The 53,231-nt window shown below is 71.6% G+C and carries 44 protein-coding genes; 26 read left to right on the plus strand and 18 right to left on the minus strand.

Annotated elements, in window-relative coordinates; translation table 11 throughout:
* Positions 1 to 1,281, minus strand: a 1,281-nt coding sequence (locus FJ694_RS24630; RefSeq protein ID WP_157269969.1) for a replication initiation protein, incomplete at its 3' end; no start/stop codon positions are given.
* A gap of 918 nt (positions 1,282 to 2,199) precedes the next feature.
* On the opposite strand from FJ694_RS24630, the gene FJ694_RS24635 reads away from it, so the two are divergent.
* Positions 2,200 to 3,459 (plus strand): AAA family ATPase, encoded by a 1,260-nt coding sequence (locus tag FJ694_RS24635; protein ID WP_157269970.1) that lies wholly within the window; start codon positions 2,200 to 2,202, stop codon positions 3,457 to 3,459.
* Positions 3,460 to 3,479: 20 nt separating this feature from the next.
* Positions 3,480 to 4,442 carry a ParB/RepB/Spo0J family partition protein gene (locus FJ694_RS24640; RefSeq protein ID WP_157269971.1) on the plus strand — a complete coding sequence of 321 codons (963 nt, stop codon included), beginning with the start codon at positions 3,480 to 3,482 and terminating at the stop codon, positions 4,440 to 4,442.
* A 160-nt stretch (positions 4,443 to 4,602) separates the two neighbouring features.
* Here FJ694_RS24640 and FJ694_RS24645 read toward each other — a convergent pair whose 3' ends face one another.
* Entirely contained in the window at positions 4,603 to 5,328 is a 726-nt protein-coding gene (locus FJ694_RS24645) for a hypothetical protein (protein WP_157269972.1), read from the minus strand.
* 134 nt (positions 5,329 to 5,462) lie between these two features.
* Here FJ694_RS24645 and serA point away from each other — a divergent pair, with 134 nt between their 5' ends.
* The 4 genes from serA to FJ694_RS24665 all read left to right on the plus strand — a co-directional run bounded on the left by serA (position 5,463) and on the right by FJ694_RS24665 (position 12,193).
* Complete coding sequence (gene serA / locus FJ694_RS24650; RefSeq protein WP_157269973.1) at positions 5,463 to 6,734, plus strand: phosphoglycerate dehydrogenase; 1,272 nt, start codon at positions 5,463 to 5,465, stop codon at positions 6,732 to 6,734.
* 320 nt (positions 6,735 to 7,054) lie between these two features.
* The gene (fucP, locus tag FJ694_RS24655; protein ID WP_157269974.1) at positions 7,055 to 8,404 is read left to right on the plus strand and encodes an L-fucose:H+ symporter permease; all 1,350 of its coding nucleotides are present in this window, start codon (positions 7,055 to 7,057) and stop codon (positions 8,402 to 8,404) included.
* Positions 8,405 to 8,483: 79 nt separating this feature from the next.
* A complete protein-coding gene (locus FJ694_RS24660; RefSeq protein WP_157269975.1) occupies positions 8,484 to 9,065 on the plus strand; it encodes an LOG family protein in 582 nt (193 codons plus the stop codon).
* Positions 9,041 to 12,193 (plus strand): hybrid sensor histidine kinase/response regulator, encoded by a 3,153-nt coding sequence (locus FJ694_RS24665; protein ID WP_157269976.1) that lies wholly within the window; start codon positions 9,041 to 9,043, stop codon positions 12,191 to 12,193. Before FJ694_RS24660 ends, FJ694_RS24665 begins: the two co-directional genes overlap by 25 nt.
* Before the next feature lie 10 nt (positions 12,194 to 12,203).
* Here FJ694_RS24665 and FJ694_RS24670 read toward each other — a convergent pair whose 3' ends face one another.
* The 14 genes from FJ694_RS24670 to FJ694_RS24735 form a co-directional block, all read right to left on the minus strand.
* Entirely contained in the window at positions 12,204 to 13,811 is a 1,608-nt protein-coding gene (locus FJ694_RS24670) for a galactose oxidase early set domain-containing protein (protein ID WP_198320975.1), read from the minus strand.
* Positions 13,812 to 13,885: 74 nt separating this feature from the next.
* Complete coding sequence (locus FJ694_RS24675; RefSeq protein ID WP_157269978.1) at positions 13,886 to 15,172, minus strand: lipopolysaccharide biosynthesis protein; 1,287 nt, start codon at positions 15,170 to 15,172, stop codon at positions 13,886 to 13,888.
* A gap of 32 nt (positions 15,173 to 15,204) precedes the next feature.
* Positions 15,205 to 16,161: a glycosyltransferase family 2 protein gene (locus FJ694_RS24680; RefSeq protein WP_157269979.1), complete on the minus strand. Its 957-nt coding sequence runs from the start codon at positions 16,159 to 16,161 to the stop codon at positions 15,205 to 15,207.
* The gene (locus tag FJ694_RS24685) at positions 16,158 to 17,246 is read right to left on the minus strand and encodes a glycosyltransferase family 4 protein (RefSeq protein ID WP_157269980.1); all 1,089 of its coding nucleotides are present in this window, start codon (positions 17,244 to 17,246) and stop codon (positions 16,158 to 16,160) included. The genes FJ694_RS24680 and FJ694_RS24685 overlap by 4 nt, the downstream gene beginning before the upstream one ends.
* Positions 17,243 to 19,252 carry a glycosyl hydrolase family 28-related protein gene (locus FJ694_RS24690; protein WP_157269981.1) on the minus strand — a complete coding sequence of 670 codons (2,010 nt, stop codon included), beginning with the start codon at positions 19,250 to 19,252 and terminating at the stop codon, positions 17,243 to 17,245. Before FJ694_RS24690 ends, FJ694_RS24685 begins: the two co-directional genes overlap by 4 nt.
* The gene (locus FJ694_RS24695; protein WP_157269982.1) at positions 19,249 to 20,460 is read right to left on the minus strand and encodes a glycosyltransferase family 4 protein; all 1,212 of its coding nucleotides are present in this window, start codon (positions 20,458 to 20,460) and stop codon (positions 19,249 to 19,251) included. The genes FJ694_RS24690 and FJ694_RS24695 overlap by 4 nt, the downstream gene beginning before the upstream one ends.
* A gap of 26 nt (positions 20,461 to 20,486) precedes the next feature.
* Positions 20,487 to 21,422 carry a glycosyltransferase family 2 protein gene (locus tag FJ694_RS24700; RefSeq protein ID WP_157269983.1) on the minus strand — a complete coding sequence of 312 codons (936 nt, stop codon included), beginning with the start codon at positions 21,420 to 21,422 and terminating at the stop codon, positions 20,487 to 20,489.
* The gene (locus tag FJ694_RS24705; protein ID WP_157269984.1) at positions 21,419 to 22,462 is read right to left on the minus strand and encodes an acyltransferase family protein; all 1,044 of its coding nucleotides are present in this window, start codon (positions 22,460 to 22,462) and stop codon (positions 21,419 to 21,421) included. The genes FJ694_RS24700 and FJ694_RS24705 overlap by 4 nt, the downstream gene beginning before the upstream one ends.
* Positions 22,459 to 23,733: a hypothetical protein gene (locus tag FJ694_RS24710; RefSeq protein WP_157269985.1), complete on the minus strand. Its 1,275-nt coding sequence runs from the start codon at positions 23,731 to 23,733 to the stop codon at positions 22,459 to 22,461. The genes FJ694_RS24705 and FJ694_RS24710 overlap by 4 nt, the downstream gene beginning before the upstream one ends.
* Positions 23,726 to 24,613: a polysaccharide biosynthesis tyrosine autokinase gene (locus tag FJ694_RS24715; RefSeq protein WP_198320976.1), complete on the minus strand. Its 888-nt coding sequence runs from the start codon at positions 24,611 to 24,613 to the stop codon at positions 23,726 to 23,728. The genes FJ694_RS24710 and FJ694_RS24715 overlap by 8 nt, the downstream gene beginning before the upstream one ends.
* Positions 24,614 to 24,644: 31 nt before the next feature.
* Entirely contained in the window at positions 24,645 to 26,069 is a 1,425-nt protein-coding gene (locus tag FJ694_RS24720; protein WP_157269987.1) for a Wzz/FepE/Etk N-terminal domain-containing protein, read from the minus strand.
* Positions 26,070 to 26,100: 31 nt separating this feature from the next.
* Positions 26,101 to 27,438, minus strand: coding sequence for a UDP-glucose dehydrogenase family protein (locus tag FJ694_RS24725; RefSeq protein ID WP_157269988.1), 1,338 nt, complete (start codon positions 27,436 to 27,438; stop codon positions 26,101 to 26,103).
* Complete coding sequence (locus FJ694_RS24730; RefSeq protein ID WP_157269989.1) at positions 27,435 to 28,619, minus strand: glycosyltransferase; 1,185 nt, start codon at positions 28,617 to 28,619, stop codon at positions 27,435 to 27,437. Before FJ694_RS24730 ends, FJ694_RS24725 begins: the two co-directional genes overlap by 4 nt.
* On the minus strand, positions 28,619 to 29,242 hold the full coding sequence (locus FJ694_RS24735) for a sugar transferase (RefSeq protein ID WP_232540211.1): 624 nt from the start codon (positions 29,240 to 29,242) through the stop codon (positions 28,619 to 28,621). Before FJ694_RS24735 ends, FJ694_RS24730 begins: the two co-directional genes overlap by 1 nt.
* A gap of 643 nt (positions 29,243 to 29,885) precedes the next feature.
* Here FJ694_RS24735 and FJ694_RS24740 point away from each other — a divergent pair.
* A complete protein-coding gene (locus tag FJ694_RS24740) occupies positions 29,886 to 30,569 on the plus strand; it encodes a carbonic anhydrase (RefSeq protein ID WP_157269991.1) in 684 nt (227 codons plus the stop codon).
* A 79-nt stretch (positions 30,570 to 30,648) separates the two neighbouring features.
* Positions 30,649 to 32,262, plus strand: a complete 1,614-nt coding sequence (locus tag FJ694_RS24745) for a SulP family inorganic anion transporter (protein ID WP_157269992.1) — start codon at positions 30,649 to 30,651, stop codon at positions 32,260 to 32,262.
* On the opposite strand, the gene FJ694_RS24750 is transcribed toward FJ694_RS24745, so the two are convergent.
* Positions 32,259 to 33,236, minus strand: a complete 978-nt coding sequence (locus FJ694_RS24750) for an AraC family transcriptional regulator (RefSeq protein WP_157269993.1) — start codon at positions 33,234 to 33,236, stop codon at positions 32,259 to 32,261. The genes FJ694_RS24745 and FJ694_RS24750 overlap by 4 nt on opposite strands.
* A gap of 130 nt (positions 33,237 to 33,366) precedes the next feature.
* Between FJ694_RS24750 and FJ694_RS24755 the strand changes: the two genes are divergently transcribed.
* The 7 genes from FJ694_RS24755 (at position 33,367) to FJ694_RS24785 (ending at position 40,200) form a co-directional block, all read left to right on the plus strand.
* A complete protein-coding gene (locus FJ694_RS24755) occupies positions 33,367 to 34,203 on the plus strand; it encodes an NAD(P)H-binding protein (protein ID WP_157269994.1) in 837 nt (278 codons plus the stop codon).
* A 65-nt stretch (positions 34,204 to 34,268) separates the two neighbouring features.
* Positions 34,269 to 35,162 (plus strand): LysR family transcriptional regulator, encoded by an 894-nt coding sequence (locus FJ694_RS24760; protein WP_157269995.1) that lies wholly within the window; start codon positions 34,269 to 34,271, stop codon positions 35,160 to 35,162.
* A gap of 129 nt (positions 35,163 to 35,291) precedes the next feature.
* A complete protein-coding gene (gene tcuA / locus FJ694_RS24765; RefSeq protein ID WP_157269996.1) occupies positions 35,292 to 36,716 on the plus strand; it encodes an FAD-dependent tricarballylate dehydrogenase TcuA in 1,425 nt (474 codons plus the stop codon).
* Positions 36,703 to 37,872, plus strand: coding sequence for a tricarballylate utilization 4Fe-4S protein TcuB (gene tcuB / locus FJ694_RS24770; protein WP_157269997.1), 1,170 nt, complete (start codon positions 36,703 to 36,705; stop codon positions 37,870 to 37,872). Before tcuA ends, tcuB begins: the two co-directional genes overlap by 14 nt.
* A gap of 170 nt (positions 37,873 to 38,042) precedes the next feature.
* On the plus strand, positions 38,043 to 39,023 hold the full coding sequence (locus FJ694_RS24775) for a Bug family tripartite tricarboxylate transporter substrate binding protein (RefSeq protein WP_157269998.1): 981 nt from the start codon (positions 38,043 to 38,045) through the stop codon (positions 39,021 to 39,023).
* On the plus strand, positions 39,020 to 39,616 hold the full coding sequence (locus FJ694_RS24780) for a chromate transporter (protein WP_157269999.1): 597 nt from the start codon (positions 39,020 to 39,022) through the stop codon (positions 39,614 to 39,616). The genes FJ694_RS24775 and FJ694_RS24780 overlap by 4 nt, the downstream gene beginning before the upstream one ends.
* Entirely contained in the window at positions 39,616 to 40,200 is a 585-nt protein-coding gene (locus tag FJ694_RS24785; RefSeq protein WP_157270000.1) for a chromate transporter, read from the plus strand. The genes FJ694_RS24780 and FJ694_RS24785 overlap by 1 nt, the downstream gene beginning before the upstream one ends.
* Here FJ694_RS24785 and FJ694_RS24790 read toward each other — a convergent pair.
* Positions 40,156 to 41,115, minus strand: a complete 960-nt coding sequence (locus FJ694_RS24790) for a LysR family transcriptional regulator (protein ID WP_157270001.1) — start codon at positions 41,113 to 41,115, stop codon at positions 40,156 to 40,158. The two genes, FJ694_RS24785 and FJ694_RS24790, sit on opposite strands and share 45 nt — an antisense overlap.
* Positions 41,116 to 41,202: 87 nt before the next feature.
* Here FJ694_RS24790 and FJ694_RS24795 point away from each other — a divergent pair, with 87 nt between their 5' ends.
* The 11 genes from FJ694_RS24795 to FJ694_RS24845 form a co-directional block, all read left to right on the plus strand.
* Positions 41,203 to 41,988: a substrate-binding domain-containing protein gene (locus FJ694_RS24795; RefSeq protein ID WP_157270002.1), complete on the plus strand. Its 786-nt coding sequence runs from the start codon at positions 41,203 to 41,205 to the stop codon at positions 41,986 to 41,988.
* A 56-nt stretch (positions 41,989 to 42,044) separates the two neighbouring features.
* Positions 42,045 to 43,130, plus strand: a complete 1,086-nt coding sequence (locus tag FJ694_RS24800) for a porin (protein WP_157270003.1) — start codon at positions 42,045 to 42,047, stop codon at positions 43,128 to 43,130.
* A gap of 174 nt (positions 43,131 to 43,304) precedes the next feature.
* Complete coding sequence (locus tag FJ694_RS24805; protein ID WP_157270004.1) at positions 43,305 to 44,009, plus strand: response regulator; 705 nt, start codon at positions 43,305 to 43,307, stop codon at positions 44,007 to 44,009.
* 2 nt (positions 44,010 to 44,011) lie between these two features.
* Positions 44,012 to 45,490, plus strand: a complete 1,479-nt coding sequence (locus FJ694_RS24810) for a sensor histidine kinase (protein WP_157270005.1) — start codon at positions 44,012 to 44,014, stop codon at positions 45,488 to 45,490.
* Positions 45,491 to 45,613: 123 nt separating this feature from the next.
* Positions 45,614 to 46,621, plus strand: coding sequence for a Bug family tripartite tricarboxylate transporter substrate binding protein (locus tag FJ694_RS24815; RefSeq protein WP_157270006.1), 1,008 nt, complete (start codon positions 45,614 to 45,616; stop codon positions 46,619 to 46,621).
* 58 nt (positions 46,622 to 46,679) lie between these two features.
* Positions 46,680 to 47,129, plus strand: coding sequence for a tripartite tricarboxylate transporter TctB family protein (locus FJ694_RS24820; protein WP_157270007.1), 450 nt, complete (start codon positions 46,680 to 46,682; stop codon positions 47,127 to 47,129).
* Positions 47,126 to 48,646, plus strand: a complete 1,521-nt coding sequence (locus tag FJ694_RS24825; protein ID WP_198320977.1) for a tripartite tricarboxylate transporter permease — start codon at positions 47,126 to 47,128, stop codon at positions 48,644 to 48,646. Before FJ694_RS24820 ends, FJ694_RS24825 begins: the two co-directional genes overlap by 4 nt.
* 169 nt (positions 48,647 to 48,815) lie before the next feature.
* Positions 48,816 to 50,096 (plus strand): ATP citrate lyase citrate-binding domain-containing protein, encoded by a 1,281-nt coding sequence (locus tag FJ694_RS24830; protein ID WP_157270009.1) that lies wholly within the window; start codon positions 48,816 to 48,818, stop codon positions 50,094 to 50,096.
* Positions 50,097 to 50,116: 20 nt separating this feature from the next.
* Complete coding sequence (locus FJ694_RS24835) at positions 50,117 to 52,828, plus strand: CoA-binding protein (protein WP_157270010.1); 2,712 nt, start codon at positions 50,117 to 50,119, stop codon at positions 52,826 to 52,828.
* Between the two features lie 89 nt (positions 52,829 to 52,917).
* Positions 52,918 to 53,106: a hypothetical protein gene (locus tag FJ694_RS24840; RefSeq protein WP_157270011.1), complete on the plus strand. Its 189-nt coding sequence runs from the start codon at positions 52,918 to 52,920 to the stop codon at positions 53,104 to 53,106.
* On the plus strand, positions 53,099 to 53,231 hold a 133-nt coding region (locus FJ694_RS24845), incomplete at its 3' end, for a thiolase family protein (RefSeq protein WP_445661320.1). The genes FJ694_RS24840 and FJ694_RS24845, both read left to right, overlap by 8 nt.

Here is a 53,231-nt window from a genome sequence, read left to right on the forward strand (position 1 = left end):
CGGCAGCGGCGGCACGGCGGCGGCCCCGGCCCCGGGCGCTGCGGCCGCGGGTGCTGGTGCCGGCGTGGACACGGGCGCCGGTGCCGGCGCCGCGGCGGCCTGCGGCACGGCCGGCACCCGCGCCTGCGCGGCCGGCCTGGGCGCGGCATCGGGCACGTCCGGGAACTCGCCGCTGAAGGCGCCGCTCTCCAGCCCCTGCGCCACGACGGTGTGCAGGTAGGCCGGGATGCTCTTCACTTCGCCGAGCTGCTCGCTTTTGTGCAGGCGGCGCTCGACGGTCTCGATCACCTTAAGGCGGTCCGCGGCCGTGAGCCGCTCCAGCAGCCGCGCGCCTTCCGTGCCGCTCACGCCCCACTGCGCCAGGCGCTCGAGCTGCCACTGCTCGACGTCGGCCGGCGCGCGCAGCGCCTTGCGCCGCGCCTTGACGACGAACTGCAGGTCGGTCGTGAAGCGCCCGGCCTTGGCGACGTGGTAGTCGATGCTGAACTTGTCCTGTTCCTTGTTCACCTCGCGCACGGCCGGATCCAGCACGTCGCGCTTGAAGTACTTCCACTCCGGCGCCTTGCTCCTGGCGCCGCCTTCGCGGCCGCGGCTGGTGAGGATGTGGTGCCACTCGGTCCAGTGCAGCCGCGCCGACAGGCCGTTGGGACTGGAGAGGTAGCGCTCGCCGATCTCGTAGAGCACGAGACCGCCCACGGTGCGAAAGCGCCGCTGGATCTCCAGCGAGATCAGCGAATAGACCTCGGGCTTGAGGATGTAGGGCCGCACCGCCGGGTGGAAGTCGAACACCAGCGTCGGCCCCTCGCCGGGCTGCTTGCGGATGGAGGCGTAGCTCAGCAGCGTGGCGCTCTCCCAGCGGTAGGACTCGCGCTGGGCGAAGCTCTTCGGGCTGTCGCCCCAGTTCACGGCGATGGTCTGCAGCTCGGTCAGCGTGGTGGCCAGCACCTCCATGTTCTTGCTGTCGAAGCCGCTGAGCTTCTTGAGCAGCGCCACCGGCATCTCGTACATGTTGTCCGCGTTCGGACTGTTGACCTGCGCGTACTTGACCAGGCAGTTCCAGAAGCGCCGGCCCAGCAGCGTGGCCTTGCCCTTGGTCACGCGCAGCGCGATGGTCTCCACCGGCTTGACCACCATCGCGCCGCGCGGCTGCGCCAGCGCCGGCAGCGCCGGTGCCGCCACCGGCGGCGCCATCGGCTGCGCCGTGCGCGTGGCCGAGCCACGTCCGCGCCGCGGACTCTTGAGCGGCAGCTCGGCTTGCGAGGGATCGGGCGGCGTCTTCAAGGCGGAGGCTCCAGCAACGGGAGCCGGACTGTGCGTGACAAGTGCGCCCGGGTCAAGCCAACTCACCTGAGCGCCGTGCAGCCGCCAGGCCGCACCGTCAAAGCTGTCACGACTTCCATTTCACGGTCGGGCGCTTGAGGTGTTTGAAGTATCGGAATTGAAGTCCTTGAGGATTGACGCCTCTGCAACCCGTTGTCCGGCAACGGGTTTTCGGACCTCGGGTGAGCGCTTTTGGGTACCTGGGTGAGCTTTCCTGGGGACTGGGGTGAGTGGATATGGAACCTGCTCACGCTTGAGGTGAGCTGTCTTGGGCAGTGGGGTGAGTGGATATGGTCGCCGGCACGCGTCATCGGCCGTGTCCGGACCGTGGGCCGCTGCGGTGCCGTCGCGGCCATCCAGGCCGGCTTCTGGCTGTCCGGGCCTCCATGTAAACCCTGAGTTGCATTCGGCCATGCGCCTGCGTCGAGGTGAGCTTTCTTGGGCACCGGCCGGCGTTGGGGGTGATGAGTTGAGGTGAGCTTTGTTGGGGCCGCGGACAGTGCCGCCGGCGCGTGCTTCAGGTGAGCCGATTTGGGGGCCTAGCACGGCTTGAGGTGAGCGGTTTTGGGGAGACCGGTGCGGCGCCCCGCATTTCCGCGGCGCCGGGGTCAGTCCGACGTCAGCCGGGCCGGCGGCGCGGGCCGCGGTGGAGCGCCTCCAGGGGAGAACGGGCGCCTTGGGTGAGCCGATTTGGGGAGTTGGCCCCCGGAGATCGGGCGCCTGCCCGGGTTGGGGCCCCAGGCATCAGCTGCATCAACCGTCGATTTCGCTTTTCGCTCAAATCGGCGGTCATTTTGTTGTTCAGAAGTGAAGGTGGCGTTCGGTGTGCGCATGCCTGGATTACAGTGCCGCCGTCGATCGAACCAAAAGGAATGGGACATGGAAGTGGCGAATGAGCGGAGCGTGCAGCGCCCGGCCAAGGATGCGGTGACCACCGCCAGCTCGGTGTCGATGGAGGACCTGCAGCAGTTGGGCGAGCGCGTCACCAACCTCAACGAGCGCATCAAGCAGGTCATCTTCCGGCCCGAAGGCATGAAGGCAGCGCCGGTATTCAACGCGGCGCAAGTGGCGGCGCTGTGCGGCCATTCGTACGAGAAGTTCAAGCGGCTGCTGCAGCGTGCCGAGGAGCGCGGGCTGCCCAGCGGCGCGGCGGCCTCGCGCAACCGCACCTTCACGCTGGAGGACGCCCGTGCCTGGGTGCGCGCCGAAGGCTCGATGGTCCACCGCGCCGAAGGCCAGCAGGGCGCCGTCATCACGGTGGGCAACTTCAAGGGCGGCGTGGGCAAGACGGTGCTGAGCATGTCGCTGGCGCAGGGGCTGTCGCTGCGCGGCTACAAGGTGCTCTGCATCGACTACGACCCGCAGGGCTCGCTCACTTCCCTCTTCGGCCTCACGCCCACGGACTTCGACGCCGAGGAGACCGTGATGCCGCTGATGCTGCCGCGCGACCGCGAGGGCGCGCGCTCGACGCTGCAGGAGTCGATCAAGCCCAGCTACTGGGACGGCATCGACCTCGTGCCGGGCAACTCCTCGCTCTTCGCCGGCGAGTTCTTCCTGCCGATCCGGCAGCAGGCGGCGCTGATGAGGAACTCGGTCGAGCCTGACTTCCTGTTCCTGGAGGTGCTGGAGAACGCGCTGCGCCTAGGGCCGCGCGACGAGTACGACTTCATCATCATCGACACCCCGCCGGCGCTGTCGTACCTGACCATGACCACCTACTGGGCCGCCGACGCGCTGCTGGTGCCGCTGCCGCCCGAAGGGCTGGACTTCACCAGCTCCGGCCAATTCTTCTCGATGATGGCTGAGCTTGCCGGCACCGACCGCGGCCTGGCCAGCAAGGTGTACTCGTGGATCGGCGTGGTGCCCAGCAAGGTGGACAACACCAAGCTGCACACCAAGGAGATCCTGAAGTGGATGCAGGACGGCTTCGGCCGCCACCTGCTCAACCTGGAGATTCCGGAGACGGCGGCCGTGCGCGTCGGCGGCATGAGCCTCAACACCGTCTACGACATCGCCAAGTACGTCGGCAGCCAGAAGACGCTGCTGCGCGCGCGCGACGCCTACGACAAGGCCGTGGACTTGGTCGAGCACATGACGCGCAGCACGCTGTGGCGCAACGGCGCCCAGCCGCAGGCCTGATCGAAGCAGGAGCAGTCACCATGGCATCGGGAAAATCGTTGCTCAGCGAGCTGACCTCGCAAATCCTGTCCACGCCGGCGGACGCGCCGCCGCGGCGCAACCGCAGCGTCTCGGCGCCGATCGCGCTGCTGCGCGAAGTCGAGGAGCGCGCCGAGCGCGGCACCCCGCTGCAGCTGCGCCTGGACCAGATCGACGAAGGGCCCTACCACGTCGGTGCGCTCGACCCGGTACGCGTGGCGGCGCTGGCGGAGAACCTGCGCCACAACCCGCAGAGCGCGCCGGTGGTGGTGCGCCGCAAGCGCGACGGCCGCTACGAGCTGATTGCGGGTCGGCACCGCAAGGCGGCCTTCGCGCAACTGGGCCGGGAGGAGATCGCCGCGTCGGTAGTCGCGCTCAGCGACGACGAGGCGGAGCGGCTGGTCTTCTTCGACAACCTGCTCGCGCCCGCGCTCAGCGACTACGAGAAATACCTGGGATTCGCGCAGCGGCAGAAGTCGCGCGGCAGCTCCTACGCCGACCTGGCGCGCGAGTCGGGCTGGAGCAAGTCGCAGGTGGCGCGCTTCTTCTCCTTCGCCCGGTTGCCGGAGGAGGCCATCGAGCTGCTCAAGACCCGGCCCGCGGCGCTGGGCGCCAACGGCGCCGAGAAGCTCGTCGCCTTCGCCAAGGACCATCCCCAGCAGGTGGTGGAGGCGGTGCGCGGCCTGGTCGAGGAACGGCTCACGCAGGACGAGGCGGTGCAGCAGCTGGCACAGCTCGCGACTGCGGCGGCGGCGCCGGCCGAGGCTGGCAAGCGCGCGACGGCAACGCCGGCGGCCGCCGTGGTGGGCACGCAGAAGCTGCGCGTCATGCACCAGGACCGCGTGTTCGCGATGGTGTCGGTGAAGGGCTCGCGCGTGGCCATCAAGCTCAGCGACGAGGGCGAGGCGGAAGGGGCAGTGAACGCGATCATGAATTACTTGCGGCTGCGCACCGAGTCGCAGTAAGCGGCGCGACGCGGCGCGGCGCTTGCGCCCGCGGCCCCTGCCGGTGACGGCAGGGGCCTTTTTTGTGGGCGGGAGGTTTGGAGCCTGCTGATCGTCCCTAGTAGGGACGATCTGAATCTCTCATGGCTGCGAGCTGCAGCCCTTTACCCGATCGTCCCTACTAGGGACGATCCATGTCTTTGCCCGGGACGGCGCCCTGGATCACGTCCCGGACATACGGCCAGTACGGATGCTGCCGTGACATCCCGGGCGTGCCGGCCCAGCCTTCGGGGCCGAGCCGGCCCGGCGCGAACCATTCGTCCACCACGGCGGCCTGCTGCTCCAGGTTCAGTGCCGCCCATGGCGGCGCCAGTCGCTGCGGCGGCCGATAGAAGGCGTCGCCTGCCATGGGGCCGGCCAGCACCCGCCGCGCCAGCCGTGGCCAGTAGTGGCCGTGCGCGATCTGCCAGGCATGGGCCAGCTCGTGCACGAGCAGCTTGCCGGGGCGGTCGTAGCAGGGCGTGCACAGCGCCAGCGCGTCGTCGAAGCCGCGTGGCCCGAGGTTGAGCAGGATGCGGCCGGCAGCGCCCGGGATCACGAACAGCGTGCCGCCGAGCCCGGACAGGTCGGTGACGACGATGCGCCGCGTGTCCGGCAGCGCGGCCGCGAACACCTGCCGGGCCAGGGCGGCCTCGTCGGGACGCAGCGGCCGCTGCCGCACCATGGCGCGACTGGCCACCGCCCCGGCGATCCCGGCCAGGGCCCCCGCGGGCAGGTCTCCCAGCACCCATCCCACCGCGGCGGCCACGGCGCCCGCCAGGGGCGCGAGCCCGGTGCACAGCCCGTGCACCGCCTCCGGCATGCCGCGGCCGCGCGGGCCTGGGGAGTCGAGGGGAAAGCGGGACATGGTGTCGGCAAGGGCCTGGCGTGGAGGTCCTGCATGAGCGGATCGCGTGCCCGCGCCCGCGCCGGCGACGCCTGTCGCCGCACCGGTACATGCCTTGCCCGGCTCCGGGCTTTCCGCCCACCACGCCACTCGCCATGCCCGACACCCTGACCCCGGCCGACGCCGCCACGCCGCCGTCCCCGCGCCTGTCCCTGTCCAAGGACAAGCTGAAGTTCGTGCTGCTCGAAGGCATCCACCCCGGTGCCGTGGAGCTGCTGCGCGCCGACGGCTACGGCAACGTCGTCACCAGCGCCAAGGCGCTGGCCGGGCAGGAGCTGATCGACACGATCGCCGACGCGCATTTCCTGGGCATCCGCTCGCGCACGCTGCTCACCGACGAGGTGCTGGCCGCGGCGCCGAAGCTGGCCGCGATCGGGGCGTTCTGCATCGGCACCAACCAGATCGACCTGAACTCGGCCATGCGCCGCGGCATCCCGGTGTTCAACGCGCCCTTCTCCAATACCCGCAGCGTGGCCGAGCTGGTACTGGCCGAGATCGTGATGCTGCTGCGCGGCATCCCGCACAAGAACGCCGCGCTGCACCGCAACGAGTGGCTCAAGAGCGCGGAGCGTTCCTTCGAGGTGCGCGGCAAGACGCTGGGCATCGTCGGCTACGGCCACATCGGCACGCAGGTCGGCGTGCTGGCCGAGCACTTGGGCATGCGCGTGGTGTTCCACGACATCGAGGCCAAGCTGTCGCTGGGCAACGCGCGCCAGCTCACCTCGCTCGGCGCGCTGCTGGCCGAGAGCGACGTGGTCACGCTGCACGTGCCCGAGACGCCGCAAACGCAGTGGATGATCGGCGCGGCCCAGATCGCGGCCATGAAGCCCGGCGCGCACCTGATCAATGCCTCGCGCGGCACGGTGGTGGACATCGACGCGCTGGCCGCCGCGCTGGCATCGGGGCACCTGCACGGCGCGGCCATCGACGTCTTCCCGCAGGAGCCCAAGGGCAACGACACCTCGTTCCGCTCGCCGCTGACGGCCTTCGACAACGTGCTGCTGACGCCGCACATCGGCGGCTCCACTGCCGAGGCGCAGGCCAGCATCGGCATCGAGGTCGCCTCCAAGCTGCTGCGCTACAGCAACAACGGCTCCACCGCCACCGCCGTCAACTTCCCCGAGGTGACGCTGCCCGAGCACACCGGCCGCTGCCGGCTGCTGCACATCCACCGCAACGTGCCGGGCGTGATGGCCGCCGTCAACGAGCGCTTCTCGCGCGCCGGCATCAACATCGCCGCGCAGTACCTGCGCACCAACGACGAGGTCGGCTACGTCGTCATCGACGTCGAGGCCGACGCCAGCAAGGTGGCGCTGGAACAGATGTGCAGCGTCGAAGGCACCATCCGCTGCCGCACGCTGTACTGACGCCGCTGAGGCGCTGAACCGTTGACCTGGCGGACCGAGCGGCGCTGACCGGCAAGGCAGGGGCGCCGTGGGACCGGCCTGGGAAAGCCGGGCACAAGTCCTTGCCGGCACGGGCCGGCGCCCAGTGCCACGCCGAAGCTCCGGATTCGACGCTGGAAATTTGACAGAAGATTATTACTATTATCGGTTGGCCATTATTGCTCCGCGGTGCCTGGCTCGGGAAGGAAAAGCAGGGCGGGTCCTGGCCCGTCCAGCGGGCCGGGCCCGGGCGGGCAGGCTGGTTGCCCCCGGGGCCATCCCCTTTCTTCCGGAGCCGCTTCATGGTCCAGCTCGATACCGCCACGGCCGGCGCTACCGCCCGGCCGGGCATGCCGGGGCAGCGCTACACGGTCCCGCTGGCCGTGCTCACGTCGCTGTTCTTCATGTGGGGCTTCATCACCGCGCTCAACGACATCCTGATTCCGCACCTGCGCGCCGTGTTCACGCTCAGCTACGTGCAGGCGATGCTGGTGCAGTTCTGCTTCTTCGCGGCCTACCTGGTGGTGTCGGTGCCGGCCGGGCACGTGGTGCGGCGCCTGGGCTACCAGCGCGGCATCGTGATCGGCCTGGTGACGGCGGGCCTGGGCTGCCTGCTGTTCCACCCCGCTGCCGGCCAGGCGTCGTACCCCTTCTTCCTCGGCGCGCTGTTCATCCTGGCCTCGGGCATCACGCTGCTGCAGGTGGCGGCCAATCCGTACGTCACGGTGCTGGGCGCGCCGGAGACCGCCTCGGCGCGGCTGAACCTGACGCAGGCCTTCAATTCGCTGGGCACGACGCTGGCGCCGTTCTTCGGCTCGGTGCTGATCCTGGCGGTGGCCGTGCGCCCAGCCGCGGAGGTGCAGCGCATGGACGCCGCGCAGCGCGCCGCCTACGCGGCGGAGCAGGCGTCCTCGGTGCAGCTGCCCTACCTGGGCCTGGCGGCGGTGCTGTTCGCGATCGCGGTGGTGATCGCGCTGTCGAAGCTGCCCGCGATCGAGGCGCCCGCTGAGCCGGCGGCGTCACGGGGCGCAGGCGCGGGCGCACGGCTGCAGCGCGACAGCGCCTGGCAGTACCGGCACCTGGTGCTGGGCGCGCTGGGCATCTTCCTGTACGTGGGCGCGGAAGTGTCGATCGGCAGCTTCCTGGTCAACTTCATGGCGCAGCCGGAAGTCGCCGGGCTGTCCGAGGAGGTGGCGGCGCGCTACCTGTCGCTGTACTGGGGCGGGGCGATGGTGGGGCGCTTCATCGGCGCCGCGCTGCTCAAGAAGGTGCGCCCCGGGCGGCTGCTCGCCTTCAACGCGCTGGTGGTGTCGCTGCTGCTGGTGGCGGCGATGCTGGTGGCCGGGCGCACGGCGATGTGGGCGCTGCTGGCCATCGGCCTGTTCAACTCCATCATGTTCCCGACCATCTTCAGCCTGGCCATCGAGGGGCTGGGTCGCCACACCGGCGAGGGCTCGGGCATCGTGTGCATGGCCATCGTCGGCGGCGCCATCGTGCCGGTCGTGATGGGCTTCTTCGCCGACCGGCTCGGCCTGCTGCCCGCCTTCTTCGTGCCGGTGCTGTGCTACCTCTACATCGCCTGGTACGGCGTGAAGGGCCATGCGGCGGACGCCGCCGCGGCGGCATCGGCGCCGGCACGGCGTTGGGATTGACTTGGGGCGCAGGCCCCGGCGCGGGCGTCGCTCAGAATGGGCCTGTCATCCTGAATCACGACAACGAGGAGAAGGGCCCATGAGAAGCGTGGCCGTGTTCTGCGGCTCGAACTTCGGCGCGTCGCCGGCCTATGCCGAAGGGGCCGCGGCGCTGGGCCGCGAGATCGCCGCGCGCGGGCTGCGGCTGGTCTACGGCGGCACGAACAAGGGGCTGATGGGCGTGGTGGCCGACGCGGTGCTGGACGCCGGCGGCAGCGTGGTGGGCGTCATCAACCAGCGGCTGCATGCGCGCGGGCACCTGCACCCGCGGCTGGGCCTGCACGAGGTGGTGGCCAGCATGGGCGAGCGCAAGCGCCGCATGGCCGAGCTGGCCGACGCCTTCGTCGCGCTGCCCGGCGGCCTGGGCACGCTGGAGGAGCTGTTCGAGGCCGCCACGCTGACGCAGCTGGGCGAGCACGCCAAGGCCTGCGGCGCGCTCAACCTGCGCGGCTACTACGAGCCGCTGCGCGCGCTGCTGGGCCACGCCGCCGCGGAAGGCTTCATGCGCGCGGAGCACCGCGACATGCTGGTCATCGAATCCGACCCGGCCCGGCTGCTGGACGCGCTGGCGGCCTGGACCGCGCCGACGGTGGACAAGTGGATCGGCCAGCCCGGCGCCTGAAGCCGCTGCCGCGCAAGGCGCCGCGCGGCCGTGCCGGCACGGGCCGCCTGCAGTCCTGCGCGGCGCGGCGCGAGCCCGTGTCCGGTGCGGCGCAGCGGCGCCAGCACGAGCTGCTGCGCCACGCGCCGGGCTTCGTCGCGGTGCTGCGCGGGCCGCGCCACGTGCTGGAGTTCGCCAACGAGTCGCTGCTGCAGCTGTTCCTGCGCGACGAGCGCATCGTCGGCATGACGCTGCGCGAGGCCTTTCCCGAGCTGCAGGGGCAGGGCTGGTTCGAGCTGCTCGACGCGGTGTACCGCCAGGGCGAGCGCCGTATCGCACGCGGCATGCCGCTGGCGCTGAGCGCCGCGCCGGGCGCCCCGGTGCTGGAGCTGCGGCTGGACCTGGCCTGCGAGCCGATCCGCGACGCCGCCGGCGCCGTGACGGGCGTCTTCTGCACCGGGCAGGACGTCACCGAGATCCTGGCCGCGCAGCAGGTGCTGGTGCATGCCGAGGAGCAGCTGCGCCTGGCCACCGACGCGGCCGAGGTCGGCTTCTGGGACGTGGACCCGGACAGCGGCGTGGTGCAGTGGCCCGCGCGCGTGAAGGCCATGTTCGGGCTGGCCGAGGACGCGCCGGTGACGATGGACGATTTCTTCGCCGGGCTGCACCCGGACGACCGCGAGCGCGTGCGCGACGCCTTCGCCGCGGCCTGCGACCCGGCCCGGCGCGCGCCCTACGACGTCGAGTACCGCACCATCGGGCGCCTGGATGGCGTGCTGCGCTGGGTGGCGGCCAAGGGCCGCGCCCTGTTCTCGGCCGACGGGCGCTGCACGCGGGTGCTGGGCACCGCGCTGGACATCACGGCGCGCAAGGCGGCACAGGAAGCGCTGCGCCGCATGGACGAGCGCTCGGCGCTGCTGCAGGCCATCAGCGACGTCTCGCCCGACGCCATCTTCGCCAAGGACCGCGCAGGCCGCCTGCTCTTCGCCAATCCCGCCACGCTGGCGCTGGTGGGCAAGCCGGCGGACCGCGTCATCGGCCATACCGACGCCGAGTTCCTCGACGACGCGGCCGCGGCGCGGCTGGTCATGGACAACGACCGGCATGTCATGGAGGGCGCCCGGGCGCAGGAGATCGAGGAGCCGCTGCCGCATCCCGACGGCTCCCTGCGCGTGTGGCTGTCGCGCAAGATGCCGCTGCGCGACGCCGCCGGCGCGGTGGTGGGGCTGCTGGGCGTGTCACGCGACATCACCGAACGCAAGCGCCTGGAGCGCGAGCTGCAGGACTCCAAGGACGCGCTGCAGCGCATCCTCGACAGCATCACCGACGGCCTGGCCGTGCTCGACGCGCAGTGGCGCTACACCTACTTCAACCAGCAGGGCGCACGCATGCTGGGGCTGCGCAGCGAGGACCTGATCGGCCGCTGCCTGTGGGAGCTGTTCCCCCATGCCGAGGCCACGCTGTTCGGCCGCGAATACCGGCGCGCCATGGACACGGGCAAGCCGACGCATTTCGAGGAGTTCTATCCCGCGCCGCTGGAGCGCTGGCTCGAGTGCCACTGCTACCCGTCGGCCGACGGGCTGTCGGTGTTCTTCCGCGGCGTCACGGACCGGCACCGCGCCGAGGCCGCGCGCCAGGCCAGCGAGCAGCGGCTGCGCCGCGTCTTCGAGCTCAACCCGATCGGCCTGGTCACCGGCGACGCGACCGGTCGCATCCACGAGGCCAACGACGCCTTCCTGCGCCTGGTGGGCATGACGCGCGAGGACCTGCGCCAGGGCCGCGTGCGCTGGGATGCGCTCACGCCGCCGGAGCACCTGGAAGCCGACTGGCGAGCGCTGGCCCAGGTGCGGCGCGACGGCATCTCCGCCATCTACGAGAAGGAGTACCTGCGCCCCGGCGACGGCCGGCGCGTGCCGGTGATGCTGGCGACCTGCCTGTTCGACAGCGAGAGCCCGGGCGAGGACGCCGGCAGCGAGGCGCTGCTGGCCTTCGTCATCGACATCTCGGCGCGCAAGCAGGCGGAGGAGGCGCTGCGCCAGTCGGACCGGCGCAAGGACGAGTTCCTGGCCACGCTGGCGCACGAGCTGCGCAACCCGCTGGCGCCGCTGCGCAACGCGGCGCAGCTGCTGGCCGCGCCGGCGCTGCGCGCCGACCAGCTGCGCTGGGTCCAGCGTCTGATCGAGCGCCAGGTCGGCCACATGGCGCGGCTGCTCGACGACCTGCTGGACCTGGCGCGCATCAGCCAGGGCAAGCTGCACCTGAAGAAGGAGCGCGTCACGCTGGCCGCCATCGTCGAGCCGGCGGTGGAGGCGGTGCGCCCGCTGATCGAGGGCAAGCGCCACGCGCTCACGCTCGCGCTGGAGGCGGCGCAGCCCGAAGCGCTGGTGCTGGAGGCCGACGCGGTGCGGCTGGCGCAGGTGCTGTCCAACCTGCTGGCCAATGCCGCCAAGTACACCGACGCGGGCGGGCACCTCTTGCTGTCGGCGCGGCGCGAGGCGGATGCGCTGGTGCTGGAAGTCAGCGACGACGGCATCGGGCTGCCCGTGGAGGCGCGCTCGCGCATCTTCGAGATGTTCGGCCAGCTGGAGTCGGGCGCGGGGCGCAGCGAGGGCGGGCTGGGCATCGGGCTGGCGCTGGTGGCGGGCATCGTCGAGCTGCACGGCGGTCAGGTCGGCGTGGACAGCGCGGGCCCCGGCCAGGGCAGCCGCTTCACGGTGCGGCTGCCGCTGCAGGCGCTGCCCGACGCGCCGGCGCCGGCGCCGGCCGTGGCCCAGCCGCGCCCGGGCCTGCGCGTGCTGGTGGCCGACGACAACGAGGACGCGGCGCAGACGCTGGCGCTGCTGCTGTCGTTCCAGGGCTGCGAGACGCGCGTGGCGCTGTCGGGCGCGGCGGCGGTGGAGACGGCGCTGCGCTGGCCGCCCGACGCGGCGGTGCTCGACATCGGCATGCCCGGGCTCGACGGCCATGCCGTGGCGCAGGCGTTGCGCGCGCAACCGGACGGCGCACGGCTGCTGCTGGTGGCGCTCACCGGCTGGGGCCAGGACGCCGACCGCCGTAAGTCGGCCGCCGCCGGCTTCGACCACCACCTCACCAAGCCGGTGGACGTGCCGCGGCTGCTGGCGCTGCTGGCCGCGCTGCGCGGGGAATGACGGCCGGTTCTCAGCCCGCCATCGCCGGGTTCGTCACCAGCAGCGTGTGTCCCATGGACGGCACGCCGTGGTCGTCGAAGACGAACACCAGCCAGTAGCCCGGGGGCAGCTGGTTGACGTCCGCGGGCAGCGTGGCGCGCAGCCCGGTGCCTTCCTGCCTGAAGTCCAGCGCCATGAAGCGCTGCTCGTGGTTGAAGCTGTGCGTGACCGAGCCGCTGCGCACCAGCGTCAGCCGCGTGGCCTTCACGCCGGGCGCCACGTCCACGCGCAGCTCGGCGCCGGCGGCCAGTTGCGCCGGTGCGCGCGCCACGGCCGGGCGCGGCGCGAAGCGGCCCGAGCCGTCGCGCAGGAACAGGTAGGGTGGAAAGTACATCTCGCCGTTGAGCTGGCTCAGCGGCCCCGGCGCGCCGCCGCCGCCGGTGACCACGCTGCCGTCGGGCAGCAGCATCGAGGCCGAGTGGTAGAGCCGGGCCTGCGCGGCCTGGGCGGCTGGCGTCCACTGGCCCGTGTCGGGGTTCCAGATCTCGGAGCCGTAGTGCTCGTCGCCCAGCGCGTTGGGCGTGACGGAGCCGCCGTTGAGCCAGACCCGCCCGTCGGCCAGCACCGTGGCGTTGCCCCACTGGCGGTCCAGGCCGGGCGAGCCGGTGGGCTGCACCACCGGCTGCTCCCCGTTGATGTCGAGCACCACCGCGCGCCGCTGCTCGCCCAGCGCCAGGATGCGCCCGGGCGCGAACATCGCCGCGGGCAGCCGCTCGTTCGACGGCGGGGCCGTCACCGCCAGCTCGCGCAGCCGGCCCCGGCCGCGCGGATCGAGCCGGAAGAGGTGGCCGTCGTGCGCCAGGATGACCAGGTCCCCGGCCGGCGCCAGCCAGGCGCGCGGGTAGAAGAAGCTCTCGCGGCGGCTGCCGTAGGCGGCGTTGCTGGCGGCGTCCGTGAGCGTGCGCCAGCCGCTGCCCGGGGTGTAGACCTCGGGCGTGCTGGCGAAGGCGCGCTCCCAGAAGGTCCAGCGGCTGCCCGAGTTGCGGATGCGCCCGCCCAGCACCACGCGGTCGCCCGAAGGCAGCACCACCAGCGTCGGGTACCAGCGCTTGTAGGCCATGCCCTCGGCCTTGCGCAGCGCGTTGCTGCGCGGATCGAAGACGTTCATGTCGGCGTTGCCGTTGTTGAGCGGCTGGCCGCCGTACTCGTCGCCGCCCAGCAGCGCCACCGTGCCGTCGGGCAGCAGCGACTGCGCGGCGCAGAAGAGGTCGGTGCCGGTCTGGTTGGGCAGCGTCAGGAAGGCCTCGCTGCCGCCGCCGGCCTTCGGGTCCCAGACCGTGTAGTGCAGGGCCGCGCCCTGGCGGCCCTTCACGTCGGTGCCGTAGGCCATCACCCGCTGGTCGGGCAACAGCACCATGTGGATCGGCATCACCGGCCACGCGAAGGTGGGCCCGAACGCGCCCTCGACATGCGCGCGCGGCCCGCCCCGCGCCGGCGCCAGCGGCCCCAGGCTGCTCACCGCGCCTTGCGGCACGGCATGCGTTTCCTGCTGCTCGGTATTGCCGTGGCACCCTGCCAGTTGCGCTCCGAGCAACGTCAGCGCGCCGTAACCCAGGGCGCGGGCGAGCAGGTGTTTCATCGGTGGTGACTCTCGACGCTTGAGGATGGGCCCGGGAAACCGGCTCCCGAAAGGCGGGACTGCCGCGCTGCCGTTCATGGCCGGGCTCCGCGCGACATGGCGATGGCCGCGTGCAGGTAGATGCCGAAGGTGACCGCGCCCAGCACCAGATGCACGGCGGCCAGGATCTGCAGCATTGGCGCCGCACCGAGGGATTGCTGGTGGCCGATCAGCACGACCGCGGCCGTGGCCGCGGCGCGCACCACCGACAGGACGGAGTCCAGGCCCTGCCGCTCGCCGAGCTGCAGGATGTGGGAAACCGCCGACAGGGCCGCCGTGGGCGCGATCACCCAGGCCATGGCCTGGATGAAGGGCACCGCCGCGGCCCAGGCCGCGCCGAACACCGGCGCCACCACCCAGGGCGCGGCGATCGTCACGGCCGCCGCCCAGGCCGCGGCCAGCGCCGCCTGGCCCGCCACGGCGCGCCGGAAGGCGGGCAGGATGCCGGCCCGGTCGCCGTTGAGCGACTGGCCCACCTGGCTGACGAACACCGGCACCAGAGACGTGCTCACCAGCAGCAGCGGCCGGCCCACCAGGCGCTCGGCCAGGAACACGTAGCCGCCGACCACCGGGTCCCACCACACCGCCAGCACGAAGGGCAGTGACCAGCGCGTGGCGATGCCCAGCGACGCGGACCAGCTGCCCAGCAGCATGCAGCGCCTCTCCCGGCGGGCGATTCCGGCCAGCTGGCGCACGCCCGGCAGCGTCCGCTGCGTGCCGCGGCGCCACAGCTGCCGGGCCAGCTTGCCGATGCCGGCGCCCTGGTTGAGCAGGAAACCCAGCAGCAGCCCCACCGGGCCGGCCCCTGCCAGGCCGAGCGCGATCTGCGCCCCCACGCCCGTGACGGCCTGGTTCAGCTTGGACACCGACAGCGCCTCGAACAGCTTGCGCCGGCTGACCTCCATGGCCAGGACCTCGTAGACCCCGCTGAAGGCCAGCCCCAGGGGCACGAAGTACCACCAGGCGCCCAGGACCGACAGCCCGGCAGGCTGGCCCTGGCGCACGGCCCACCACGTCAGCGCGCCGAACAGCGTCGCCATCGCCACGATCACCACCAGGCACAGGCACAGCCGGTCCACGGCTTCCCGCTCATCCGGTGCCCGGGCCACGGCCAGCTCCAGCCGCCCCGTGGTCATGGGCATGAAGACCATGACGAGCGCGGCGACGGCGCCCATCACGCCGAACTCGGCAGGCGAGTACAGCCGCGTCAGCACCGGCGCCAGCAGCACGCTCAGGCTTTGCGCCAGGACGTTGGCCACCAGCAGCAGCAGGGCGGGCCGCCGCTGGAAACGCATGCGCAACGAAGCTGCCAGCTCGCTCATGGTGGTTGGCTCGATCCCGGGTTCAGTTCAGTTCAGGTCAGGCAGCCCGGCGGCGTGCGGCGCCGGGCGCGGCCCAGCCGCCGCTGCCCCCATTGCAGCGCCCGCGCGCCCAGCTCGCGCAGCACCCGGGCACGCTGGCGCGGCGTCAGGTGCCGCCACAGGAACCGCCACAGCGTCGCCCAGGCGCCCGACGCGCGGGCCGCCGCGAACAGCTCCTTGCCGACGTAGGCGGTGATCGCGCCGTCCGACAGCCGGGCGCGGTTGGCCAGCAGCCAGCGGGCGCAGAAGTCGAAGGTGCCGCCCTTGGCCGCGTTGCTGCCGCGCTGGTACCACCAGGACAGGGGCTGGTCCAGGTGGTGGAAGGTCGCGCCGTGCTCGGCCAGGCGCATGCAGTGGTCGTAGTCCTGGTGGCGCGGCAGGGCCGGGTCCTGGAGCACGCGCTGGGCCAGCGGCCGCGGCAGCAGCAGCGAGCTCGACTGCGCCCCGCCGCCGAAGCTGAGCACGAACTCCGCGATGGGCTCGCCGCGGTACGGCCGCGAGGGCAGCGGGTGGGCGTCGAGGCGGTCCTCGGTGCAGCCGAGCACCGTCGAGAACAGCACGAAGTCGCCGCCCAGCCGCCGCTGCTCGATGAAGCCGAAGTAGGCCGGCAGCTTGTCGGGGAACCATTCGTCGTCGTCGTCCAGGAACGCGACGTAGTCGCCCTGGGCGCTGAGCACGCCGCAATTGCGCGCGATGGCCCCGTTGCTGCGCTGGCCGCTGTCCATCAGGCGCAGCGGGAAATGGGCCACGTAGCGCTCCACCAGGGCGGTGGCCATCGCGACGTAGGGCGCCGGGCTGTTGCTGAACACCACGATGGCCTCGCGGATGAAGCCGGCGCCCGGGATCAGCGAGTCCAGGGCCCGCTGCAGCGTGTCGCGCCCGTCCCTGGACGGGATGACGACGCTGACGCTGCGCGGCGCCGGCGCGCACGGTTCGAGAGGTGTGCTCATGGGGTGGGGATGCCGTTGACCACCAGGCGCGGTTCCAGCGCGGTGAGCGCGGCCACGAGACGCTGCGCCGAGTGTTCCCAGCTGAAGCGCCGCGCCGGCCCGGGCTCGACCGCGACCGGGGCGGGTGGCTGCTGCAGGGCGTCGAAGGCCGCGGCCCAGGCGTCATCGTCGTCCAGCGGCACCAGGGTCGCGGCGCTGCCCAGCACCTCGCGGTGCGCCGGGATGTCGGATGCGATCACGGGCGCGCCGCACGCCATCGCCTCCAGCGGCGGGATGCCGAAGCCCTCCCACAGCGACGGGTACACGAAGGCGCGGCAGGTCTGGTAGAGCCGCACCAGCTCCCCGATGCCCAGGTAGCCCAGGAAGCTCACCCGCTCCTGCAGCCCGGCGGCGCGCACCTCGCGCTCCAGCTGCTCGCGGTACGCGCCGCGGCACGAGGCGATGAGCAGCCGGTAGCGGCTGCTCCACGCCGGCGCCGCGCGCAGCACCTGCTCCAGGTTCTTGTGCGGGTAGGCCGCGCCGACGGCCAGCAGGAAGGGCTCGCGCGCGGTGCCCGGCGGCGGCGGCCGGAACACGGTGCGGTCCACGCCGTTGGGCACGACGTGGATCGACTCCAGCGGCACGCCGTAGGCTTCGTGGATGTCGTTGCGCGAGGTCTGCGACACCGTCACCACGCCGCGGCAGCGGCGCAGCTGGCGCGGCAGCACGTGGCGGAAGTACAGGTACTGCGCCGGGTGCTGGCGCGGAAAGCGCAGCGCGATGAGGTCGTGCAGCGTGAGCACCTGGCCTTTGCCCTGCCCCAGCCCGTGGTGCGTGGGCGAGTACACCAGCCGCTCGGCGCCGCGGGTGTGCCGGGCGTCCCAGCGGCGCGACCAGCGCCAGCGGCGCCACGCCGCGCCGCGGCTGGCGCCCAGCACGATGTCCGCCGGCGAATGCGCCACCACGACGCCGCCGCCGTGGTACGAGGGCGGCGCCACGACCTCGGCCTCGAAGGCCCGGCAGGCGGCCTGGGCGCAGTGCTGGGCATAGACGCCCAGCCCGGTGGGCTGAGGGCCGAGCGTGGACAGGTTCATCAGCAGCTTCACCGGGTGCTCTCCTGGCTGGTGGAAGTCGTGGCCGGCACCGCCGGCGGCGGCGGCCAGGTGACGCCGGGCACCATGCGCGCCAGGGTGCGTGCCGGCAGCTGCGCCGCGCGCAGCGTCGGGCCGCCGGGCTGCGAGATGTGGACGGCATAGACGCGGTCGGCCAGGTAGGCCGACTCGGCGTAGGCGAGGAACATGCGGCCGCTGGGCTGGTTGATGAAGGCGGGCAGGGCCGGGACGGGTGCATTCACCACGTACAGCAGCCCGCCCAGCACCTCGGTCCGCGCGCCGGCCCCGTTCTCGATGATGGTGGCGTTCTGCTCGGTCTTGAGGCCCAGGATCCACAGCGGCGCCGACTGGTTGGCGATGCGCACGTTGGGGCCCTCGGTGTCGAGCTGGCGGGCCCAAATGCCGGCGCTGCCCTGGAACCTCATGCTGCCGCAGCAGGTGTTCTCGATGAACAGGCGCCCGCCGGACGCGCCGCGCAGCACGGCCTGCACGCCGTAGGTGATCAGGTCCTGCAGCACCAGCGTGCGCGCGCCGACGTGCTCGACGCCCAGCTGCGGCCCGCGCCCGGCGTTGTCCAGGGCCACGCGCTCGATGCTCAGCGGCTCGCCCGTGCCGGTGACGCGGAACATGCCGGTCTCGGGCGTGAAGCGGGCCGCGCGCCGCCCGATGGTGAAGGAGGAGAACATGCCGACGACGCGGCGCACCTGCTGCGGCACCTCGATGGCGTCGCTGATCACGTACTTGCCCGAAGGGAAGTACACGACCTCGGCGCCCGAGGCCATGGCGGCGCGGATGGCGGGCGTGGCGTCCTCGCCCGAGTCGGGCTTGGCGCCGTAGCGGACCACGTTGGCCCAGCGCGCCTGCTGCGGTGTCCACACCGGTGCCGCGAGCGCCGGCAGGGTGGCGGCGGCGCTGAAGTTCGACAGCCGCTGCGCGCCGAAGTAGGCGCCGGCCGTGGCGGCGGCCAGCCCGCCCGCGAGGCGGCTGCTCGCCGTGACGCCCTGCAGCGCCGCCTGGCCGAGCAGCACGTAGCCCTGGTTGGCGAGCCAGCCGCCGGTCGAGCCCGCGGGCACGGTGACGTTGAGCTGCTGGGCCACGACCAGGCCTTCGGGCGCGGTGTTGGCCAGCGCCAGCGGACTGCCGCTGATGGTCACGTCATGCATCGACACGACGTTGCCCTCGTTGCGGATCGCCACTTCCGTCTGGCCGCGCAGCACCAGGCGCTGCAGCGTGACGCCGTACTCGCGGTGGCGCACCGCCACGCCGCGCGCGAAGCCGTCGATGCTCACGTCCGACACCAGCAGCGGGCCGGGCCAGCGCCGCTCCATCGACAGCGCGGTGTGGCCGCTGCCCGGCGGCGCCACCAGCCGCACGCGGCGCACCGCGCCGACGTTGCTGGCGATGTAGTCCAGCGCCACGGCCCCCGGGTTGCCGCTGCCCACGTCGATGGTGAGGTCCTCGATGTAGTTGCCGTAGGCGTCGTTGCCTTCGCCCTTGTTGATGTAGTCCTTGCCCCCGGCCGTCGGGCTGCCCGCGCGCAGGCCCGAGCTGGTGAAGATCATGGCCTTGGGCTGCTGCGCATTGCCGAAGCCCGCGGCCTTGTCGGCCAGGCGCAGGCGCACGCTGTACGCCGACTCGCCCACGAGGCTCATGGAGTGCTGGTAGAGCCCTTGCGCGTCGCGGCTGGCCAGCGTGTCGGTGATGCGGTAGGTGCCCGCCGGGAAGTAGACGATGCGTGCGGGCCAGAACACGGTGCCGTGCTGGGTGCGCGCGGCCGCGATGGCGGCGCGGATGGCGCCGGTGTCGTCGTGGATGCCGTCGCCGCGGGCGCCGAAGTTGCGCACGTTGACGATGTTGCTGTCGGGCGGCAGCTCCTCGGCCGCCGCGGGCCGGGACAGGCCCAGGGACAGCAGCAGCGCCAGCACCAGTACCAGCACCAGGCCCAGGCGCCCCATGGGCGACCCCGCGCACGGCATCACGGCCACGCTTGCGCGCTTCATGCCCGCCGCTCCGCTGCCGCCGCCTCGCACACCTCGACGTGGGCTGCCACGACGCGGGCCATGTCGCCGAACGGCACGGCGCTGGCGCGGGCGCGCTGCTTCCAGGCGGCGAGCCCGCCGGGCTCGGCCGCGAACGCGCGCAGGCCCGTTTCCAGCGCGCCCTCCGTGTCGGGGTCGAACAGCAGGCCGTTGCCGCCGTGGCTCACCATCTCCGGGATGCCGCCGCGGCGGCTGGCCAGCACCGGCACGCCGGACAGCAGCGCCTCGAACACCACGCTGGGCAGCGGGTCGTGCCACAGCGAGGGCACCACGCAGACGTCCACCCGGCGGTAGAAGTCGGCTGCCGGCACCCGGCCCAGGAACTCCACGTCCGCCCCGGCGTGGCGCGCGCGCAGCGCCGCCTCGTAGCCGCGCTCGCCCTCGCCGGCCAGCAGCAGCCGCATGGGCGGCGAGCCCGTCTCCCGCGCCACGCGGGCGAAGGCCTCCAGCAGGCGGCCCACGCCCTTCCACTCGGCCAGCGCACCGATGTAGCCGAAAGTCAGCCCGTGCCCTGGCGCCGCGCCGGGCGCCGGGCCGGCGAGCGGCCAGGCGTTGTGCACCACGCGCTGCACCGGCACCTGCGCGAACACGCCCTGGCGCAGGTGCGCGTCGAGCACGGCGCGGCTGACGCCGATGACCGCATCGATGCGGCTGGAGGCGCCGGAGCGTCCCTGGCGCAGCACGCCGCACGAATTGCAGGGCACCTTGCAATTGCGCCCGTCGCGGAACAGCTGCGAGCGCGGGCACAGGTGGTAGTAGTCGTGCAGCACCTGGACCGTGGGCACGCCGCGCGCGAAGGCCGCCTCCCAGGCCGCCGCCGAGAAGCCGGCCAGGTTGTGGAAGGCCACGGCGTCCGGGCGGAAGTCGTCGATGACCCGGCCCAGGGCCTGGCCCATGGCGCGGTTGCGGCGGTCGCGGGCATGCCAGAGCAGGCGCTGCAGCGGCCCGCGCCGCACGCCGTCGTGGTGCCAGTAGAGGTTGCGCAGCGGCAGCCGCGTCACCTCGACGCCATCGACCACCTCGGTGCTCGCCTCGCTGGCGGCCGTCGTGGTGGCCACCCGCACGGTGTGGCCCCGCGCCAGCATGCCCGCGGCGAGGTTGGCCAGCGTGATCTCCGCGCCCCCGGCCACGTCCGGGGCGTACAGCTTGTTCACGAGGAGGATGCGCATGTGCCGATGACTTTCGGTTGCGGTGTTCAGAGCCGACGCGTCAGCGCGGCCACGATGAGCCCGAGTTGCCCGTCCCAGGTCTGGCGGTACACGCCGGCGCGAAGCAGCCAGAACAGGCTGCCGGGCGCCGCGCAGCCGCGCGCCCGCTCGAACAGGGCCAGGCACTTGCGGCTCGCGGGCGTGAGCAGCGCCAGGTTGCGTTGCAGCGCGCTGACGTTCTGCGCGTTCCACTGGCTGAAGTCGCCGCGCAGCAACCGGGTGGCGCGCTGCCACTTGGCGCGCAGCGACCGGTTGGCGCCGTAGAGGTTGGCGCCGTGCTGGCGGTAGCCGATCGTGGGGTAGGGGTCGTAGACGACCTGGCCGCCGCTGCCGGTGACCAGCAGGTAGGCCCACCAGTCGTGCGCCGAGACCTGCACGTCCGTGCCGGCGCTGCGCAGCAGGCCCATGGCCGCGTCGTTGAGGACCATGGTGTTGCCCGTGCACATGTTCTGCACGAGCGCGTTGGCGAAGCCCGGCGGCTTGGTGAACAGCCGCGACAGGCCCATGGGCCGGCCGTCCTGGTCGATCAGCCGGGAGCGCGAGCCGTACAGCGCCGGCGTGGCGCGGGGCCGCTGCGCCAGCGCCTGCACCGCGCGCTCGAGCTTGCGCGCGTCCCACTCGTCGTCCTGGTCGGTGAAGGCGTAGTGGTCGGCGCGCACTTCGGGCCGCGCGATGAGCGACATGAAGTTGCGTGCAAAGCCCTGCCGCGGGCCGTCGAACAGCTGCATGCGCTGCGCGCCGAGGCGCTGCCGGTACTCCCGCAGGATGTCGAGCGTGCCGTCGTCGGAGCCGTCGTCGGAGACGTGGATCGTCCAGTGCGGATGCGACTGCTGCGCGATGGTGTCGAGCTGGCGGCGCAGGTAGCGCTCGCCGCGGAAAGTGCAGATCAGCACGGCCACGTGGCCGGCCACGGCGTGGCTCATTTCACCTCCTTCAAGGGCGCGATGGCCGCCACCTGGGCGGCGCCCGGGCTGGACAGCCGCCGCGACAGCCTCGCGCCGGCGCGGATGGCCGGCTCCTCGATCCACCGGTTCGCCGCCATGGACAGCAGCAGCGTGACGGCCAGCACGCTGGCCAGCCCGGCGGCGCCGGACGGCAGCACGCCGGCGTGCTGCGCGAACTGGATCACGGGCGCGTGCAGCAGGTACACGCCGAACGACAGGTCGGGCAGGGCCGGCAGGCGCGGCAGCAGCCGTGCCGAGGCCGCCACGAACGCCGCCACGAACAGCGGCTGCAGCGCGCTCATGGCGCCGGGCTGGTCGAAGCGCTGCGCCAGCAGCATGCCCGCCACGCCGAGCAGGGCCAGCGGCAGCGGGCGGCGCGGCGCGGCCTGCGGCGCGGGGTGCCACAACCTGCGGCACAGCATGCCGGCGATGAAGAAGCGCAGCTGTCCGGGCAGCTGCCGGGCCAGCTCCTCGGACGCCGCCTCGACGACGGTGGCGTACGCGGTCGAGGCGCAGAACAGCAGCACCAGCCCTCCGGAGCCGAGGCGTCGGGCCAGCAGCACCCACAGCGGCACGCTCAGGTAGAACAGGACCTCGACCTTCATCGTCCACAGCGAGGGGTTGATGGCGCCCACGGGCGCGCCATCGAGCAGGTCGAGGAAGCCGGGCTTGAGGAAGTTGGCGAAGGCCAGGTTGGCCCCCAGGTACTGCAGCAGCTCCTCGAACGCGCCGGGCCGCGGCATGACCAGCGCGAAGGCGATGGCCGCCTGGGCCAGCACCACCGCCGCGTACAGCGGATACAGCCGCGCCATGCGCCGCACGAAGAAGGCGCCCGCGCTGCTCGATGCCTCGTAGCTGGCGCTGACGATCCAGCCGCTCACCACGAAGAAGGCCTGCACGGCCACCGTGGCCGACAGCGCCGTGAACGCCGCATCATGCTGCCCGGTCAGCTCGCGGAAGTGCGCCAGCACCACCGACAGCGCCAGCAGCAGCCGCAGCAGCGTGAAGTCGAAGCTCATCGCGCCGGCCCCTCGGGCTGCAGGCGCAGCAGCCAGCCCAGCATCGCGCCCAGCCACAGCGCGGCCACCTGGTCCTCGACCAGCGATATCACGACGCCGTACATCAGCAGGAAGACCAGCGACGCCAGCGCCAGCGCATCGGCGCGCGAGCCGCGCGAGCGCGCGTTCAACGCCCACGCCAGCAGCGCGCCCAGGTAGGCCAGCGCCGCGACGCCGAAGTTGCCCCACAGGTAGACGAACAGGTTGTCCGCCGCATTGAAGTCGCGCGGCGCGAAGAAGCGCTGGCCGCCGCCGATGCCGCCGAGGCCGACCCCGACGCCCGGCGGAAAGCGGTCGATCCACTGCCAGGCCCGCGGCCACATCCATTCCGCGCGCTCGATCAGCGACTCGAAGCTGAACACGCCGGCATCCCGCGGCAGCGACAGGTGCACCAGCACCAGCGGCGTGCCCACCATCAGCACCGCCGCCACGAGCGCCGCGGCCTTGAGCGGCAGCAGCCGCCGCGGCGCCGACAACCCCAGCGCCAGCAGCGCCAGGGCGCAGCCCAGGATGGCGCCCTTTTGCGTGGTCCACACCAGCACCAGCAGCGTCAGCCCCGCCACCGCGGCGCGCAGCAGCGCGTGGCGCAGCTGCCCAAGCAGCACGAAGGCCAGCAGCGTCAGCACGATGGCCAGGTTGATCGACGAGCGCGCCAGCCCGGCGACCCGCTCGATCGAGCCGCTCTGCCAGTCGCGGCCCAGGTAGACGTCGACGTCGCCCAGCGCCACGCTCAGGCCGACCCAGGGGAAGTCGAGCAGGAACTTGTCGGCCGCCGCGGCCGCCACCGAGGCGCACCACAACAGCGCGGCAAGCCGCAACTGGCCCCTGCCGGGCTCGAACAGCGCCTGGGCCGCCAGCAGGCCGCACAGCAGGGGCAGGAACATCTTCAGCCCGTACACGGCCGGCACGAGCGAACCCGTGTTGAGCAGGCTGACCAGGCCATGCGCCAGCATGACGGCCGCAAACAGGCCCGCCGCGACCGGGATGCCGGCCCCGGCGGCGGCACGGCCCAGCAGCCAGGCCAGCACCGCCCCCAGCAGCAGCGCATCGCGCAGGAAGAACAGCGCATCCAGGCCGACGGCGTGCAGCGCGTAGCGCACCGGCCCTTCGAGGGCCGAGAGCGCGATTGCCACCCACAGCGCTCCGGGCAGCAGCCGCTGCCCGAACGCGGCCACGCCGCCGCGCGCGTCGCCGGCGGGGTGCCAGGGCAGCGCGGCGCCGGCGTCACGCATCGTTGAGCACGGTCCCGGCCAGGGGCACGCCCAGCTCCACCATCGTCCGGTGCACCCGGCGCAGCTGGCCCACGTCGCTCGAATGGCGCCGGGCCACGAGCACGCCCATGCCGCAATGCGTGGCCACGATCTGGGCGTCGGCGAAACGCCCGGCCGCCGGGGTATCGACGATGACCACGTCGAAGGCGACGGCCGCCTGCTCCAGCAGCGTGCCCAGGCGCGCGCGGCCCAGCAGCTCCTGCGGGTTGGGCGGCAGGGCGCCGGCCACCAGGATCGACAGGCCATGGAAGTCGTGCAGCGGGGCGATGCACTCGGTGCCGGAGCGGCCGAGCAGCAGGTTGCTCAGGCCCAGCTGCGGGGGCAGCTTGAACAGCGTGTGCTGGCGCGGCGCGCGCAGGTCGGCGTCGATCAGCAGCGTGCGCTGGCCCATCTGCGAGAACACGACCGCCAGGTTGGCGGCCACGAAGCTGCGGCCTTCGCCCGCCATGGCGCCCAGCACCGCGATGCTGAACGGCCGCGAGCGGCTGGAGGCGCGCTGCAGCATCAGGCTGGTGCGCAGCGTGCGCATGGCTTCGGCGCAGGCGCCGAAGGGCTCGAAGGCGGCGACGAGGTCGCGCGATGCCGTGCTGTCCTGCGGCCGCAGGTACGGGTACTCGTACTGGCGCGCCAGCGCGTACTGGACGTCCTCGGCCTTGAGCAGGCGCAGCTGCACCGCGGCCTCGCCGAAGCGCATGCCGCGGCCGTGCTGGGCCTCGGCGACGCGCGCGGCCGCGGCGGCGTCGAGCAGTCCGGCGTCGATGAGGATGTCGCCGATCGAGGGCGGGCAGCGCTGGGGTACCGGCTTGAGCCAGTCCCGCAGCTCCGCGTCGGGTAGCTTCATGTCCACAAGCGCTCTCCTGGATGCCTGGCTGTCACGACCGTTGGGCGCGCAACGGCAGGCGCAGCCGGTGGCCCCGCGACGCCAGCCCGGGTGCCGCGCGCGGCAGCGTGGCCAGCAGCGGCAGCTCGACGGCGCTGATCAGCTCCTCGACGCTGCGGATGCGCGGCGCGCGCAGCTCGCGCCACAGCGCCAGCCCCAGCCCCAGCAGCGAGCCCAGCACCGCGGCACAGGCCGCGAGCAGCAGCAGCTTGGGGCTCGACGGCAGGTACGGGCGCGTCGCCGGCGTCAGCAGGTAGACGTTGGTCTGCTGCAGCTGCGACTCCAGCGCGGCCTGCGACTGGCGCGTGGTGGCCGCGTCGAGCGCGCGCTGGGCGCTGTCCACGTCGCGCTGCAGCACCGCCATCTCGTTGTTGCCGCTGGTCATCGCCAGCACCTTGGCCTTCTGGGCCTCCAGCGCCGCCTTGACCTCGGCCTCGCGCTGGCGGTTGACGGCATCGCTGGAGCCGACCAGGCGCACCGCCGTCTCCATCTCCCTGTCGAGCCGGGCCTGCAGCTGCTCGAGCTGGCTGCGCGCGCGCTGGACCTGGGGATGCTGCTCGCCGTACTGGGTCTGCAGGTTCTGCAGCTCGGCCTCGGCCGTGACGATGCTGCCGCGCAGGCTGGCCGTCAGGCCGCCGCTGAGCACGTCCGGCGAATTCCGGGGATCGGAGCGCGCCTGGGCCTGGCGCGATGCGCTTTCCACGCGCTGCGTCTGGATCTGCACCAGCTGTGCCGCGAGCTGGGTGAGCTTGCCGCTCTCGATGTCGAGCTGGCCGCCGGCGACGCCCAGGCGCTCGTGCTCGCGCTGGTAGCGCGCCAGGCGCTCCTGGGCCAGCTCCAGGTTGCGCCGCAGCGTCGCGGTGCGCTGCTCGAACCAGCCCGTGAACTGGCGTGCCGGATCGACCTTGAGGTCGAGGTTGGTCTCGATGGCGGCGTTGGCGAACGCGTTGGCCACGGCCGCGGCCTGCGCCGCATCGGGGCCGGTGTAGGCGATGGCGATGATGTTGGAGTCGCGGTTGGGCTTGACCTGCAGCTTGCGCAGCAGCTGGTCGGCGATGTAGGGCACCGCCTCGCGGCCATCCCCGGCCTCGGCCCCGGTGGCGTCGCGCCAGCGCTGCAGCCACTCGGCGTCCTCGTGCAGGCGTAGCGACTCGACGACGCGGCGCGCGACGCGGCCCGAGGCGATGAGGTCCGTCTGCGTCGCCATCAGCGCCTGGGTGACGGCCTGCGTGCGATCCATGCTGCCGGCGTTCACGGGGTCCACCGGCTTGAGATCGACCAGGACCGAGGCCATGGCGGTGTAGCGCTTGGGCAGCACCAGGCCGGCGGCCAGCGCCAGCAGCAGCACGGCCAGCGTTGCCGCCGCCAGCGTGCGCCAGCGGTGCAGCACCGCGATCACGAGTTGGGACACCGTCATGCGTCGCTCCCTGCTTGCCTTGTCGCGCGCCTCATGCCGCGGCCGCCAGGGCGCGCCCGATGGCGTGGTGCTCCAGGCCCGCGGCCGCCATCTCGGCGGGGCCGTAGAGGTTGCGGCCGTCAAACACCACCGGCTGGCGCAGCAGCGCGCGCAGCCGTGCGAAGTCGGGGCTGCGGAACTGCAGCCACTCGGTGGCCACGAGCAGCGCGTCGCAGCCCTGCGCCGCCTCGTCCGCCGTGGCCGCGAACGCCAGCCGCGGCGTGCTGCCCAGCCGGCGCCGGGCTTCGGGCATCGCCACCGGGTCGAAGGCCGTCACGCTGGCGCCGCGCTGCAGCAGCGCCTCGATCAGCACCAGGCTGGGCGCCTCGCGCATGTCGTCGGTGTTGGGCTTGAAGGCCAGGCCCCACAGCCCGAAGCGCAGGCCGTCGAGCGCCTCGCCGAAGCGCGCCACGATCTTGTCCACCAGCACCCGCTTCTGGCGCTCGTTGGCGCTCTCCACCGCGCCCAGCACGTCCAGCGCCACCGCGTGCTCGCGCGCGGTGCGCTGCAGGGCCTTCACGTCCTTGGGGAAGCACGAGCCGCCGTAGCCGATGCCGGCGTAGAGGAAGTGCGTGCCGATGCGCGGGTCGCTGCCGATGCCGTGGCGCACCGCCTCGATGTCGGCGCCCACGCGCTCGGCCAGGCCCGCGAGCTCGTTCATGAAGCTGATGCGCGTGGCCAGCATGGCGTTGGCCGCGTACTTGGTCAGCTCGGCGCTGCGCGTGTCCATCAGCACCAGCCGCTCGCGGTTGCGGCAGAACGGCGCGTACACGGCCCGCAGCAGCAGCAGCGCGCGCTCGTCGCGCGTGCCCACGATGACGCGGTCGGGCCGCATGAAGTCCTCGACCGCGCTGCCCTCCTTCAGGAATTCGGGATTGGAGGCCACGGCGAACTCGACCTGGATGCCGCGCGCGGCGAGCTCCTCGCGCACCACCGCCTCCACGCGGTCGGCGGTGCCCACCGGCACGGTGCTCTTGTTGACGATGACCTTGTAGTCGGTCATGTGCCGGCCGATGCCGCGCGCCGCCTCCAGCACGTACTGCAGGTCGGCGCTGCCGTCCTCGTCGGGCGGCGTGCCCACGCCGATGAACTGCAGCGTGCCGTGGCGCACCGCCGCCGCCGTGTCGGTGGTGAAGTGCAGCCGCCCGGCCTCGACGTTGCGGCGGATCACCGCCTCCAGCCCCGGCTCGTGAATGGGCACCTTGCCGTCGTTGAGCAGCGCGATCTTGCGGGCGTCCACGTCCAGGCACATGACGTCGTTGCCCATTTCCGACAGGCACGCCCCGGTCACGAGACCGACATATCCGCTGCCGATGATGGTGATTTTCAAGATTTACCCCGCAGGTTTGGCACGGCCGGATCCATGGCAGCCAGCGAATAGGCCGCGAACAGCCTTTTCCCGAAGCTTTCGGCGTTGAACCGCAATACCGCCTGCTGCCGCGCCGCCTGGCCCAGGCGGGCGCGCAACTCGGCGTCGTTGAGCAGCGTCGAAATGCAGTCGAGGAATTCCTGCACGCTGCCGCACAGGTAGCCGGTGTCGCCATGGGAAATCACGGCGCGATGCTGCTCGCAATCCATGGCGACGCAGGGCAGCCCCAGCGCCATGGCACTGACCAGCGTCACCGGGAATCCCTGCGCCGCGTCGGGCGCGACATAAAGCCAGCCCGTGGCCAGGTGCAGCGCATGGTCGTCGTCCATGCCCAGCACGCGCACGCCCGCCGCCTTCAAATGCAGCGACTGCGTGGCACCGGCACGGCCGATCCATTCGAAATGGATCCGGTTTTCGCCAGCGCCCAGCAGCACGGCCAGCTGCGAGAAATTCTCGACGCCACGGGCGCTCGGCGCGTGTCCGCCCGACAATATCAAGGGCTGCGCCGACTCGTGGCGCGGATGGGCCAGGAACGGGATATTGTCGGCAGCGGCGGCCAAACCCGTCGAGCTCCAGATCTGCAGCGCCCGGCGCGCCTGCGGCACGTAGGTGACCGGCGCCGGCCGGGCATTCTGGAAAATGCGCCGCAAGGCCGACAGCGCACGCGCCCCTGATTTTCCCAACCGGTTCAGGGTGCGGAATCCGTACAGCGAGAAATAGACCGGCACGCCGATCCGGGTGCGGTGCAGCGCCAGCACGCCGACGGCACCGGGCAACAGGCCGTGCAGGTGAATGGCGTGCGGCACGCCGGTATGCAGCAGGGTGTCGATGGTCCGGGCCACAGCGCGCCATTGCGACAGCGGATTTCGCACCGGCGCCACCAGGAACAGTTCCGCCGCCGGGTCGAGCTGGACCAGGCAATGGCGGTGCTCGTCCTTGTCGATCAATACCACGCAGGCGTCGAAACCATGGGCGGCGGCGGCGCGCAGCGACGCGCGCAGCCCGTCCAGGATTTCAGCGGTGACGCTGCCGGCGACGTGCACGACGGTTTGCGCCGGCACCTGCATGCCCGCCGCCGCCGCCGGTGCCGCGTGCGCCTGCCCGACCGCCACCACCTCGATGGCCGACGTGTCCATGCCCATCACCGGGCTCCGTGGCCGGTGAGCACCACGCCCAGCGTCCGGAAAAGGATGCAGACGTCCATCCAGCCGCTGCGCTGCTCGACGTAACGGCGGTCGAGCGCCACCCGCTCCTCGTAGCTCGTGGCATTGCGGCCGCTGACCTGCCACAAACCCGTCATGCCGGGCTTCACGCTCAAGTAATGCCAGCGCACCTGGCCGTAACGCGGCAATTCGCCCAGCATGATCGGGCGCGGACCGACGAGATTCATGTCGCCGCGCAGGACGTTGAACAACTGCGGCAATTCATCCAGGCTGGTCTTTCTGAGGAATTTGCCGATGGGCGTGATCCTGGGGTCGTTGCTGAGTTTCTGGTCCCGCTCCCATTCCGCACGCGCCGCCGGATCGGTGCACAGCAGCGCCTGCAGCACCTGTTCGGAATTGCGCACCATGGTGCGAAACTTGAAGCACGGAAATACCTTGCCGCCCATGCCGACCCGGTAATGCGCAAATGTGAACGGCGAGCCGTCGAAGCGCCAGATCATGGCAATGATCAACAGCATCAGGGGGGCGAACAGCAGCAGCAGGATCAGGGCGGAAAATTGATTAAGAAATGCCCATGCCATGGCTTCCTTCATTGCGCCCATGGGCGTGAAACGTTGCGGCGATATGGGTAAAGAAGCTGCTGACTGCACGGGACTCCCCCTTGAGAATGCAGATCGTTGCCTGGTGCTGCATTGCAACATGAGTTTTTGAATACGTGCTTTCCCCTATTCGTGGGGTAATTCCAGCGTGTGCGCGGCCTTCATAAGCTAATGCATGGCGCGCTTCTTGTGATATGTGACGCCCCCCCTCGATCCAGGCTGCGCCCAGCGAGTTTGCTTATTCGATTGGCTCGTTATTGGTGCGCCGGCGCATGGGTATGGTGCATACCCGGGAGGAACTCGCGGTACGGCGGTGCATGCTGAATGCTGCACAGGAGTTGGATCAATATGCGCAACGCCGTGGTTACGTAAACTGATGTGACCAGGGTAGCCAGGGGTTCAACGGCCGGCACTGTACCGGTGAGAAACGGGCGACCGGGGACAATGCTCCGGAAACTGCGCCCACGAGGCAGCCGGCATTTGCCGGCGCTGCACCAGCGAGCATGAACGCCACATGAACGGCGGCCCCATGGTTGCCACCGGACGCACGTGCAACCAAGCGCAAGAGACGGGAAACAAAAAGCCGACTCCGGGTTTACTCTAACTCCTGCTGCAGTGCAGCAATCGTGCACAACAAGGAGTTCAGATGGACCTGCCAACCCGTTTACTGCTCGAAAACCAGGCCTGGGCTGACGAGATCGACGCGCGCGCGCCGGCGTATTTCGAGCGCATGAGCGCCGGACAGCAGCCGGGCGTGTTCTGGATCGGCTGCGCCGACAGCCGCGTGCCGGCCGAGCGCATCGTCAATGCCGCGCCGGGCGAGCTGTTCGTGCATCGCAGCATCGCCAACCTGGCGCTGCCCGACGACAACAGCGTGATGAGCGCGCTGCAGTACGCGCTGGACGTGCTGGGCGTGGGCGCCGTCATCGTCTGCGGCCACGACGCCTGCGGCGGCGTGCGCGCCGCGATGCTGCCGCCGGCGCAGGAGGAGGGCGAGGAGGTGGCCAGCCTGGACCAGGCGCGCGGCGACTACCTGGCCGAGCGCATCCGCCCGCTGCGCCGGCTCTACCGGCAGCACCGCCACCAGGTCGAGGCCGCCGGCGAGTCGCTGGACGGCGACGCGGCGCTGGCGGCGCAGGTGGACCGGCTGGTCACGCTCAACGTGGTCGAGCAGGTGCGCGCGCTGGCCGGCACGGCGCTGGTGCAGCGCGCCTGGCAGCGCGGCCAGCCGCTGCGGCTGCTGGGCTGGGTCTATGGCCTGCGCAACGGCCGGCTGCGCCAGGTGCATGCCATCGACGCGCCCGGCGTGGCGCTGCGCCAGGCGGCCTGAGCGCCCTCGCTTGCGCCCACAGCCCCGACCCCCGATCCCCGTTCCCTGACTCCCGCGCGAATTCCCGCGCCTCACTCCCATGCAGTCTCCCGTCTCCACGGGCCCCGCTTCGGCCGGCGCCCTGTTCCGTCACTTGCGCCACGACCTGCCCGCCGGCGTCGTGGTGTTCCTGGTCGCCCTGCCGCTGTGCCTGGGCATCGCGCTGGCCAGCGGCGTGCCGCTGCTGGCGGGCATCGTCTCGGGCGTGGTCGGCGGCCTGGTGGTCGCCGCGCTGTCGGGCTCGCAGCTCAGCGTCAGCGGCCCGGCCGCGGGCCTGGTCGTCATCGTCGTCAATGCCATCGCCACGCTGGGCAGCTTCGAGGCCTTCCTGGCCGCCGTCGTGCTGGCCGGCGCGCTGCAGTGGCTGTTCGGCCGGCTGCGCGCGGGTGACCTCGGCGCCTGCTTCCCGTCCTCGGTGATCAAGGGGATGCTGGCGGCCATCGGGCTGCTGCTGATCATCAAGCAGCTGCCCGTGGCCTTCGGCTTCGCCTCCACGCCGCAGCTGCTGCAGGCCGTGCCCGACGACTCGCAGGCGCTGGACGCCATGGCGGCCGTGCTCGATTCGGTGACGGAAGGCGCGGTGCTGGTGGCCGGCGGCGCTTTGTTGATCCTCTTCGCCTGGGAGCTGCCCGCGGTCAGGCGGCTGCCGGTGCTGGGCCGGCTTCCCGGCGCGCTGCTGGCGGTGCTGTGGGGCGTGGGCTGCCAGGCGCTGCTGCGCAGCGTGGCGCCGGCCGAGGCGCTGGTGGCGCACCAGCTGGTGTCGCTGCCCGAAGTCACGGGCTGGGATTCGCTGCTGTCGCAACTGGCCTCGCCCGACTGGTCGGCGCTGTCGAATCCGCAGATCTACACCGTGGCGCTGACGCTGGCCGTGGTGGCGAGCCTGGAGACGCTGCTGAGCCTGGAGGCCACCGACCGGCTCGATCCGCTCAAGCGCGTGGCGCCGCCGAACCGCGAGCTGCAGGCGCAGGGCATCGGCAACATCGTCGCGGGCCTGCTGGGCGGGCTGCCGATCACGGCCGTGATCGTGCGCAGCTCGGCCAACATCCAGGCCGGCGCGCGCACGCGGCTGTCGGCGATGCTGCACGGCGTGCTGCTGCTGGCCAGCGTGCTGCTGCTGGTGGAGCTGCTGCGCTGGATCCCGCTGGCGGCGCTGGCCGCGGTGCTGCTGCACACCGGCTGGAAGCTGGCCAAGCCCGCCGTCGTCATGGCGGCCTGGCGCCAGGGCGCGGCCGGCTTCGTGCCCTTCGCGGTGACGGTCGCGGGCATCCTGGCCACGGACCTGCTCATGGGCATCGGGCTGGGCCTCGCCACGAGCCTGCTGTTCCTGATCCACGCCAGCACGCGCGGCGCGCTGTCCATGACCTCGCGCGGGCAGGCGCACCTGCTGCAGCTGAGCAAGGACGTGTCCTTCTTCAACAAGGCCCGGCTGCGCGAGCACCTGGAGCGGGTGCAGCCCGGGCACTCGCTGATCATCGACGGCGCGCGCTGCAGCTTCATCGACCGCGACATCCGCGAGGCGCTCGACGACTTCGTGGCGCATGCGCGGCAGCGGCACATCGGCGTCGAGCTGCGCTCGATGCCGCCGGTGGCGCCGGAAGGCCCGTCGCGCCCGCGCCGGGGCTGGCGCGGCGAGGCGGCGGTGCAGTCGGCCTAACCGGCCTGCAGACCCGCCTGCGCACCGGCCTGGAAGCGCCAGGGATGCGAGCGCTCGGCCGCATCCCGGCGCCGGAACTCGCGCGGCGACTCGCCCACCGTGCGCTTGAACACCTTGGAGAAGCCGAAGGCGTCCTGGTAGCCGACCTGCCGCGCCACCTGCTCCAGCGTGGCGTCGGTCTCGCTGAGCAGGCTCATGGCGCGCTGCATGCGCAGCGTGCGCAGGTAGTTCAGCGGCGTGTCGCCCATGGCCTCGCGGAAGCGCTCGGCCAGCGCGGTGCGCGACAGTCCCGCGCGCTGCGCCAGCGTCTCCAGCGACCATGGGTGCGCGCAGTCGCCGTGCATCAGCGCCAGCGCGGCGCGCACCTGCGCATCGCGCACGGCGTGGCTCCAGCCGGCGCCGGCCGCGCCGGTGTCCTCGACCATGCGCCGCAGCAGGTGCACGAACACCACGTCCAGCAGCCCGTGCAGCACCGATTCCGCGCCCAGCTCGCGCTGCTGTGATTCCTCCACCAGCAGCCCCGCCGCCAGCGCCAGCGCCGAGAAGCGCGACAGGGTCTCGGCACGTATCACGAACCAGCCGGGCATCTGGCTGAAGAAGGGATGCACGGGCGTGTTCCACAACTGGTAGGCGCCGCTGATGACGGCCGCGGTGCCGGCGCCTGCTGGCGACGACGCCCCGTCCTGCGGGCCGTCACCGGTGCCGATGGGCTCCACCGCGATGCCGTCCAAAACCGGTTGCGTGCTCAATACGTGGCAGCAGCCGCGCGCCATCACCGCGATGTCACCTGCCTGCAGCCGCAGCGGTGCCGGCAGCCCGTCCGCGTGAATGAAGACCTCGCCCTGCACCAGCAGGTGCAGCCCGATGCTCTTGTCACAGGGAAAGCGCAGCGCGGTGGCGTCGGACAGGCGGCGCAGGTCCAGCAGCTTGCGGCGCAGGCCGGCTTGGCGGAACAGGTCGGAAAGCAGGTCCATGGCAGTGTGGGATCAGGCTGGCAATCCGCAAAGATCGTACGATCTGACATGAAAAGCGGATTGCAAGCCATGGAGGATACGCCGCAATGCCGGCAGCATGGAGGCCTGCAACTCCTGAAAGGACTCCTCCATGACCCGCACCCTCCTCATCGGCGCCGCCGGCACCATCGGCACCGCCCTGGCCCCGCTGCTGGCCGCGCGCGGCCACGAGGTGATTGCCGCCACCAGCCGCGCGCCGACGCGGCCGGGCCAGGTCCAGGTGGACTTGGCCAGCGGCGCCGGCCTGTCCGACGCCTTCGGGCAGGCGCAGCAGGCCTTCATCTTCTCGCCGCCGGGCTTCGCGCGGCACGACGAGATCCTGCTGCCGCAGATCGAGGCCGCGCGCGCCCATGGGCTGCGCAAGGTGGTGCTGATGTCGGCCCTGGGCGCCAATGCCGACGAGGCCTCGCCGCTGCGCCGCGCCGAGCGGGCGCTGGAGCAGTCGGGACTGGCCTGGAACATCGTCAGGCCCAACTGGTTCATGCAGAACTTCAACAGCTTCTGGCTGCAGGGCATCCGCGAGCACGGCGTGATCGCGCTGCCGGTGGGGGACTCGCGCACCAGCTTCATCGACGCGCGCGACATCGCTGCGGTGGCGGCCGAGCTGCTCACGCGCGGCGACCTCGACAACTGCGACTTCGACCTGACCGGCCCCGCCGCGCTCAGACATGACGAGGTGGCGGCCATCCTGTCGCGGGAGACCGGCCGCGCGGTCCGCTTCCAGGACATCGCGCCCGAAGCCATGCTCGCCGGGCTGCTGGAAGCCGGCCTGCCGCGCGACTACGCCGCTTTCCTGGTGACGATCCTGGGCTACGTGAAGGCCGGCTACAACGAGCGCACGACCGACGCCGTGGCGGCCATCACCGGCCGCGCGCCGGGCGGCTTCGAGCAGTACGCGCGCGACCACCGCGCGGCCTGGACGGCCTGACGCGGGCAGGGGCGCAAGCCGCGTCGCCTGTGCAACCATCGCCCGCTTGACCGGGACGGTGCATTGTGAAGATCGATTTCGACGGGGTGCAGGCCTTCGTGGCCATCGCGGAGCTGGGCGGCTTCAACAAGGCCGCGCGCGAGCTGCACATCACGCAGACCGCCCTGACGCGGCGGCTGCAGAAGCTGGAGTCCTACCTGGGCCTGCGGCTGCTGGACCGCACCACGCGCCGCGTCGAGCTCACGGCCGTGGGGCGCGACTTCCTGCCGCAGGCGCGCGCCATCGTGCAGGAGATGACGGCGGCGGTGGAGCGGCTGAAGGACCTGTCGCAGCGCGCGCGGGGCAATTTCACCCTGGCCTGCATCCCGTCGATGAGCTCGCACATCCTGCCCGGCGTGATCCGCCGCTATGCCGAGGCGCATCCGGACAACCGCATCCGGCTGCTCGACGGCGACTCCAACGAGGTGCGCGGCGCCGTGCTCAACAGCCAGGCCGAGCTGGGCATCGCGGTGCAGGACGAGAAGCACCCGGAGCTGCTGGAGAGCGTGCTGTTCTCCGACCCGCTGGCCTTCATCTGCCGCGAGCCGCACCCGCTGCAGGACCGCAGGAGCGTGACCTGGGCCGACATGCGCGGGGCCGAGCTCATCGGCGTGAGCAGCGCCACGGCCACGCGCGTGTTCATGGACTACCAGCTCGCGCGCCGCGGCATCCGGCTGCACGGCAACTTCGAGGTGCAGCACCACGCCACCGCCATCAACCTCGTGGCCGCCGGCGTGGGCAGCGCCATCCTGCCCTCGTCCACCTTCCGCGAGGGCGATCGGCCCGGGCTGCGCAAGATCCCGCTCGTGAACCCAGCGGTCAGGCGCAAGGTGGTGCTGCTGCGCCTCAAGCGCAGCAGCCTGTCGCCGGCGGCCGAGGCGTTTCACGAGCTGCTGAAGGCGACGCCGCTGGAGGCGTGAGAAGGGCGGTCCGCCGGGGGCCATTGATGCCCAAGCCGCAACAGTCGCGTCCTGTTTTGCATTTCACAGAACAATCCGGCGCCTGAACAATCCGCCCGTTCCTTTCTGAATGCGAGGCGGACGGTTCCCATGAGCATCGACGTGCTGGTCATCGGCGGCGGCAACGCCGCCCTGTGCGCGGCCCTGATGGCCGCGGAAGGCGGTGCCAGCGTGCTGATGCTGGAAGCCGCGCCGCGCGCGTGGCGCGGCGGCAACTCGGCCCACACCCGCAACCTGCGCTGCATGCACGACGCGCCGCAGGACGTGCTGGTCGAGGCCTATCCGGAAGAAGAGTTCTGGCAGGACCTGCTCAAGGTCACCGGCGGGCTCACCGACGAGAAGCTGGCACGGCTGACCATCCGCGCCTCCAGCACCTGCCGCGACTGGATGCGCAGGCACGGCGTGCACTTCCAGCCGCCGCTGTCCGGCGCGCTGCACGTGGCGCGCACCAACGCCTTCTTCATGGGCGGCGGCAAGGCGCTCGTCAACGCCTACTACCGCAGCGCGGAGCAACTGGGCGTGCAGGTGCGCTACGAGGCGCCGGTGCAGCGGCTGGAGATCGAGGACGGCCGCTTCGTCGCCGCGTGGGTGAAGGGCGAGCGCATCACCGCCAGGGCCTGCGTGATGGCGGCCGGCGGCTTCGAATCGAACCGCGAGTGGCTGCGCGAGGCGTGGGGCCAGAACGAGCGCGGCGAGTGGCCGGCCGACAATTTCCTCATCCGCGGCACGCGCTTCAACCAGGGCGTGCTGCTGCGCCACATGCTCGACGACCACGGCGCCGACCGCATCGGCGACCCGACGCAGGCGCACATGGTGGCCATCGACGCGCGCGCGCCGCTGTATGACGGGGGCATCTGCACCCGCATCGACTGCGTGTCGCTGGGCGTGGTGGTGAACCGCCACGGCGAGCGCTTCTACGACGAAGGCGAGGACTTCTGGCCCAAGCGCTACGCCATCTGGGGCCGGCTGGTCGCGCAGCAGCCGGGGCAGGTGGCGTGGTCGATCATCGACGCCAAGGCCATCGGCCGCTTCATGCCGCCGGTGTTCCCGGGCGTCACGGCCGCGAGCCTGCCGGAGCTGGCCGCGAAGCTGGGCCAGGACGTGGGCACCTTCATGCGCACGCTGCAGGACTACAACGCCGCCTGCCGCTCCGGCAGCTTCGACCACACCAGGCTCGACGACTGCCGCACCGAGGGGCTGTCGCCACCCAAGACGCACTGGGCGCGGCCCATCGACACCGCGCCCTTCTATGCCTACGCCGTGCGGCCGGGCGTGACCTTCACGTACCTGGGCCTGCGCACCGACGAGACCGCGGCCGTGCGCTTCGGCGGCGTGCCCAGCGACAACCTCTTCGTTGCGGGCGAAATGATGGCCGGCAACGTTTTGGGCAAGGGCTACACCGCCGGCGTGGGCATGTCCATCGGCACGGCCTTCGGCCGCATTGCCGGCACCAACGCGGCGCGGGCCGCGCTCAGCCGGTCAACCCAGGGAGTGATAGAGCATGCAGTCGCTTGAGGCTTTGACCCGCGACGCCCGGGCGCTGGCCGAGGGCGAGATCGTCACCACCACCACCGCCGAGGCAGAGGTGGCGCGGCAGATGACGGTGTGCAACGCCTGCCGCTATTGCGAGGGCTTTTGTGCCGTCTTTCCCGCCATGACGCGGCGGCTGGAGTTCGGCAAGGCCGACGTGCACTTCCTGGCCAACCTCTGCCACAACTGCGGCGCCTGCCTGCACGCCTGCCAGTACGCGCCGCCGCACGAGTTCGCCATCAACGTGCCGCAGGCCATGGCCAAGGTGCGCGGCCAGACCTATGCCGACTACGCCTGGCCGCCGGCGCTGGGCGCGCTGTACAAGCGCAACGGCCTCGCGTTGTCAGTGGCGCTGGTGCTGGCGTTCTCGGTGTTCCTGGGCCTGGCCCTGGCGCTGCAGGGCACGCTGTGGGGCGGCCACGCCAGCTTCCACGAGCTGTTCCAGCACGGGCTGCTGGTGAGCCTTTTCGGGCCGGTGTTCTCCTTCGTCGTGCTGGCGCTGGCGCTGGGCGCGCGCCGCTTCTGGCGCGACGTGACGCCGGCCACCAGCGGCCAGCCCGCTAGCGCCAACGCCATGGCCGAGGCCACGCACAATGCGCTGACGCTGCGCTACCTCGACGGCGGCCACGGCCAGGGCTGCAGCAACGAGGACGACGCCTACACCCTGGCGCGCCGGCGCTGCCACCACCTGACCTTCTACGGCTTCATGCTGTGCTTCGCCGCCACCAGCGTGGCGACGATCTACCACTACTTCTTCGGCTGGGTGGCGCCCTACGACCTGCCCTCGCTGCCCAAGCTGCTCGGCGCCGTGGGCGGCGTGATGCTGTGCCTCGGCACCGCGGGGCTGTGGCGGCTGCGCCAGCGCCGGCATCCGCTGCACGGCGACGCGGCGCAGAAGCCCATGGACCTGGGCTTCATCGCGCTGCTGTTCCTGACCGCCTCCAGCGGGTTGGCCTTGTGGGGGACGCGCGGCACCCCGGCGCTGGCGCTGCTGCTGTGCCTGCACCTGGGCGCGGTGCTGGCGCTGTTCGTGACGCTGCCCTACGGCAAGTTCGCCCACGGCATCTACCGCTCGGCCGCGCTGCTGCGCCACGCGGTGGAGAAGCGCCAGCCCAACCCGATCGGCCTGGGCGCCGACTGAAGCCGGGCCACCAGGGGGCAGGGCGGCGGAACCGGCTGCTCGGCCCACCCCCGGCCCGATTGATGTGCGTGCTGCATCAAGTCATGAAAACAATGCAATTCACGGATCAATCGCCGGTTCCTAGCATGGCGGCATCCGATTCCAACCAAGACAACCCCAGGAGACTTTCCATGGACAAGCGTGAACTGCTGCGTGTCGCGGCCGCCTGCGCCGCCGGCGCCCTGCTGATGCCGGCGCTGAGCCAGGCGCAGGAATTCCCGCCCAAGAAGAACGTGACCATCGTGGTCGGCTTTGCCGCCGGCGGCGCGGCCGACATGGCGGCGCGCATCATCGGCAAGAAGCTGGGCGACAACCTTGGCGTGCCGGTCGTCATCGACAACAAGCCCGGCGCCGGCGGCAACATCGCGCACCAGTTCGCGGCCCAGGGCCCGTCCGACGGCAGCGTGCTGCTGTTCGGCTCGGTCGGCCCGCTGACCATCGCGCCGCACCTGATGAAGGTGTCCTACGACCCGTTCAAGGACTTCGCCCCCATCACCATGGGCGTGAACTTCCCCAACGTGCTGGTGGTGCATTCGGGCACGGGCATCAAGACCTTCGCCGACTTCATCGCGTACGCGAAGAAGAACCCGGGCAAGCTGGACTACGCCTCGACCGGTCCGGGCTCGGCCTCGCACCTGGGCGGCGAGCTGATGGACCACATGGCCAAGATCGAGACCACGCACATCCCGTACAAGGGCGGCGCGCCGGCGCTGCAGGACCTGCTGGGCGGACGCGTGGCCTCGTACTACTCGACGCTGGCCACGGCGCAACCGCACATCGAGAGCGGCAAGCTCATCCCGCTGGCCAGCACGGGGCCGAAGCGCCTGCCGGCATTGCCCAACGTGCCGACCATCGCCGAGTCCGGCTATCCCGGCTACAGCGCCACCAACTGGTACGCCTTCCTGGCGTCCTCGAAGGTGCCCAAGCCGGTGCTCGACCGCTGGAACGTCGAGCTGGTCAAGGTGCTCAAGGACCCGGCCGTGGCCAAGGAGCTGGACCACCACGGCCTCACGCCCCAGCCCGGCACGCGTGAGGACCTGGCCCAGACCATCGAGCGCGAGCACGCCACCTGGGGCCGCGTGATCCGCGAACGCAAGATCACGATCCAATGAGCGACGGCGGCGAGCCCGCCGCCGTGGCGGGCACCGGCCCGCGCAGCCTGACGGAGCTGTTCCGGGCCTTTTCCTGGATGGCGCTGCAGGGCTTCGGCGGCGTGCTGGCCGTGGTGCAGCGCGAGCTGGTGGAAAAGCGCGGCTGGCTCAGCAACGAGGCCTTCATCGAGGACTGGGCCGTGGCCCAGGTCATGCCGGGGCCCAACGTGTGCAACCTGGCGCTGATGTTCGGCGACCGGCATTTCGGCTGGCGCGGCGCGGCGGTGGCGCTGGCCGGGCTGCTGGTCTTTCCGCTGCTGCTGCTGCTGAGCGTGGCGACGCTCTATGGCCAGCTCGCCGGCCACGCCGCGGCGGGCGGCGCGCTGCGCGGCATGGGCGCGGTGGCGGCCGGATTGATCGCCGGCACCAGCTTCAAGTTGCTGGCGCAACTGCGCCGGCATCCGCTGGGGATGGCGCTGGCGGCGCTGTTCGCGGCGCTGGCCTTCGCCGGGCTGGCGCTGGCGCGGCTGCCGCTGGTGGCGATCGTGCTGGGGCTGGGCGGCATCGCCTGGCTGCTGACCTGGCGCCGGCTGCGGCGCCGCAAGGAATCCTGATGACTGCCCTGGACTGGCTGCACCTGCTGCTCTACCAGTTCTCGATCTCGCTGCTGGCCGTGGGCGGCGCGGTGACGCTGGCGCCGGACCTGCACCGCTACCTGGTGGACACCCAGGGCTGGGTCAGCGAGGCGCAGTTCAACGCCTCGATCACGCTGGCGCAGGCCGCGCCCGGGCCGAACATGCTGTTCGTGGCGCTGCTGGGCTGGCAGCTCGGCCTCAACGCGGCCGGCCCCGGCGCGGGCACCGCCTGGAGCCTGGCGCTGGCGCTGCTGGGCCTGGCGGTGTGCACCGTGGGCATGCTGGCGCCGAGTTCGCTGCTGACGCTGCTGGCCACGCGCTGGAGCCAGCGCAACCGCGAGCGGCCGGCGGTGCGCGCCTTCCGCCAGGGCATGGCGCCGATCGTGGTCGGCGTGCTGCTGTCCACGGCCTGGCTGCTGGGACGCGCCGGCGGCGACTGGCGCCGCGACGGCCTGCTTTGGCTGCTGTCGGGCGTGGTCACGCTGCTGGTGTGGCGCACGCGCATCCACCTGCTGTGGCTACTGGGGGCCGGGGCGCTGCTGGGCGGGTTCGGCCTGGTCTGAGGCGGCGCCGGCCGCGTCGAAGGCGCCGCGGTCCTGGCGCAGCAGCCCGCACAGCTGCGCCGCCGTGCCCGACAGCGGCCGCCCGCGCCGCGTGATGAGCCCCACCACGCGGCTGACCACCGGCTCCACCAGCGGCACGCGGCACAGCGCCTCGTGCCGCTGCGGCACCGACAGCCGCGGCAGCGCGGCCAGGCCGAGACCGGCGGCGACCAGCCCCAGCGCGCCGGCCACGTGCTCCGTCTCGTAGAACCACACCGGGCGCTGCGCCAGCGTGGCCAGGGCGTGGTCCACCAGCAGCCGGTTCGCGCTCTGGCGCGACACGGCCACCATCTTCTGCCCCGCCAGCTCGGCCCAGGCGACGCTGGCGCGAGCGGCCAGAGCGTGGCCGCGCGGCAGCACCAGCACGTAGTCGTCGCGGCCCAGCATTTCGAACTCGACGTCGGGCTCCTGCGCGCCGGTGAAGTTCAGCCCGAAGTCGGCCTCGCCCGACACCACGCTGGCCAGCACGCGGTGCGCGCTGTCGTCGATGACGCGCACGCGCACGTGCGGCTGCTCCTGCGCGAAGCGCTGCAGGATGCCCGGCAGCACGTGCTGCGCCACCGAGGGCACGCAGGCCACCGTGACCTGCCCGCGCCGCGCCTGCGCGCTGTCGGAGAGGCGCGCCACGGCGTCCTCCAGGTCTTCCAGCGTCTGCCGCGCCCGCTCCAGGAACTGGCGTCCGCCCGGCGTGAGGTCCACCTGCCGCGTGGTGCGCTCCAGCAGCCGCAGGCCCAGGGCCGATTCCAGCTTGTCGATGCGCCGGCTCAGGGCGGGCTGCGAGATGCACAGGTGCTCGGCGGCAAGCCGGAAGTTGCAGCGATCCGCCACCGCCACGAAGGCCTGCAGCTCTTCCAGCGCGAAATTGATGCGTGACATGCATCGGATCATAAAAACAATGCAATTCACAGATCAATGCGCGGTTCCTAGCATCCCGGCCATCAACCAGACCAGGAGACAAGTTCCATGCGCAACCTTCTCAAGACTTCCCGACGTGCCTTCCTGGCGGCCGGCCTGGCGCTGGGCGCCGCGATGGCGGCCCATGCCGGCGAGATCCGCGTCGTGAGCTCCGGCGGCTTCACGGCCGCCTACAACCAGCTGGTGCCGCTGTTCGAGGCGGCCACCGGGCACAAGGTCGTCACCGCCTACGGCTCCTCGATGGGCACGGCGCAGGACTCCATTCCCAGCCGCCTCGGCCGCGGCGAGCAGTTCGACATCGTGATCCTGGCCGATGGGGCGCTGGAGGCGCTGGCCAGGGACGGCAAGGTGGTGCCCAACACGCGCGTGGACCTGGGCCGCTCGCTCATCGGCATGTCGGTGCGCAAGGGCCTGCCCAAGCCCGACATCTCGACCGTCGAGGGGCTGAAGAAGACGGTGCTGGAGGCCAAGGCCATCGCTTACTCGGCCAGCGCCAGCGGCACGTACCTGTCGAATGAACTGTTCCCGAAGCTGGGCGTGTGGGAGCAGATCAAGGACAAGTCGCGAAAGATCATGAGCGAGCGCGTGGGCACGATCCTGACGCGCGGCGAGGCCGACGTGGGCTTCCAGCAGGTCAGCGAGCTGCTGCCGTTCAAGGACATCGAGTACGTCGGCCCGCTGCCCGAAGAGGTGCAGCAGAAGGTGTTCTTCTCCGCCGGGCTGGCCGTGGGCGCCAGGGAGCCGGAGCTGGCGGCTCAGCTCGTGAAGTTCCTGGCCTCGTCGGCAGCGGCGCCGATCGTGAAGGCCTCGGGCCTCGACCCGGTGGCGAAGTAAGGCGCCGCCGGCGGCGCCATCAATAAGACGACACGAGCCATCCGAGGGGACATCCGATGAACAACACCACCAAGGCCGCACTGGGCCTGGCGCTGGGCGCTGCCGGCCTGGGCGGCGCCTGGGCGCAGGGCAGCGTCACGCTTGGCGGCGTGGCCGATTCGGCGGTGCGCCACGTGCGCAACGAAGGGCAGGGCGGCGTCACGTCGCTGGTCAGCGGCTCGAACGCGACCAGCCGCTTCATCTTCCGCGGCACCGAGGACCTGGGCGGCGGCCTGAGCGCCGGCTTCCACCTGGAAAGCGGCGTGGCGCTGGACACCGGCGCCAGCACCAGCAGCACCGCGCTGTTCGACCGGCGCGCGACGCTGGGCCTGGCCAGCAAGGCGGCCGGCGAGCTGCGCCTGGGCCGCGACTACGTGCCCAGCTACACCAACTGGGTGCGCTTCGACCCGTTCGGCCACGTCGGCGTGGCCGGGTCCAACAACTTCGTCAACGCCACGCCGGCGGGCCCGATCCGCTCGGCCTTCGGCTCCTCGCCCAACACCACGGTGCGCACCAGCAACTCGCTGCAGTGGCTGATGCCCGCAGGCTGGGGCGGCCTGGAAGGCGGCGTGATGCTGGCCGAGGACGAGAACGGCACGGCCGCTGCCGGCCAGCACAAGCTCCGGGGCGCGCGGCTGGGCTACGCGGCCGGGCCGCTGGTGGTGTCGGGCGCCATCACCCGCACCGAGAACAACCTCACCGCGGACGCGGGCCGCTTCGACGACCGCGTCATCGCCGCGCTCTACGACTTCGGCCCGGTGCGCGTGTCGCTGGCGCTGCGCCGCTTCGACCAGGCCGACGCCCGGCAGGACAACGTGCTGGTAGGCGCCTGGATTCCGGTGGGCAACGGCGAGATCAAGGCCTCCTGGTATCGCGCGAAGTTCTCCGGGCAGGCGGGCGGTACCGCGCTGGACGGCAACAGCGCGCGCCAGCTGGGCCTGGGCTATGTGCACAACCTGTCCAGGCGCACGGCGCTGTACGGCACGCTCTCGCATATCGACAACAAGGGCGCACTGGCCTACGCCGTTCCCGGCGGCGCCAGCGGCCTGGCCGCGGGCGGGTCGTCGCGTGGGGTGGAAGTGGGCATGCGCCACACGTTCTGAGGGGCCGGTCCGCCGCCGCGGGCGGGTGCTCGTCGAGCCGCCGCGGCACGTCGCGGCCCTGAGCGACGGAAAGGCTGCGCCGCCCGAGATGCCGTCCTCCAGCATTGACAATGTCTGCCTTCCGGGCAGGTGGCAGCTGCCCTCTGCCTCTCTCTCAAGCCTGTTTGAGACGACATGCGTGTATTGCTGGCCGAAGACGAGCATGCGCTGGCCACCTGGCTGGTGCGCGCGCTGGCGCAAAGCGGCTTCCTGGTGGACTGGGTGGACGACGGCCGCCTGGTGCGCCGCAGCCTCAAGGCCACGCGCTACGACGCGCTGGTCCTCGACCTGGGCCTGCCCGGGCTGGGCGGCCGCGAGGTGCTGGCCGACCTGCGCGACGCCGGCCAGCGCCTGCCGGTGCTGATCCTGACCGCGCGCGACTCGCTGATGGAGCGCGTGGACAGCCTGCACGAAGGGGCGGACGACTTCCTGGCCAAGCCTTTCGAGCTGGCCGAGCTCGAAGCCCGGCTGGTGGCGCTGATCCGGCGCTCGCGGGGCGGCGACCATCCGCGCTTCGCCTGCGGGCCGCTGGCTTACGACGCCGGCGCGCGGCAGTTCACGCTGATGCACGAGCCGCTGGCGCTGACGCCGCGCGAGCATGCCGTGCTGCGCGTCCTCATCACGCGCAGCGGCGAGCCGCTGTCCAAGCAGGAGATCCTGGAACGCGTGTTCTCCGACGAGCAGGACGTGCAGCCCGATGCCGTGGAGGTGCTGGTGCACCGGCTGCGCAAGCGGCTGCAGGGTACCCCGGTGGGCATCCGCACGGTCCGCGGCCTGGGTTACGTGCTGGAAAGCGCCCCGGACGCCGCAGGCGCTCCCCCGCCCGCGCGCGGCGACTGAGCATGGCGCGGCGCTGGCTGCCCTGGGGCGGGGACTCTTCAGGCCAGCGCCCGCGCCGGGGGCGCAGCTTCAGGCGCACGCTGCTCGCGGTGCTGTTGCCGGGCCTGCTGGCCGTGGTGGCCGGCGAGGTGTGGCTCACCTGGCGCACCGCGGTGGACGCCGCCGACGCGGCCTACGACCGCTCGCTGCTCGGGGCCATCAAGTCCATCGACGCCAACATCTCGACCGAGAGCGGCGGCCTGTCCATCGAGCTGCCGTACCGCATGCTCGAGTTCTTCGAGCTCACGGCCAGCGGTCCGGTGCAGTACCGCGTTGCGACGGAAGACGACCTGGTCGAGATTGGCAATGCCGACCTGCCACGGCCCGCGGAAGCCCTGGTGACCGGCCAACCGTACTTTGCGGATGCCGAGTACTTCGGCATACCCGTGCGCGTGGCCAGCTATGCCCGCATGCTGGACCGCCCCCTGGGCGGACAAGCAGTGGCGCAGCGGGTGGTGATCCAGGTGGCGGAGCCACTGACGTTGCGCAGCCATTTCACGCGCCGCCTGGTGGCCCAGGCCTTGACGCGCGACCTGGTGCTGGTGAGCGCGGCCGGGCTGCTGCTGGTGGTGGGCGTGAGCTGGACGCTGCGTCCCCTGGGCCGGTTGCGCAGCGAGGTGCTGTCGCGCTCGCCGCAGGACCTGCGCCCCATCGCGCTGCGCGACGTGCCCACCGACGTGCAGCCGCTCATCGACGCCATCAACCACCACGTGGAGCGCAACCGCGCGCTGGTGGAGGCGCGCCGCCGCTTCGTCGATGACGCCTCGCACCAGCTGCGCACGCCGCTGGCCACGCTCACGACGCAGCTGGCCTACGCGCTGCGCGAGCCGGATCCCGAGCGCCTGCGCGACGCGCTGGCCGCGCTGAAGGTGCAGCTCGACGAGACGGTGCGCCAGACCAACCAGATGCTGATGCTGGCGCGGGCCGACAGCGCCGAGCTGCGGCTGGAGCCGCTGGACCTGGTCGACTTCGCCGCCGGGGTGACGCGGGCGTGGTGGCCGCAGGCGCGCGACCAGGGCATCGACCTCGGCTTCGAAGCGCCCGAAGGCCCCGCCGGCGCCGAGGAGCCCATCGTGGTGGCGGCCCAGGGCGGGCTGCTGAAGGAGGCGCTGTCGAACCTGCTGGACAACGCCATCCGCTACACGCCCGGCGGCGGGCATGTGACGGTGCGCGTGTCGCTGCAGCCGCCGCAGGCGCGGCTGGCCGTGGTCGATGACGGGCCGGGCATTCCCAGGGACGAGCGCGGCCGTGCCGGCGAGCGCTTCTTCCGCGCCAGCAATGCCACCCAGTCCGGCTCGGGCATCGGCCTGGCCATCGTGCGTTCCATCGCCGAGCGGCACGGGGGGCGGCTGGAGATCGGGGACGGAGCCGCGGGGCGGGGCCTGGAGGTCGCGCTGCTGCTGCCGCTGGCTTCCCACGCCACCGCGGCGATCGCGGGTTAACCCGGGCGTTTTGGCGATTTTTCTGAAAGCGGCCTGAAAGTCGCGCCTCGATATCGTGCCCTCCATAGCGCTGAAACCGGCCACGCCGGTGGCGGCACCCCACCACCCGACGATGGAGACACGATGAAGCCCTCTACCCGAATCCTGCGGTCCACGACCCTTGCCGCGACCCTGGCCGTGCTGGCTGGCGCCACCGTGGCAGGTCCGCTGGACAAGACCGAATGCATCGCGCCGGCCAAGCCCGGCGGCGGCTTCGACCTGACCTGCAAGCTGGCCCAGGCGGCGCTGGCCGAGGGCAAGTTCATCCGCGACCCGATGCGCGTGACCTACATGCCCGGCGGCATCGGCGCCGTGGCCTACAACACCATCGTGGCGCAGCGGCCCGAGGCCGCGAACACCATCGTGGCCTTCTCCGGCGGTTCCCTGCTCAACCTCGCGCAGGGCAAGTTCGGCCGCTACGGCGAGAACGACGTGCGCTGGCTGGCCGCCATCGGCGCCGACTACGGCGCCGTGGTCGTGTCCGAGAAGTCGCCCTACAAGTCGCTGCAGGAGGTGCTGGCCGCCATGAAGGCCGATCCCACCAAGGTGGTGTTCGGCGCCGGCGGCAGCGTGGGCAGCCAGGACTGGATGAAGGCCGCGCTGCTGGCCAAGGCCGCCGGGGTCAACCCGAAGGTGATGCGCTTCGTGGCCTTCGAGGGCGGCGGCGAGGCCATGACGGCGCTGCAGGGCGGCCACATCCACGTCTTCACCGGCGACGCCGCGGAGACGCTGCACCAGATGAAGGCCGGCAGCAAGGTGCGCGTGCTGGCCGTCATGAGCGACAAGCGCCTGCCGGGCGACCTGTCCGCGGTGCCCACGGCCAAGGAGCAGGGCGCCGACATCGACTGGCCCACCGTGCGCGGCTTCTACGTCGGCCCCAAGGTCAGCGACGCGGACTACAAGACCTGGAGCGACACCTTCGCCAGGATGATGGCCACCCCGGCCTACGCGAAGCAGCGCGAGCAGCAGGGCCTGTATCCGCTGTCGCTCACCGGTGCGGAGGCCGAGGCCCACGTCAAGAAGCAGGTTGCCGCCTACCGCAAGCTGGTCGAGGAACTGGGCCTGACCGTGGCGCCCGCCGCGGCGAAGTAAGCCGTCTGCCGGCCGCCGCGTCCTGCGGCGGCCATTTCCCTTTCCCGAGGAATTCCCAATGAGTGACCGCATTCTTGGTGCGGCGTGCGTCGTCGCGTCCGCAGGCATGGTCTGGGCTGCGCAGGGCTATGCCGCCGAGATCTCCTATGAGCCCGTGGGCCCGCGCGCCTTCCCGCTGCTGCTGGCCGCGCTGATGGGCGTGGGCGGGCTGTGGCTCGTCTTCAAGCCCACACTGCGCGGCGTGGCGGCGTTCCGCGACGTGCCCTGGAAGGCCACGCTGCTGTGCGCCGCCGCGGTGGCCGCTTACGCGCTGCTGTTCGAGCTGCTGGGCTTCACGCTGGCCACGGCCCTCATGGCCGTGCCTGTCGGCCTGGCCTTTGGCGGCAGCCTGGCGCAGGCGCTGGCGGGCGGCGCTGGCCTGGGCCTGGTGCTGTTCCTTCTCTTCGACAAGGTGCTGGACGTGGTGCTGCCTTCGGGCGTGCTGTCGTTCCTGCTGGGAGGCCGTTGATGGACACCCTGCAACATCTGCTCGCGGGCTTCGGCGTCGCGCTGACGCCGATGAACCTGGCCATCGCGGCGGTGGGCGCGCTCATCGGCACCATGGTCGGCCTGCTGCCGGGCCTGGGGCCCATCAACGGCGTGGCCATCCTCATGCCGCTGGCCTTCGCGATGAAGCTGCCGCCCGAGGCCTCGCTGATCCTGCTGGCCGCGGTCTACATCGGCTGCGAGTACGGCGGCCGCATCTCGTCCATCCTGCTCAACGTGCCCGGCGATGCCGGCGCCATCATGACGGCGATGGACGGCTACCCCATGGCACGCAAGGGCCAGGGCGGCGTGGCGCTGTCGATCTCGGCCTGGAGCTCCTTCGTCGGCTCCGTCATCGCCACGCTGGGCATCGTGATGTTCGCGCCGCTGCTGGCGGGCTGGGCGCTGTCCTTCGGCCCGGCCGAGTACTTCGCGCTCATGTGCCTGGCCTTCGCCTGCATCGCCGGGCTGATGGGCGACGCGCCGATGAAGGCCGGGCTGGCGGCCGTGATCGGCCTGTCGCTGTCGTGCGTGGGTCTGGACTCCAACTCCGGCGTCTACCGCTTCACGGGCGGCGACGTGCACCTCTCCGACGGCATCCAGTTCGTCGTGGTCGTCATCGGCGTGTTCTCGATCAGCGAGATCCTGCTGATGCTGCAGCAGCATCACAGCAGCGCCGGCATGATCACCGAGACGGGGCGCAAGCTCTTCAACCGCCAGGAGCTGGCGCAGACCTGGTGGGGCACCGTGCGCTCCAGCGTGGTGGGCTTCGTGGTCGGCGTGCTGCCCGGCGCGGGCGCCACCATCGCCAGCGCCATGACCTACTCGATGGAAAAGCGCCTCACCGACAAGGAAGGCACCTTCGGGCAGGGCGACATCCGCGGCGTGGCCGCACCCGAGGCGGCCAACAACTCCGCGGCCACCGGCTCCTTCGTGCCGATGCTCACGCTGGGCGTGCCGGGCTCGGGCACCACGGCGGTGATGGTGGGCGCGCTGGCGCTCTACAACATCACGCCGGGGCCCGCGCTGTTCACGCAGCAGCCGGCGCTGGTCTGGGGCCTCATCGCCTCGCTGTTCGTCGCCAACGTGATCCTGCTGTTCATCAACATCCCGATGGTGGGCGTGTTCACGCAGGTGCTGCGCGTGCCCAACTGGGTGCTGGTGCCGGGCATCCTGGCCGTCAGCGCGGTGGGCGTGTACGCGGTGCACGCCACCACCTTCGACCTGGTGCTGATGACGGTGCTGGGGGTCATGGGCTACCTGCTGCGCAAGCAGAACGTGCCGATGGCGCCGCTGATCCTGGGCTTCGTGCTCGGCGACATGATGGAGCAGAACCTGCGCCGGGCCCTGTCCATCACCAACGGCGACGCGTCGATCCTGGTCGAGAGCCCGATCTCCATCGGGCTGTGGCTGGCTGCTGCCGCGATGCTGCTGCTGCCCCCGCTGCTGCGCTCGCTCCGGCACCGCAAGCCGCAGCCCACGGTCGTGGGCCAGGTCTGAAGGCACGGCCTGCCTGACCTCGGCCGCCCGGTCCTCGCCTGCCATGGCGAGGGGTGGGCACCACGCCGATCCGTTTCCCCACTGCACTGCTGATCCCGACGCCTCGCGCCGGGGCCAGCGGAGCGCTGCGCGCCCTGGGCCGCACCGTTTCTGAACTGAAGGAGATTCCATGCAACTCACCGGCATGCTTTACGGCGCGCAGCTCTTGCGGCACGTCGATTTTCCGAGCGCGGAAGTGCTCGGCCCCGATGCGTCGGAGGACGAGATCCAGGCGCTGATCCGCCGCCACGGCCAGGTGTTCGTGAAGCCGCTGTTCAAGGGCGGCGTGGGCAAGAAGGGCAAGTCCGGCCTGATCGGCCGCGCCCGGGATCTGCGCAGCGCGCTGGCCGAGAAGGAGCGGCTCTACTTCGCCGAGCACCGCCACGGCAACGCCACGGCCAAGGCCAACGGCGTGACCTTCGAGGGCGGGGTGCCCGCGGAGCACGAGGTGTACTTCGCCATCACCGACGACACGCGCTTTCGCGCCCCGACGATGACGCTCACGCACCGCGGCGGCGTGGACATCGAGGAGCTCGACAAGTCGGAAGTCGCCACCGTGCCCTTCGACGCGCTCACGGGCCTCAAGGCCTTCGTGGTCGCCAACGCGCTCACCGACATCGGGGCTCCGAAGGAGATCATCTCGCCGCTGGTGCAGCACCTGCCGAAGCTCTGGGAGCTGATGCACCACTACGGCATGACCACGCTGGAGCTCAACCCGATCCGCATGCGCGTGGACGGCAATGGAAAGCTCACGCCGGTGGCCTGCGACTTCAAGTGCGGTTTCGACCGCGACGACCCGCGCGTGGCGCGGCTGAACCTGCCGCAGCACCTGTTCGCCGCCGACGTGGGCGCCTTCGAGCAGGAGGTCAACGAGCTGCGCACGCACCAGGGCCAGTCGGACGTGTTCGTGATCAACGAGCGCGGCACGATCCTGGCGCCCACCTTCGGCGGCGGCGCCAACTCGCTGGTGACGGAGGTGCTGGGCGAGGCCGCCAGCATCTCGTCCGACTTCGGCGGCAACCCGCCCTACGAGAAGATGAAGCAGGTCGCGAAGATCTGCTACCGGCACTTCCTGGCGCAGTCCAACGTGCTGTTCATCATCGGCGGCAAGTCGAACAACACCGACATCCACGAGACGCTGCGCGCCATGGGCGACGCGCTGCGCGAGCACTTCGCCACGCACGGGCCCACACCGCTGTACGTGGTGGTGGGCCGCGGCGGCCCCAACCTCGTGCGCGGCTTCGGGGCCCTGGCCGACACCTGCGAGGCGCTGGGGCTGCCCTATCGCTTCTTCGGCTTCGACAGCGCCATCTCCGAGGTCGTCAATTACGCCAAGCGCGTGGACGAGTGGATGAAGGCGGGCGGGCGCGCCGCCATCGCCGAGCAGCTCGGCATCAAGGCCGCCGTTTGAACATCCCAGGAGACATGACCATGCATGCACGAGGCATTTCCGGCTTTCCGTACCACCTGGGCGTCGACTCGCTGGCCGACCTGGCCACGCGCGGCGACCGCGTGTGCGTCCTCAACATCCTGGGCGGCGAGTCGCGCCAGGTCACGCCCACGAGCCACGCCTTCTCCGGCGGCAACGTGGTGTTCGGCACCTCGCCCGGGCGCGGCGGGCAGCGGCTCAAGACGCCCGCGGGCGACATTCCCGTCTTCAACAACGTGCGCGAGGGCCTGGACGCGGGCCTGGCCTTCAACACCGGCGTGGTGTACCTGCCGCCGTCGGGGGTGCGCGACGGCGTGGCCGAGCTCATCCGCGTCAATCCGGGGCTGCGCAAGATCGTGATCGTCACGGAGAAGATCGCCGTGCACGACGCGCGCGAGATCCGCGCCATGGCGCAGCAGGCCGGGGTGGACGTGATCGGCGGCAACTGCCTGGGCGTGGCCGACTCCTGGAGCCGCGTGCGCATCGGCGGCGCGCTGGGCGGCGACCTGCCGCAGGACTCGCTGCTGCAGGGCTCGGTGGCGATCTTCTCCAACTCCGGCGGCTTCACCACCACCATCGCGCAGTACCTCGCCAGCGAGGGCTGGGGCACGACGACCCTCGTGTCCTCGGGCAAGGACGTCTACATCCACTACGCCGCGCGCGACTTCGCGCATGCCTTCCGCAACGACGGCCGCTCCCGCGCCGCGGTGCTGTACGCCGAGCCCGGCGGCTACTACGAGCAGGGCCTGGACTTCGGCAAGCCGGTGGTGGCCTGCGTGGTCGGGCGCTGGAAGTCCAAGCTCACCCGCGCCGTGGGCCACGCCGGCGCCATGGCCGGCTCCGGCGACAGCGCGCAGGACAAGGAGCGCTGGTTCATGGACAGCCTGGGCGTGGACGCGATCTTCACGCCCGACAACCCGGTGGTGTCGAGGAAGGGCGCGGTGGTGACCAACATCGCCCACATCCCGGCCGCGCTCACGGCGGTGATGGCCCTGAGCGGCGCCAAGCCCGACTTCGCCCCGCGCGGCAGCCTGAGCCTCAAACCCTGGATGGCCAACGACCAGGGCCTGGTGCTTCCCGCGGAGCTGGCGCTGGAGCCGGTGGAGGCGCCGGCGCCTTATGCCGGGCAGATCGCCGCGCTCGGTAAACAGGTCGGCGCCGTGGTGGCGCGCCAGAACATGAAGGACAAGTCCGGCGCCTCGCAGATGGACCCGGCCACGCAGGTGACGGCCGTGCACGGCCACCCGGTGCTGGACCTGGCGCTGCAGCCGCTGCAGGCGGTGTTCGCGCTGCCGCTGGTGCACGAGGTGGCGGGGGCCAACGAGCGCGCGCTGCTCGACATCGCGGTGGCGGCCGAGGTCAACCTGGTGGGCGACCCGGTGCTGGTGGCGGCGCAGGCCGCGCGCGACGCGGGCAACGCGCCCAATGCCGTGATGGCGGCGGCGGCGTCCATCGTCGGCCCGAAGCGCGTGGAGCGCGCGCTGGCCTGCACGCGGGTGCTGATCGAGCTGTTCCTGGGCTCGGGTTTGAAGGAGGGCAGCCAGGCGGGCTTCGACTTCAGCCGCATCCGCCTGGACGAGGCCGCGCGCGCGCTGTTCACGCAGCGCCCGGACGAGGCCAAGGACTCGCACCCCAAGGCCATGCTGCAGGCGGTGCGCCAGCGCAAGGTGAAGTCGGTGTTCCTGGACTTCCTGCTGGCGCAGGACATCCCTCTGTCGCGCGACGCCATCCTGGCCGCCATCGCCGTGACCATCGCCTGGGGCCCGCTGCTGCGCAAGCGCATCACGCGCCTCACGGCCGAGACGCTGCCCTGGTACCTGCGCCTCTACGGCGTGATGGTGGGCGCCACCATCGACGCGGAGAAGCACCAGTGGGGGTCGCTGGCCGGCATCTCGCAGGCCGAGCGCTACGGCAGCTGGACCATGGCCGACCTGTGCGCGCTGGCCGTCACGGGGCGCAAGCCGAGTGCCGCGGAAGCGATGCCGCTGCAGATGCTGATCGGGCTGCTGGTGTCCAACGGCCCGGGCTCGATCTCGGCGCAGGGCGCCAAGGGCGCCGTGTCGGCCGACGGCCCGCAGACGCCGGGCCGGGTGCAGATCAACAAGGCCATGGTCGGCTTCCTGACCCACACCGGCTACAGCCACGGCGGCAACGGCTTCGAGGGCATGGCCTTCCTGCTGGAGCAGTTCAAGGGATGCGATCTGAAGGACCCGTCCGACCCGAACCATGGGCTGGACCTCAAGGCCATGGCCACGCGCTTCGCCCAGGCCTACAAGGCCGAGAAACGCGCGGCCAAGGAGGCGGGGCAGGAGCTGCGCGCGCTGCCCGGGGTGCACCACCCGGTGTTCAAGGGCAAGCCGGTCAACGTCGATCCGCGCGAGCGCTTCATTGCCGAGTTCATGGCCAAGCAGGGCCGCTACAACGTCTTCCACGCCTTCTACCGCGAGCTGGCGCAGGCGCTGTACGACGTGGGCGCGACGCCTTACGTGTTCTGCGTCAACGTGGACGCCGTGATCGCCGCGCTGCTGCTGGGGCTGCTGTGGAAGGACCACCAGGCCGGCACGCTCAGCGTGCGCGACCTGGAGAACGCCGCGTTCACCGTGTTCCTGTACGGCCGGATGATCGGCGCCGCTGCCGAAATCGACGACCACCTCAACCGCGGCCGCAACATGGACACGCGCACGCCCGAAGCGGCTTGCGCGCACGTCCTGTGAGGGCCGCCGGTTACGGCGCGTGAACAAACCTCGACCAAAATCGAAGGTTTTATATCGTGGAAGCGGGTTTTGTATCGTAGGATCGTGAAATGTTCACGCAGGGCGGCGCAGGAGCGGCGCGCGTGCTGGCAAGCCGGTTGCCGCAATTTCGCGACCGGCCTGGACCGGCCGGCGCCTTCCGCACCGCCTGCAGCGACCTGAAGAAAAAATTCGTCGAATCGCCGCTCCGGCGCCTTCTTCCACCTGTGATTGAGACAACGAGGAGATCCCATGACTGACATCGTCATCGTCGCCGCCGCCCGCACCGCCGTGGGCAAGTTCGGCGGTTCGCTGGCCAAGGTTTCCGCGCCCGAGCTGGGCGCCACCGTGATCAAGGCGCTGCTGGACAAGACCGGCGTGGGTG

This window comes from Azohydromonas aeria, assembly GCF_009760915.1.
GTDB classification, from domain to species: domain Bacteria; phylum Pseudomonadota; class Gammaproteobacteria; order Burkholderiales; family Burkholderiaceae_C; genus Azohydromonas; species Azohydromonas aeria.

Bases quoted from the DNA above. Each gene is read 5' to 3' on its own strand.
- FJ694_RS24635 (WP_157269970.1), top strand. From the start codon at position 2,200: ATGGAAGTGGCGAATGAGCGGAGCGTGCAGCGCCCGGCCAAGGATGCG.
- FJ694_RS24640 (WP_157269971.1), top strand. From the start codon at position 3,480: ATGGCATCGGGAAAATCGTTGCTCAGCGAGCTGACCTCGCAAATCCTG.
- FJ694_RS24645 (WP_157269972.1), bottom strand. From the start codon at position 5,328: ATGTCCCGCTTTCCCCTCGACTCCCCAGGCCCGCGCGGCCGCGGCATG.
- serA (WP_157269973.1), top strand. From the start codon at position 5,463: ATGCCCGACACCCTGACCCCGGCCGACGCCGCCACGCCGCCGTCCCCG.
- fucP (WP_157269974.1), top strand. From the start codon at position 7,055: ATGGTCCAGCTCGATACCGCCACGGCCGGCGCTACCGCCCGGCCGGGC.
- FJ694_RS24660 (WP_157269975.1), top strand. From the start codon at position 8,484: ATGAGAAGCGTGGCCGTGTTCTGCGGCTCGAACTTCGGCGCGTCGCCG.
- FJ694_RS24670 (WP_198320975.1), bottom strand. From the start codon at position 13,811: ATGAAACACCTGCTCGCCCGCGCCCTGGGTTACGGCGCGCTGACGTTG.
- FJ694_RS24675 (WP_157269978.1), bottom strand. From the start codon at position 15,172: ATGAGCGAGCTGGCAGCTTCGTTGCGCATGCGTTTCCAGCGGCGGCCC.
- FJ694_RS24680 (WP_157269979.1), bottom strand. From the start codon at position 16,161: ATGAGCACACCTCTCGAACCGTGCGCGCCGGCGCCGCGCAGCGTCAGC.
- FJ694_RS24690 (WP_157269981.1), bottom strand. From the start codon at position 19,252: ATGAAGCGCGCAAGCGTGGCCGTGATGCCGTGCGCGGGGTCGCCCATG.
- FJ694_RS24695 (WP_157269982.1), bottom strand. From the start codon at position 20,460: ATGCGCATCCTCCTCGTGAACAAGCTGTACGCCCCGGACGTGGCCGGG.
- FJ694_RS24700 (WP_157269983.1), bottom strand. From the start codon at position 21,422: ATGAGCCACGCCGTGGCCGGCCACGTGGCCGTGCTGATCTGCACTTTC.
- FJ694_RS24705 (WP_157269984.1), bottom strand. From the start codon at position 22,462: ATGAGCTTCGACTTCACGCTGCTGCGGCTGCTGCTGGCGCTGTCGGTG.
- FJ694_RS24710 (WP_157269985.1), bottom strand. From the start codon at position 23,733: ATGCGTGACGCCGGCGCCGCGCTGCCCTGGCACCCCGCCGGCGACGCG.
- FJ694_RS24715 (WP_198320976.1), bottom strand. From the start codon at position 24,613: ATGAAGCTACCCGACGCGGAGCTGCGGGACTGGCTCAAGCCGGTACCC.
- FJ694_RS24720 (WP_157269987.1), bottom strand. From the start codon at position 26,069: ATGACGGTGTCCCAACTCGTGATCGCGGTGCTGCACCGCTGGCGCACG.
- FJ694_RS24730 (WP_157269989.1), bottom strand. From the start codon at position 28,619: ATGGGCATGGACACGTCGGCCATCGAGGTGGTGGCGGTCGGGCAGGCG.
- FJ694_RS24735 (WP_232540211.1), bottom strand. From the start codon at position 29,242: ATGGGCGCAATGAAGGAAGCCATGGCATGGGCATTTCTTAATCAATTT.
- FJ694_RS24740 (WP_157269991.1), top strand. From the start codon at position 29,886: ATGGACCTGCCAACCCGTTTACTGCTCGAAAACCAGGCCTGGGCTGAC.
- FJ694_RS24745 (WP_157269992.1), top strand. From the start codon at position 30,649: ATGCAGTCTCCCGTCTCCACGGGCCCCGCTTCGGCCGGCGCCCTGTTC.
- FJ694_RS24750 (WP_157269993.1), bottom strand. From the start codon at position 33,236: ATGGACCTGCTTTCCGACCTGTTCCGCCAAGCCGGCCTGCGCCGCAAG.
- FJ694_RS24755 (WP_157269994.1), top strand. From the start codon at position 33,367: ATGACCCGCACCCTCCTCATCGGCGCCGCCGGCACCATCGGCACCGCC.
- tcuA (WP_157269996.1), top strand. From the start codon at position 35,292: ATGAGCATCGACGTGCTGGTCATCGGCGGCGGCAACGCCGCCCTGTGC.
- tcuB (WP_157269997.1), top strand. From the start codon at position 36,703: ATGCAGTCGCTTGAGGCTTTGACCCGCGACGCCCGGGCGCTGGCCGAG.
- FJ694_RS24775 (WP_157269998.1), top strand. From the start codon at position 38,043: ATGGACAAGCGTGAACTGCTGCGTGTCGCGGCCGCCTGCGCCGCCGGC.
- FJ694_RS24780 (WP_157269999.1), top strand. From the start codon at position 39,020: ATGAGCGACGGCGGCGAGCCCGCCGCCGTGGCGGGCACCGGCCCGCGC.
- FJ694_RS24785 (WP_157270000.1), top strand. From the start codon at position 39,616: ATGACTGCCCTGGACTGGCTGCACCTGCTGCTCTACCAGTTCTCGATC.
- FJ694_RS24790 (WP_157270001.1), bottom strand. From the start codon at position 41,115: ATGTCACGCATCAATTTCGCGCTGGAAGAGCTGCAGGCCTTCGTGGCG.
- FJ694_RS24795 (WP_157270002.1), top strand. From the start codon at position 41,203: ATGCGCAACCTTCTCAAGACTTCCCGACGTGCCTTCCTGGCGGCCGGC.
- FJ694_RS24800 (WP_157270003.1), top strand. From the start codon at position 42,045: ATGAACAACACCACCAAGGCCGCACTGGGCCTGGCGCTGGGCGCTGCC.
- FJ694_RS24805 (WP_157270004.1), top strand. From the start codon at position 43,305: ATGCGTGTATTGCTGGCCGAAGACGAGCATGCGCTGGCCACCTGGCTG.
- FJ694_RS24810 (WP_157270005.1), top strand. From the start codon at position 44,012: ATGGCGCGGCGCTGGCTGCCCTGGGGCGGGGACTCTTCAGGCCAGCGC.
- FJ694_RS24815 (WP_157270006.1), top strand. From the start codon at position 45,614: ATGAAGCCCTCTACCCGAATCCTGCGGTCCACGACCCTTGCCGCGACC.
- FJ694_RS24820 (WP_157270007.1), top strand. From the start codon at position 46,680: ATGAGTGACCGCATTCTTGGTGCGGCGTGCGTCGTCGCGTCCGCAGGC.
- FJ694_RS24830 (WP_157270009.1), top strand. From the start codon at position 48,816: ATGCAACTCACCGGCATGCTTTACGGCGCGCAGCTCTTGCGGCACGTC.
- FJ694_RS24835 (WP_157270010.1), top strand. From the start codon at position 50,117: ATGCATGCACGAGGCATTTCCGGCTTTCCGTACCACCTGGGCGTCGAC.
- FJ694_RS24840 (WP_157270011.1), top strand. From the start codon at position 52,918: ATGTTCACGCAGGGCGGCGCAGGAGCGGCGCGCGTGCTGGCAAGCCGG.